Origin of the sequence: Streptomyces avidinii (genome assembly GCF_045161815.1) — a bacterium.
Taxonomy (GTDB): domain Bacteria; phylum Actinomycetota; class Actinomycetes; order Streptomycetales; family Streptomycetaceae; genus Streptomyces; species Streptomyces avidinii.
The window spans coordinates 1,148,674-1,206,344 of record NZ_CP108863.1 but is presented as its reverse complement, the minus strand read 5'-3'; the positions used below and the strand labels follow the sequence as shown (position 1 = coordinate 1,206,344).

The window sequence follows — 57,671 nt, the reverse complement described above, 5'->3', positions numbered from 1 at the left end:
TCGGGGGAGACCGTGAGGTATCCGGCACCGGTGGTGTTGGTGACCGTGGTGTTCAGGACCATGGCGGTGGTCGTGGGGTCTTCCTCCCCGTAGGTCGAGTAGAGGTAGCGGCCTGCCTTCAGCGCCCCGGAGGGCCACTGCGAGGCGTCGCGGGTGTCGAGGTCCCGGACGGGGCGGACCGGGATGTAGGCGCTCTGACTGTCCGGGCTGTAGTACCCGACGACATCGACGACGACGTCGGCCGGATCCCAGCTGCCGTTGCGGACGGCGATCTTGCCGTCCGCGCCGACCGGCACGATCACCGAATTGGCGATGGTCTGGCCGCCGCTGAAGTTCACGTTGGACGTGTTCGGCGCGCTCTGGCCGCTGGGGAAGACGGTCAGGAAGCCGGCCGTCCGCGGGTTGGTGACGGTCACATTCAGCGCCACCGCCCTGGCACCGGCCGGGATGCCGCGGCTACCGGCGACCTGGACGCCGAACTGGCCGCGTCCGGGGACCATGCCCCTGGACGTGCCGAGGCCCTCGCGGGTGTCGACGAAACGCGTCGGGTCCGTCGGCGTGTAGCCGTTGGCCGAGGACCGGGTGAAGTAGCCGGTCACGTCGGCGATCAGGTCCACGCCCCGGTCGCTGTGGTTGTACAGGTTCACGTAGCCGTTCTTGCCGACCGGCACGATGACCAGGTTCGGCACCGAGTCGCCGGCCGCGTAGTTCACGTTCGACGTGGTCGGACGCTCGGTGCCGTCGGCGTAGGCGCTGACGAAACCGGCGGCGCTGGTGTTGGTGGCCGTGACGTTGAGGACCACGGCGGCGACATCGGCCGGGATACCGCCGTTCCCGCCGACCTTCACGCGGGCCTCACCCCACGCCGGCACCTGGGCGGCCTGCGCCGCGCCCGTGCCGTCCCGGCTGTCGAGCAGACGGGTAGGGCTGTGCGGGGTGAACTCGGACCCCGGGGTGACGAACGGCATCTCGTTGGTCGCCGACGGGCCGTTCGCGCCGTCGACGCCGTACACGGTGACCTTGACCGTGTAGCTGCCCACCTCGGCATACACGTGGTGGGAAGTCTTGGTCTCGGAACCACCGGCGTGCTCGGTACTGGCCGTACCGTCGCCCCAGTCGATCACGACCGTGAGCGGCGTGCCCATGCTGCTGCTGATCTCGGACTTCAGCTCGATCACCCGGGCACTGGTACCCATACCGGTGAGACCGACCTTGAGGTCGGCGCTCGCCGTGGCGCCCGATGCCTGCGGCGCGGCCGCGGCCTTCTTACCGGGAGCCGGCAGGTTCTGCTGCACCGACCGGTCGGCCGGGCTGCTGAACGTGAACGCGTTCGCGGCGGTCTTGAGCAGATCCTTGGACTCGGTGACGCCACGGGCGCCATCGGTGGACGGTCCCGCGGCCTGGGCCATGCCCCCCGGCATGATCCCGACGCCTGCCGCGATCACGGCAGCGGAAAAACGAAGTCGGCGACTGCGCACCGGCCCCCCAATTGTGTTGTCGAACATTCGAGTTGATCTCGAACAAGCACTCACATTACAGAGCTGCACCGCCCGTCAAGGAGGGGTTTTTGGGGCGGCGCGACCGTGTAAACGACCCTTTGTGTCACCGGTGCGCCGCCGTTTGTGTTGTCGATCACGCGACCTGGTGCCTGAGGTCCGTCCGTCCCTCGCGGTCGCCCCCGGCGTCCTGGTGGTCACCGGCATCTTCGAGTGACCACGGCGAAATCCGCGGCGCGGCAACCCCGTCCCGTCGCGTACCTGCGCCTGCTGCCGGACGCCGCCGGCGCGCACGACGGGGCCCCGCTGCGCGGCCCGGTCGTGACGACGTACTCCCGCCACGACCGGGCGACCGGCTTCTGGCACCTGCGCGCGGAACGCGAACGGGGCATCGGGCACAGCGGGATGGCCCCTATCCCGCTGGAACCGTCCCGGATCCGCCTGCTCCCTACCGCTGAACGCTACCCGTTCGACGTCCTCAACCACCGTTTCGTCAGCGTGGATGCCTCCGCCTTCTACGTACGGGGCCGACGCCTGAACCCGGCTGGCGCGGACTCGGACCACCTGCGCCCCGAGTCCGCGCACCTGCTGCTGTCGCTGGCGGACTGCTCTCGCTAGTGCCGGGTGAGGCCCTGCGCAGGGCGGCGAGCCCGTGAGTGACCCCCGACAGGCGGCTGTACAGGGAATGCCCGGGAGACGGGGCCGGGGGCGGGGACGGCCTGCGGAGTGGGGTCAGTCGTCATTGTCCACGCGGTGGAGGGCGTGGCCGTCGATGGTGATGGCGTCGGTGGTCTTGATGGTGCCGGTGAGGTCGGTGAGGTTGCCTTCGAGGCGGATGGTGTTGCAGTCGGTGCGGTAGGTGCCCTTGTTGATGCCGATCTTGAAGACGGGGCAGTCCTTCTGGTTGCAGACGTAGTTGTTGATCTGTTCGAAGCGCCCGTCAGCGGTGAAGGTCAGTTTCTCGATGTAGTGGGTGATTCCGGGGCGGTTCTTGTCGACGGGCTCAGACCAGTGACCGACAAGGCGAACATCGTGGGCGGACGCCGAGGCCTTCCCGCCCCTCGCCTCGGACACGGGCGCGGGGGAGGCGGTGGCTGGTCCGACTGAAGTCAGTACGGTCAGGAGCAGCAGCGCGGTGGTCAGCCCTGCACGGGTTTTCGTTGTCGTCGTCATGGCGGGAGGGTCTCCTGTCCGTGCTGTCGGACCGGCGCGGGTGCCGGCTGACGCAGTCGGGGTCTGTGGGTTCGGCCGGGACCGGCGGGCGCGGATGCCGTGCGCGCCGGGGGAGCGGGGTTACGGGGCGGCCCGCCGCAGGCTGGGTGAAAGCCCAGGGCAGCCGAGGGTGTTGTCGGCCCGGGCACACCAGGCGCCACGCGGTTGCAGGTGCCCGCGGCACGGAGGGGTCCGACGGGGTGGTTCCGTTGGAAGTGTGGCGGTCGGGGTGCGGGCTCGTCGCACACGAGAGGTCAAGGGGGAGAGGCGGTTGTCGCCGGACGGACCGAACGTAGCCCTGAAGCACCCCGGGCTGTGCTCCGGAGGTTGCCGCCACGGCTCGTTCCGGGTGCCGTCCGGATGCCGAAAACCGGCTCCGCCGAGGTGCGGCAGGCGGTCCTACCTGCCCACTCCTGCCTTTCGGCGGGGAGGGCGGCGCCTGTCGGTGATCGGCTGGAGATGCACCACTCGTGTCGGCGCACGGACCCCATATCGACGTCCGGCAGCGACGACCGCCCGACGCTCAGGAAGCGCTCGAACAGCAAGTCGTGGTACAGCGGGTTGGCCGTCACCACGAACAACGCGGGGTTGACCATCGAGCCGGCGTCGCCCGCCCCACGGGCCGCACCCCGGACGCCCATCGTGCGCACGTCCGCGACGACCTGGGCGACCGCTGCCTCGGCAACCGCATCGCGCCGCCCGGGCCGGGCTCGGCGCCGACGATCTCGGGCTCGGGGAAGTGCGTCCGGCCCCGGTCAGGCGGCGGGCAGCGGTCGGTTCCCGTGCGGGTGCAGGCGGTCGGTGAGGAAGGCGAGGATCTCGTCGCGGGCCTGGGCCGTGGGGTGGCCGGCCTCGTCGACGAAATGGGCGGTGACGACGCTGTGCGGCGTGCCGACCAGGTCAGCGAAGAAGGGCGGCGGGGCCGGGTTGGCGGCGCTGTCCGGGAGGACGCGCCCGTCGAAGGCGTCGCCGAGCAGCGCGCGGTAAGCGGCGAAGCGCTGTCCCGTGCTGCTGCGCCGATTCGCCGAAGAGACCGGACGCAGCCCGCTGGCCCATCTGCAGTCCTCCCGGGTCCGCCGCGCCCGCCACCTGCTGGAGACCACCGACCGCACCGTCGCCGCCGTTTCGGCGGCCGTCGGCTACCGGGACCCCGGCACCTTCGCGGCCCTCTTCGCCCGCCACACCGGCTACCGCCCGAGCGCCTACCGGGCCGCCTTCCGCCGCACAGGGCGGGAGTCCGCCGCAGATGGGGGTGCATAGGCGGTGGTGGCCGGGGCGCGGTCTCATCACCGACATCCCTGCGCGGTGCCTGAACGTCCACGACGTCGCCGACCGGCTGCGCTCGCTGTGCTCGCAGCTCCTGATCGGGGTGCGGCCCGTCGCAGACCGCAGGTTCCCCGGATGCTCGTCCACGTCGGGACGCGCAGCGCCGACGAGCGATGCCGGGCCCGGCTGAGCGGGGATGACGGCGAGGGTATGGGCCGTGCCTCGGACGGCGCCGGCGGACCGGAGCGGGCCGGTGCATGACCTCCGGCCGCGAACGGTCACCTGCTCCCCATTGAGAGCACAGCACGGTTGGCGATCAAGGGGACGGCTGCCAGTCGGGCTGCGTGTTGTGCACCCCCTCGGTGGGCCCGCTGGTGATCCTCTGCTCTGATGTTCCGTCCAAGCTCTTGGTGTAAATGTCGGCGTTTCCGAGTCTGTTCCATGAGCTGTAGACGATCCAGGCACCGTCCGGCGAGAAGGCCGGCTGCCACTCGTCCGACACGTCGGTTGTGACTTGTCCGGCCAGGCCTTCGGGTCAGGAACCGGTTCAGTTCTGGTGCCACTCCGTGTAGGTGAACTCGTCCGCCGGGCTCGCGGGGGACGAATAGCCGTTCGAGAGGACGGTGACGTTGATGGTCGCGGGCTTGCCGACGCCGATGGTTACCGTGGGCGCCTTGACGAGCAGCTGCTGGGGGGCGTACTCGACGAGCTCGGCGAGGTGGTCCCCGAAGTAGACCTGGGCATCCGGGCCGAAGTAGAGGCCGCTGACCTGGACTTGGTCGCCGGCCCGGCCGCTGTCCGGGCTGATGCCGGTGACAACCACGGAGGCGGGGCCTCCGTAGGCGAACTGGCCGCGCGGGACGGCCGGCGAGGTGCCCAGATTGTTGGTGACCCGGATGTCGACCACGCCGACGCCGTCGGGCGCCCACGCGATCATCACATCGTCGCGGATGATGTCCTGCTTGGAGGCCGGCATGGTGCCGAAGTCGACCATGCCACCCTGGCCGAACCCGCTGCCGACGACCTCGACCGGGGCGCCGACCGTGCCGACGGGCTCCACGACGGTCACCACTGGACCCGACGGCACGTCAGGCGCGCCGAGGAGGGACAGATAGGTGGAGTTGGCGTGCTGGAAGGCCACCTGGCCCATGAAGTCCTGGAACGACTGCTTCACCACGTTCGGGTCGAAGGGGTCGTAGTCGGTGTTCAGCGCATCTTCCTTGCCCGGCTGGGCGTAAACGTTGGGGCCGGGGAGGGCGGCGAGCGTCGACATGACGGCCTTGACGTCATCGTCCTGCGCCGGGCCCGGGCTGGGGTACCACTGCTTGGTCTCCTCGAAGTTGTTCCAGGCCTGCGGCACCATGTCGTAGATGTTGTAGTGGCGCTCGTTCGCCTGCCAGACCAGGGAGTCGACGTAGGCGGCGAAGTCCGCTCCGCCGGCGGTGGGGGCAGCGAACGTGTGCAGCTCGAAGTTCGGCTTCCCGCCGGGCCAGGTGAGCGTCTGGAGGTAAGGGGCGACCATGGTCGCGATGCAGCCGCCCAGGCTGTGGCCGGTCACGTAGACCGTCGGGTTCGGCTGCGCCCGGCCCAGGGCGGTGGTGAGCGCCTGCGCCAGGGTGACACCCGCCGTGTTCATGGTGACGACCTCGGTGAACGCCTTCATCGCCCCCTTGGAGACCGAGACCGGGGACGGCATACCGGCGAGGCTGAACGGGACCACCGTGCCGACGTCGAGGTCCTCCATCAGATCGGTCACGCTGCCGACGGTGCCGCGGATCACCACGGCGAACGAGTTGGAGCTGTCGGTGTTCCTGGCGAGGTAGGCCATGTTGGCGTTGCCCGGACTCACCCCGAGCCAGGAGAGGACCCAGGTCCCCTGGGTGGCGAGTGAGGTGTCGGCCAGTTGCTGGTTGATGCCGAGGATGATCCGGGTGCTCTGTTCCGCGAGGGTCTCGCCCGAGGGGCGCGGGGTGGCGGCGGTCGCCGCGATCGCGGAGAGCGTCATGGTCACCTGTGGGACGGTCGGCTGGTTCGATCCGGTCGCCATGCTCGCTCCTCTGGGGTCGCCCGGTTTGGCCTGAGCAGGTTGGCGTCCAACCTACTTTTCGCCGGGGGATCCGTACGGGAGGCGGGTCCCGGGTTCACGCGATCAGGCCAGCGGCCGCTGCGGTCGTTCTCGTTCTGGCGGACAGGTGGTCCGTTTGCGGTGTCTGTTGGGTTCGGGACGGTGGTGTGATGCCGTCTATTGCGCCGGGCGGCGTGGTGCCCCTCCCTCAGCGGGCGGGAGGGCGGCCAGCAGCGACAAATGGCGGCTGTCCGACGGACCAGGCGCCTCGACACAGCGCCGGCGACGCCGGTGGTCGCGCCGGGCAGTTCGGCAGAGTGCCCGACGCGCCGTACGAGGCAGGAGCGCGCCGGTTCGGGTACGGGCTGCGGCTGGTCGGTGGATCGTGGCGCGGTGTGACGGTGTGTTCCGGGGGCCGGACCGGAGGGGTGTGGCTTGATCGTCGGGCGGTCCCGCGCAGGGGCCGGAGTATCAGCCGACGTCCGTGGCGCGTCCTGAATGCCGCGGCCCTTGCCGAGGAGCACCGATCGTGACACTGACCCTGCAACATGAAGTATTCCAAAGCGGTGCCGGGGGTGGGCGGCCGCGGCGCCCGGTCCGGCGTGCTGCTCTCCTGCTCGCCACGGCGGTTCTGCCGGCAGCGCTGCTGGTGGTGCCCGCGGCCACGCCCGCCGCGGCGGCGCCCGTGACCGTCACCTTCAACGCAGGCGCCAACCAGCCCTTCACCGTCCCGGCCGGCGTCACTCAGCTGACCGTCACCGCCACCGGCGCCGCAGGCCAGAACGCGCCCAACGGTGGCACAGGCGGGAGCGGTGCAACCGTCACCGGCGCCCTGACCGCCACCCCGGGCACCACCCTGTTCGTGAACGTCAACACCGGCGGCGGAGCAGTCACCGGAAACTTCGTGGGCGGCGTCGGCGGCGGTTCCAGCGACGTCCGCACCTGCAGCTCGGCCGCCTCCGGCTGCACCCTGACCGGCAGCCCCGGCATTGACCCCCGCCTCATCGTCGCCGGCGGCGGAGGCGGCGGCGGCTACGGTTCCGCCATCGGCGACTTCCAGGTCCCCGAGGCCACCGGCGGGGACGCCGGCAACACCGGAGGCGACGGCGGCGACAGACCGCAGGGCGGCGGCGGCGGTGGCGGAGGTACCCAGACCACCGGCGGCACCGGCGGAGCCGCATGCTCGCAGAACCCAACCACCGCCGGCACCGCCGGTACGGCCGGCACCGGCGGCACCGGCGGCACCGGCTTCGGGGGAGGCGGCGGCGGAGGCGGCTGGTTCGGAGGCGGCGGAGGCGGCGGCTGCGGCCAAATCAACAGCGATGCCACGGCAGGTCCTGGTGGTGGCGGTGGCGGGTCGAACCTCGTCCCGGTCGGTGGTACCCCCGGACCCGCCACCGGGCCGGCCCAGGTCACCATCACCTACGAACCGGCCCCGGCGACCTGCGCGACCGCCACGGCCACCATCACCGGCACCAACCGCAACGACGTCCTGACCGGTACCCCCGGCGACGACGTGATCTTCGCGCTCGCCGGGAACGACGTGGTCGACGGACGCGGCGGCAACGACCTGATCTGCGGCGCCGACGGCAACGACACCCTCACCGGCGGCAACGGCAACGACAACCTCATCGGCGGCAACGGCAACGACTCCCTGTCCGGCGGCGCCGGCAACGACGCCAACGACGGCGGCCCCGGCAACGACGCCCTCAACGGCGGTTCCGGGACCAACACCAACGACGGCGGACCCGGCCACAACAGCTGCACCAACCCCACCACCGGACCCGGCTGCAACGCCTGACCAACGATCACCAGAAACGGGCCCCGGCACGTCCCCCGCCGCAACGGCGACCGACGCACGGGGCCCGCTTCAACGCTCCGCGACACGGCTCCCGAACGCCCAGGGGCAGCCCTGCCACCTGCGGAAAAGAGGTTCAGACGCAGCTTCTCAGGCCTCAACCGGCCGCGGACGACGCCGAACTCACGGTGCTCCCCGGCGACGGTCCGACTGCGCGGGCCGAACTGCACACGGCGGCCGCGCGGGGTGCCGGCGCGCGGCTGTCGCCATCGGCGTGCGCGTCCCCGTTGCTTCCGACCTGGGTCGGAGGGCCGGCTTTCCAGCGGGACAGGAACATTCCGGTTCGCGGCTCGTGGATGCGCTGTTCCCGGCCGATCAACTGGCGGTTACGGAAGGTCGAGTGACCTGCATTCGCGCGACAACTCGTCGTGTCTGCAAGGCGATTACCGAACTACATGCCGGTTGTGGCGTAGGTCACCCGGGGAGAGAGTGAGCGCCCTCACCAGGGAAGAGGGCCACATGAGAGAAGACACTGTCGGCGGATCGTCACCGGCCGCCGCCGCCCCGCCTGTCCAGCGACTGAAGGCGAACTCCGTCGGACTCGTCGGCGTCGTGTTCATGGCGGTGGCGACGGCCGCCCCGATCACCGCAATGACCGGAAACCTGCCGATCGCCGTCGGTTTCGGAAACGGTACCGGAGCACCGGCCGGCTACCTCTTTGCGACGCTCGTCCTCACCGTGTTCGCGGTCGGCTACGTGGCCATGGCCAAGCGGATCACCGCTGCCGGAGCCTTCTACGGCTACATCTCCCACGGCCTGGGCCGGATCGCAGGCATGGCGTCGGGGATGCTCGCCGTCCTCGCCTACATCGTCTTCGAGGCCTCAATCGTCGGCGTCTTCTCCTACTTCGCCAAGACAACCGTCCACGACCAGCTCGGCATCGACCTCCCGTGGATCCTCTACGCGGCCGCGATGCTCGCTGTCACCGCCATCCTCGCGCACTTCGACATCAACCTCACCGCCAAGGCGCTGGGCGTCATGCTGGTCGGCGAGATCGCCGTCCTGTTCGCCGTCGCCACCGCCGTGCTGCTCGCGGGCGGCGGCCCTGACGGCATACCTCTGGAACCGGTCAACCCGAAGAACGCCTTCACCGGCACCTCCGCCGGCCTCGGCCTCTTCTTCGCCTTCTGGTCCTGGGTCGGCTTCGAATCCACCGCCATGTACGGCGAAGAGTCACGCGACCCCAAGCGCGTCATCCCCAAGGCCACTCTCGTCTCCGTGGTCGGCGTCGGCCTCTTCTACATCTACGTCTCCTGGATGACCATCTCCGGAAACGGCCTCACGCAGTCCGTCGAGCTGTCCGCCTCCGCCAACCCCCTCGACCTCTTCTTCTCCCCCACACAGACCTTCATCGGGCCCTGGGCCGTCGACACCTTCCAGTGGCTGCTGCTCACCGGTTCCTTCGCCTGCGGCATGGCCTTCCACCAATGCGCCGCCCGCTACCTCTACGCCATCGGCCGAGAAGGCTTCCTCTCCCCGAAGCTCGGCCACACCCACCCCCGCCACGGCTCCCCCTACCTCGCTTCCGTCGTACAGACCGCCGTCGCCACCGTCCTCGTCGCCGGATTCTGGCTCACTGGCCAGGACCCCTACCTGCACCTGTACACCCTCCTCGCGATCCTCGGCACGATGGCCATCCTCATCGTCCAGACCCTGTGCTCCTTCGCCGTCATCGGCTACTTCCGCAAGAACCACCCCGAAGACCGGCACTGGTTCAAAACGTTCACCGCGCCGCTCCTCGGCGGGATCGGCATGACCGCGGTCGTGGTCCTGCTGGTCCTGAACATGGAGACCGCCGCCGGCACCGCGGCTGGCTCCGTCGTCTTCACCCTGATCCCCTGGATCGTCAGCGTGGTCTTCCTCGGCGGCCTCGGCCTCGGCTTCTACCTCAAGATCAGGGCTCCCGAACGCTACGAGATCATCGGCCGGATCGTCCTGGAGGACGCCACCGAACGCACCGACCCCGCCGGCGCCCCGCCCCGCTCCACGTCCCCGTCATCGCCCGCCGCGAACGTCTAGGAGCCCCGCCATGGCCCGCACACCACTGATGCACACGCTGCGCCGCCTCGCCGCCGACCACGCTGCCGCCGACCGCCTGCAGATGCCGGCCGCGGAAATCCGAGGCTCCAGCCGCCGCGAACTCCTCACCCGGGCCGTCGCCCTCGGCCTCGGAACCGCCCTCGCCTCCGCGGCCGCGCCCGCCCACGCCGCCGAGACCCTCCCCGACAAGAAGCCCGCGACACCCGCCCGCGTCGCCGTGATCGGAGCCGGTATCTCCGGCCTCACCGCCGCCCTCACCCTGACGGACGCCGGCATCCCGTTCACCCTCTACGAAGCCAACCCCGCACGGGTCGGCGGACGGATGTGGACCCAGCGCACCCACTGGGCCCACGGGCAGACCTCCGAGATCGGCGGCGAGCTCATCGACACCAGCCACAAGAAGATCCTCGAGCTGTGCCGCCGCTTCGACCTGCCCACCGAGGACTTCCTGGGCGGTGGCCCCAACGGCGCCGAGGAGACCCTCTGGTTCAACGGCGAGTACTACTCCCGCACCCAGGCCGACGAGGACTTCAAGGCCGTCTACCAAGCTCTACGCCGCGACCTCCAGGCAGCCGGCGAAGTCAGCTGGAACTCCTCGACCCCCGCCGGTACCGCCCTGGACGACATGACCCTCTACGAATGGATCGAGACCCGCGTCCCCGGCGGCCACACGTCACAGCTCGGCCGCTTCATCGACGTCGCCTACAACGTCGAGTACGGCGCCGACACCACCGCCCAGTCCGCCCTCGCGCTGGTCCTTCTGATGGGCTACCAGCCCAATCCCGGTCATTTCAACGTCTGGGGCCTGTCCAACGAGCGCTACCACATCACCGGCGGCAACGACCGTCTCCCCAACGCCATCGCCTCCGCCCTGCCCGTCGGATCGATCGTCATGGGCCGCGAACTCCTCGCCGTGAGAGCCAACCCCGACGGCACTCAGACCCTCACCTTCAACGACTCCGGCGCCACCCGCACAGCCACCACCGACCACACCATCCTCTGTGTCCCCCTGCCGGTCCTCCAGCGCATCGACACCGCCGCCGCCGGCTTCGACCCCCTCATGCGCAACCTCCTCCGCGACTCCCGCATGGGCCACTGCACCAAACTCAACATGCAGTTCACCAACCGCCCCTGGCGTGGCGCCGGCCCCTGGCCCGGTATCTCCGCCGGAGACTGCTTCACCGACTCACCCGTCCAGCAGACCTGGGACACCACCAAGGTGCAGCCCGGCAATGGCGGCATCCTCCTCCAGTACGGCGGCGGCAGCCTCGCACAAGCCCTCACCCCGGCGACCCCCTTCGCCACCGAAAGCGACCCCTACGTACGCGACCTCGCCACCCGCATGCTCACCGGCATCGACGCCTTCTACCCCGGCACCAAGGCCGCGTGGACCGGGCGGGCCCAGCTCTCCGCCTGGCACCGCAACCCGCACTCGCTCGGCGCCTACTCCTACTGGCCCACCGGCTACCTCCACCGTTACGCCCGCTACGAAGGCACCGCTCAGGGCAACATCCACATCAGCGGAGAACACTGCAGCTACGACTTCCAGGGCTTCATGGAAGGCGGCGCCACCGAAGGAGCGCGGGCGGCACAAGAAGTGATCACAGCCCTTACCTGAACGGCCTCTTACCCCACACCCACCCCGCAGGGTTTCAGCCACGGACACTCCTCCCGGCGCCCACCTCGTTCCTGTCCGATGCGCCGGTACATCCGGGTTCAGGGGCCGGGGTGGCCCTGGTCCGGGTCGTCCTGCGGGGTCTGCCAGGATCCGCTGCGCGGCTGCGGGGGCGGGCCGACCGGGGAGCGGCGGCGGGCGGCGCGGCGGCTGCCCCACCAGAAGGCGGCGACCAGCAGGGCCGCGATCGCCGCGCCGACGAGGATCAGCAGCATGGACGGGGTTGCTTCGGCGGACAGCACGGTTGAGAGGTTCATGGTCGGCGCCTACCCCCGATCGTCCGCGCCGTGCATCGGGAGAGGGCCGCGAATTCCCGGGCATGGGAGAGGGGCGACGGGGCGGACGGCGTGTCGGCGAAGGAGCCCTGACCGAAGCCGCGCCCCGTTCCCGCTCCGCAGGGATCAGCGGCGGTGCACGGTGTGCAGCGCTTCGAGCAGGACCTTGGGGTCGTGGCCGCCCTTGTGGACCGGCGGTGGCTGCCGGTCCAGGTGGAGCAGGCGTGCCACGGCGGCCAGGCGGTCCGCACCGAGTACTCGACGGTGAACACCACGTCGTCGGGGACTTCGGCGTACTGGCCGATGAAGGCGAGGTTGGTGGATCCCGCCGGAACGACCTCGGGCCGGTCGCCGGCCTTGCGGACCAGGAACTGGCTGGTGATGTACGGCATCAGAGCCGGCCGCACGGTCGCGGACCCGATGAGGGCCGAGGGGGCCGGCTTGACCTTGACACAGTGACAAGGTCTTCACTGCGGTTCAGGAGGTGGTGGCGATGACCACGGCAGGACAGGACAGTCATACGGTGCGAGCGCTCCAGGAGCTGGAGGACACCCGCGCGTCGGTCCGGCTTCGGGCCGCGATGGCGATCGGCTCGATCCCGGACCCCCGGTCCGTCGAGAGGATCGTCGAACAGTGCGCGATCGAGCCCGAGTTCTCCGTACGCGAGATGCTGACGTGGGCGCTCACCCGTCACTCGGCGTCCGTCACGGTCCCGCGGCTGATCGACGAGCTCCGGTCCGAGCACCCGCAGGGACGCAGCCAGGCTCTGCACACGCTGTCCAAGATCGGGGATCGGCAGGCGTGGCCGGCGATCACCCGGGAGCTCCTGTCCGACGCCGACGACGAGGTGGCGCGCAGTGCCTGGCGGGCGGCGGTCGTGCTCGTGCCCGAGGGCGAGGAGTCCGAACTGGCCGGAGCATTGGCGACACAGCTCGGGCGGGGTGGGCGCGAGACGCAGCTGAGCCTCAGCCGGGCACTGATCGTGCTCGGCGAGGCCGCATCCGCGGCGCTGCGGGACGCGATGACGGATCTCGACCCCCGCGTGCGTCATCATGCGGTCGCGACGCAGCGACTGCTGCGCGACCCGGACGCCGGCTTCGAGTTCGCGATCGAGGAGGCGAAGCGCGTCGCGGCCCTGCAGGATCGGCCAGGAGGAGGAACGTAGTCCGTGTTGATCGGTGATGTGGCCAGGCGGTCCGGGGTCAGCGCCCGCATGCTCAGGCACTACGACTCGCTGGGCCTGGTGCGGCCGACGGGACGCACCGTCTCCGGCTATCGGGAGTACTCCGGCGAGGACATCCGGCGGATCTTCCACGTCGAGAGCCTGAGATCGCTGGGGCTGTCGCTGCGCGAGGTGGCGCGCGCCCTGGACGACCCCGGCTTCAGACCGGCGGAACTCGTCGAGGACCTCGTCCGCCAGACCCGGGAACGCATCGCCGTCGAGACGGCACTGCTCACGCGGCTGCGCCGGATCGGGGCCGCGGAACCGGCCGAGTGGGAGGACGTGCTCCAGACCGTCGCACTCCTGCACGCTCTGGGCTCGGAGAACGCCGCGAACCGGCAGCGCGCGGCGTTGTCCTCCGGCGAGGAGGCGGCCGTACCCGTGGACGCGCTGGTCGAGGCGGCGTTGGGTGAGGAGGATCCGGTCGTTGCCGGTGCCCTCCGGTGGGCCGTGGCGCAGTCGGGCGAGGCCGCCCTGGACCTGCTGGCGGAAGGCCTGGCCTCACCGGTGGCCGCGGTGCGGGAGCGGGCCGTCCGGTCCATCGCCGAGATTCCGCACGAGCGGGCGGCCGCCCTGCTGCAGGGCGCCCTCCGGAGCTCCGACAGTGCGGTCCGCGGGCATGCGGCCCTCGCGCTCGGAGCACAGGGAGCGCAAGGAGAACCGCAAGGGGAACAGGGAGCGGTCAACGTGGTCCCCACCCTGGTCGACATGATCGTCGAGGGGACGAACGACGTCGACGCTGCCGACGCGTTGAGCGCCCTGGCGAGCCGCCCCGCGTCGGCGGACCGGATCGCCACCGCCATCGTGGGCCGCCTCGCCGCCGGCCCCGACGAACTGCCCGCCCGGCGACGGCTGACCCAGGCGCTCGCGGACATCCCCGGAGCCGTGGCCGACCGCGCCCTCGCCGAGCTGTCGCACGACGAGGACCGTGCCGTCGCGCTGACCGCTACGTACCTCCTCACGCTTCGCGAGGCGCGACAGCCCGACTGAACGTCCCTTCGTTCCACGGCGGTTCCGCGGCGCTCCGCGGCGGTTGCGGGACGGTGGAATGGTTGATTCCGAAAGGGCTGCGGGCCCGTCACCGCATCGATCCGGTCACCCTGGTGGGCCGTTCGGTGAATCGGACGCGGCCGCCACCAGGGCAGTAGGTGAGGGAGAGGCCGCCGGGCCGGTCGACTCGCCGTTCTGTCGCACGGTGTGAGCGCCCGGACACCCGACGTGAACTGCACGAACACCCGTCCGATCGCCGATATGCGAACCAACTGTCCGTAAAACGACCGCCAATGTGCGGTAAACCTTCATGCCTGGCAGGCTCGGCCTCACTTCGGCGCTGCATGAAAGAGGCGGTGCCCCCAACAACCTTTGAATCGAAAGTGAGCCCTCTCATGCGTCACCGCTTAGCCACCGTCTCCGCCGCCACTCTCCTCTGCCTCACCGGCGCCACGGGCCTTGCGGAGGCGAGCCCCACGAGCCTGTACGCCCCCTCCGCCATGGTCTTCACCGTCACCCAGGGGGACGACGTCGCCACGGGCACCGTCCTGCGGGCGGCCGTCCTCAGCTGCGCCTACACCGCAGAGGGCACGCACCCCGCCCCCAGGGCCGCGTGCGACGCCCTGGGCGCCACCGACGGCGACTTCAACCGCCTGCTCGCCGCCCCGGACCCGAACCGCCCCTGCCCGCGGAACTACAACCCCGTCACCATCACCGCGGACGGCGTGTGGCGCGGCAGCCACGTCGCGTGGAAGCACACCTTCCCCAACGCGTGCGTGATGTCCGCGACCCTGGGCGGCAACGCCCTCTACGCGTTCTGACGCCGCCGGGTCTCAGCGGGTGCCGCTGCGGTCCGCGATCAGGCGGATCGCCGAGATCGTGAGGTCCGGGTCGTGCAGCTGGACGTAGTGGTCGCTGCCGGTCGCCAGGAGGTGCGGGGTCTGCGGACGCAGCCCCACCAGCGCCTGTTGGGCCTTCGGCCAGGCCTTCTCCAGCTCGGCGAGCAGCTCCCTGGACATGGTGGGAGGCGCCGCGAAGGGCGCGGTCTTGCTGAGCACCGCGACCGGGACCGCCGGGAGAGGTCCGCCGCCGTCGATGGCGGTCACCCCGCCGTCGATGTCGACCTGTTCGAAGTCGGGGTCGGCGTCGAAGGGCGTCCCCGGGTGCCTGAGCGCGTCGACGTACGCCGCCCAGTGCGCCCCCATCGCGGGCTTCAGCCCGGGGCCGAGCGCATCAACCAGGACCAGCCCGCGGACCTGCTCCGGGTGCGCCTGCGCGTACCGCAGGGCGAGCATCCCGCCGAAGGAGTGCCCCACCAGCAGGTAGGGCCCCGGTACGCGCCCGGCGGACAGCAGCCGGTCCAGGTCCTGGACCATGGCGGCCAGGGGCCGGGTTCCGCTCACAGGGGTGCTGCGCGTGGTGAGCGTCGGTGGCTGCGTGTAGCGGATGGTGCCGGGCCGGTCGTAGGTGCACACGCGGGTGAAGGCGGCCACACCGGGCAGCACCGCCGGGGCCTTCGGCACCGGCGGGCTGGTGTCGGTCAGCGACCACGGGTCGGAGGCCTCGTGCAGCCCGGACACCAGGATGACGGTGGGGCTGCCGGATCCCGCGCACTGCAGGTACAGGCTCCGCCCGCCGCCGATCTCCACCTGCCGCCCCGAGTCCCCGGAGCCGCCGGGCTCGCCGGAATCCGGCCCGGCGGCGGCCGTCATCAGCAGGAGGGCGGCCACCGCGGCTGCCGTCCGGCCGGCCACGCGCCAACGCATACCCCCAGCCTCCCGCGCCGCCCGGCGGCCCGCCAACCGGACCCGTCGCCCCGAGGGCTCCTTCGGGGCGACGTCCCACGAGGGCCTCACCCCGCGCGCCGGTCGCTCGCGGGGTGCCAGGGGATCTCCGCCCACACCTGCTTGCCGCCGCTGAGCGGCACCGAGCCCCAGGCCGCCGCCGTCGCCTCGACGATGAGCAGTCCGCGACCGCCCGTCGACTCCCAGCTCACCCATATCGGCTTGACGGGGCTGCGCGGCGAGGCGTCGTTCACGGCGATCCGCAGCCGGTCCGCCGACAGGGTCAGGTCCATCCCCACCTCGCCCTGCGTGTGCGCGATCGCATTGGTGACCAGCTCGGACACGACCAGCAGGGCCTCGTCGAGCGTGTCCACCACGCCCCAGGACCGCAGGATGCGCGCGGTGAAACGGCGCGCGTGCAGGACCGCGTTGGGCACCCGCCACACCGTCCAGTGGCTCCGCTTCGGCCGGTCGCCCGTGCCGTCGTAGCGCAGCATCAGCAGCGCCACGTCGTCGTCGCGCCGCCGGCCCCCGCCGACGAGCAACTCGTCGGCCACCTCTCCGGCATCGACCGGGTCGGCCGCGGCGAGCACCTCGCACACCCGCCGCATGCCCTCCTCCAGAGGCAGCCTGGCCGACTCGACCAGGCCGTCCGTCAGCAGGACGAGCAGGGTGCCGGGGAGCAGCCCCACCTCGGTCATGGGGAATTCGGCTTCCGCGAGCACCCCGAGGGGAGGCCCGCCCTCGACCACCATCTCCTCGGCGACGCCGTCCGGATGACGCAGGATCGGCGGGAGATGGCCCGCCCGTACGACCCTGGCGATGCCCTCCTCCATGTCCAGGTCCACATATCCGCAGGTGGCGAACAGATCGGTCTCCATTCCGGCGAGCAGACGGTTGGCCCGCGCGACCACCACGTCGGGCGGGTGCCCCTCCACCGCGTAGGCCCGCACCGCCGTCCGCATCTGGCCCATGATGGTGGCGGCCCCCGCGCTGTGCCCCTGTACGTCCCCGATCACGAACGCCACATGGCCGTCGCGCAGCGGAATGACGTCGTACCAGTCGCCGCCGACCTCCAGACCGGCCGTGGCGGGCAGGTAGCGGGCGACGGCGATCCCGCCCGGCAGCTCCGGGAGCTTACGGGGCAGCAGACTGCGCTGGAGCATGGTGGCGAGTTCGTGGCCCGCGTCCAGTGCGTGGGCGCGTACCAGCGCCTGCCCCACCAGCCCCGCCGTCGCGGTCAGCAGCGACCGCTCCTCCGGTCCGAACCGGTGCTCCCCGTCCCACCCCACCAGACACACCCCGACCATCCGGCCGTCGGCGGGCAACGGCACCACCGCGAGGCCGCCGGGCCCGACGCCCAGAAGACCGGGTTCCAGAGCCTCGCCCGGCGGCCACAGGCTCAAGTGCCCGCCGCGCAGGGCGCTCTGCAGGGTGGGGAGGTCGCTGAGCGACACCTCGGGCCACTCGGACCGCCACTCCGAGCGCCAGACCTCGGGCCAGGCATCGGACTCCGGAGGGCCGAGGGCGGTGACGATGAGCCGCTCGCTCTCCAGTTCGCCGACCGCGACCCGGGACGCGCCGAGCGGTTCGCGCAGGGCGGCGACCGCCAGCCGGCTGACCTCGCGGATCGTCGCCGCGCCCGCCAGTGTTGCGGACAACCGCTGGACGAGGGAGACCTCGTCGGCGCTGGGGCGCAGATAGGTGGCATCGGCCACCACACCCAGGACGCGGCGCGGCGTTCCGCCGGGGTCCACCTCCACACGGCACCGCAGCCCCAGCCAGCGCAGCTCGCCGTTCGGGCGGCGGATACGGAACGCCAGCTGCTGCCCGGTGGCGGCCAGCCGGTCCGGCTCCACGATCGCCATCAGCGCGGGCATGTCGTCGGGGACGGCGCAGGCGAGCAGGGTCTCCACCTGCCCGTCGAACTGCTCGGGAGGCAGTCCGAGCAGTTCCAGTACGTGCGCGTGGGCCTCCATCCGGCCGGTGCCCAGTTCCAGGATGAACGCGCCGCCCTGGTCGGGTACCAGGGACTGACCCAGATGTGCCTGCGGGGCCGGGGGCCTGCGTCCGGCGAAGCGCGCGGCGACCGATTCGAGTCCGGCGGCCACCTGGTCGGCGTAGAGCTCCAGAAGGCTGCGGTCGTCGGCGCTGAAGCCGTCCCTCGCCTGCCCGGCGACGATCAGGCAGCCGAGCTCCTGCGCGCCGTGTCCCAGGGGCAGTGCGCCCAGCGAGATCCGGGCCGGCGAGTCGGGGGCACCGTCCCGGACCCGGGTCGGGAAGTGGTGCGGGTCGTCCTCGATGAACGAGGCCAGCTCCTTCGGAGTCAGCCACAGCGGGCGGCCGGAGCGGAAGGCGTTGGCGGCGGGCGAATGTCCGGCCAGGGCGAGGATCGCGGGCAGCCCGTAGAGGATGCCGCGGTTGCCGGTCAGCTCGGCGAGATGCAGTTCCCTGCCCTGGTCGGCGACCACGTAGACAGCGGCGAGCTCGGCCCCGCAGAACGCAAAGCGATGACTTGTCACTTTCCGTATCACATCCTCCGGAGGGCATCCCGCCGATCGCCCTCCCTCCATGCTGTCGCCCCCGGGGCCGTTCGGGCGACTCGGAATACGGACGCTACGCCGGGCTCGCCGCACCGTGGTCCTCCTCCTCGTCCTCGCAGCGGTCGACGAGGACGACCGCGACGTCGTCCGCCAGGCGGCTGCGGGTGTGCCGGAGCAACGCCTGGTGCAGGCCCTCCAGGAACGACGCCCGGGAGTGGTCGCGCATGGCCGCCATGGCCTCGGCCAGGTCGAAGAAGGTGCCGTTCCCGTCACGGGCCTCGATGACGCCGTCGGTGTACAGCAGCAGCCGGTCACCCGGCACGAACGGATAGCGGTCCGGCCGCTCGGGAGGACCGCTGATGAACTCCTCGAGACCGAGCGGCGGCAGCGGGGCGGTGGGCATCAGGGGCCGGACCGTGCCGTCGTGCAGCAGCAGCGGTGGCGGATGACCCCGGTTGATCACCTCGACGTGCGGGCCGTCCGGGATCTGGGCCACGAGAGCGGTGACGAAACCCTCCAGGAGGAGGGCGTCGTCGCCGCCGGTCACGCCCGCGGCGACGGCGTCCCGCCGCAGGGCCGCTACGCACCGGTCGATGACCTCCACCAGGTCCTCCTCGTAGTGCACGGCCTCCCGGAACGCCCGCAGGACGATCGCGGCCGCCCGTACGGCGGGCAGTCCCTTGCCCCGGACGTCCCCGACGATCATGCGGACCCCGTACCGGGTCTGGACCACGTCGTAGAGATCGCCACCGATCTGCGCCCCGGTCTCGGCCGCCAGGTACGTGCTGGCCGCCCGCACGGGGCCCAGCCGGTCCGGTACCGGCCGCAGCAGCACCTCCTGGGCGGCCGTGGCGATCCGGCGGACCTGGTTGAGTTCGTTCTCCCGGCGCGTGCGCGCGGTGCGGCTCGTCAGGAAGCTCGCCACCGAGACCAGGAACAGGGCGAGGAAGTTCGTGTAGACCTGCTGGCTGCCCCAGGCCTGGTTGTAGGTGGCGGTGGTCACGCTGACCCCGACGGCCGTCCCCGCTGCCGCGAGCGTGCCCGTGGGCCCCATCGTCACCGCCGCCAGTGCCGGTGTCGCCACCAGCAGGGGGCCGGTGTACAGCACGTGCAGGGGAGTGAACTCGATGAGCAGCACCAGCAGGGCGATCGCGAAGGGCACGCACGCCGCGAAGACGAAGAGGACCTGGTGGTGACCTTCGGCTCGCGGTCCAGGGGGCGAGCGCAAGGGCGCTCTCATGAGTCCAGCCTGCCCCTCCCGGACCGGTGGCCGCCACTCCGGCCCCGAGCCGTCCCCTCCGGATCCTGCCGGGCCCGCGACGCCCGGGCATGCCCGGTGCGGGCCTGCGCGTGGTACGGCCCCGACGGGGCAGAATCGGTCCATGAGCAGGACAGGTCCATGAGCAGGACAGACCGCGGCAGCCGGGTGATCGCGGCTCCGCCGGCGGCCGTCTACGCCGCCCTCCTGGACCGGGAATCCGTGGAGACATGGCTGCCGCCGGACGGGATGCGCGGGAGGGTCGAGCGGTGGGACCCTCGGCCCGGCGGGGGATTCCGTATGGTCTTGACCTACCTCGATCCCGCCGACGGGCTCGGCAAGACGTCGGATGCGACGGACGTCGTCGAGGTCGTCTTCGCGGACCTGGTGCCTGCGCGGCGCGTGGTGCAGCGGGCGGTCTTCGAGGCCGACGACCCCCGGTACGCGGGGACCATGACCATGACCTGGCACCTCGCCGCCGTCGGTGGGGGGACCGAGGTGAGCGTCACGGCCGAGGACGTGCCGCCCGGCATCGACCGGGCCGCGCACGAGGCCGGGATCGCCTCCTCGCTGGCCAACCTGAGCTCGTACGTCGAAGCCGCCCGGCCCGGGACGCCGCAGCCCGGGCGGTGAGTCCCCGGGTCAGTCGGCCGTGGCGAGTTCGCCGCTGAGCTTCCGGTGCAGGTGGGCGCTGGGACCGTTCAGGCCGGTGATCTCGACGGTCTTGCCGCGCTGGGCGTAGCGGTGCTCGATCGCGTCGAGTGCCGCGACCGACGAGGCGTCCCAGACGTGTGCCGCCGACAGGTCGATGACGATCCTGTCGGGGTCGCCGGCGTAGTCGAAGCGGCCGACGATCTCGTTGGAGGAGGCGAAGAACAGCTGGCCGCTGACGGCGTAGACCACCTGGCTGCCGTCGGGGTCGGTGACCGCCGTGACATCGGCGAGCCGGGCGACGCGCCTGGCGAAGATGACCATCGCGGTGACGGATCCGGCGACGACGCCGACGGCGAGGTTGTGGGTGGCGACGACGCAGGCCACGGTGACGACCATGACGGTGATCTCGCCCGCGGGCATCCGCCGCAGCGTCCCGGGAGCGACGGAGTGCCAGTCGAAGGTCGCGAAGCAGACCATGATCATGACGGCGACCAGGGCGGCCATCGGGATCTCGGAGACGACCGGGCCGAAGACGATGCACAGCACCATCAGGAACACGCCCGCGAGGAAGGTGGACAGGCGGGTCCGGGCGCCGGATACCTTCACGTTGATCATGGTCTGGCCGATCATCGCGCAGCCGCCCATGCCGCCGAAGAACCCGGTGACGATGTTCGCGACGCCCTGCCCGATCGACTCCCGGGTCTTCGACGAGGCGGTGTCGGTGATCTCGTCGACCAGCTTCGCCGTCATCAGGGACTCCATCAGCCCGACGAGCGCCATGGCGAAGGCGTACGGGGCGACGGTGGTCAGCGTGGCGAGGGTGAACGGTACGTCGGGCAGTCCGGGAACGGGCAGCGCGGACGGCAGCGCGCCCTTGTCCCCGACCGTCGGCACGGCGATTCCGGCAGCGACGGTGATCACGGTGAGGATCGCGATCGACACCAGCGGGGCCGGGACCGCCTTGGTGATCCTCGGGAACAGGACCAGCAGCGCCAGGCCGGCGGCGAGGAGCGGGTAGACGGCCCACGGCACGTTCCGCAGCTCCGGCACCTGGGCCATGAAGACGAGGACGGCCAGGGAGTTCACGAAGCCGACCATCACCGAGCGAGGGATGAACCGCATCAGCTTCCCCACGCCCAGCGCGCCGAGGACGATCTGGAAGACCCCGGCCAGGATGACAGCGGCCACCAGGTACCCGAAGCCGTGCTGGCGGTTCAGCGGAGCGATGACGAGGGCCACGGCTCCGGTGGCGGCGGAGATCATCGCGGGCCGTCCGCCGACGACGGCGATGGTCACGGCCATGGTGAAGGAGGCGAACAGGCCGATCGCCGGATCCACCCCGGCGATGATCGAGAAGGAGATCGCCTCCGGGATCAAGGCCAGCGCGACCACCAGCCCGGCGAGCACCTCGGTACGCAGCACCTTCGGCGACGGCCAGGACGGGCGGAGGCCGCGCAGACGCACGGGTATGGACACGGCGGAGTCGGGCAAGGGGAGCAGACCTGTCAGGCGGGCACACCGCCGACGGGCGGGCGTACGAAGGACGGACGGAACGACGGACGGACGGAACGACGGACGGACGGAACGACGGAACGACCCTCAAAGGTACCGCGCAGGCCGGGACACCCGGCCGGGCGCCCGGTGTGCGGGCGGACCGGCGGGGTAGCCGACGGGCATGACCCGACTCACCACGACCCTCGCCCCCTGGACCGACAGCACCCTCACCACCACGACCCCGAGCTGTGGGACTCCCCCTACCGCTTCGACCCGCAGCGGTTCGCCGGACGCGAACCCGGCGCCGACGAGCTCGTCCCGCAGGGCGGCGGTGACCCGGCGCACGGCCACCGCTGCCCCGGCGAGGACATCACCGCCGCCGTCCTGGCCACGCTCGCGGCGGAACTCGCCGCCCTCGACTTCGACGTCCCCGAGCAGGACCTGTCGATGCCGCTGTCCCGGGTCCCCACCCGCCCGCGCAGCGGATTCGTCCTCACCACGACCCGGCGCGAGGCGCCTTAGCCGAACGGCCGGCGGGGCGCGCCCGGAGTGCGTTCGACCGTGGAGACGACCCGTACCAGTGCCGGAACGGCGGGCGCCGACGCGAATCCGAACCGCACCGGCGGAACCACCGGAGCGAGCGGTCCGAGGTCGGCCCCCGCGAAGGACGCGACGGCCGAGGTGATCACGTGGAGGTCTCGGGCGGCGTACCACTGCCGCCACCCGGGCCGCGAGCTCCCCCGGGTCCGTACGCCGACCAGCAGCCGCGCGGGCCCGTTGACCAGCGAGGCCCAACCCGGCCGACGGGCGAGCGGCCCGGGTACGGCGCGCAGCGCGAGGCCGAGCACTCCGCGCCGGCCGACGGTGAAGCGCAGCCGCAGGCTTCCGGCGGCGACGTCCCACACCGGCCCGCGGCTGTGCACGGCCACCGGTCCCGTCCGGACCTCGTCGAAGTGGTAGACGCCCGCGATGTACTCCGCCGTTCGGGCGGTCGGGGCCAGCAGGACGCGACGCCCGTCGGCCCGCTCCAGCATCACGTCGCTGAACGGCCCGAAGGGGGAACGGGGCCAGTGGCCCACCACCACACGGGTGCCGGACTCCGTTCCGACGGCGGCGATCCAGCCGTCGAAGGTCAGGCGTTCACGCCCCTTCACGAGGTGCGCCGCGGCCTCCTCGGCGCTCACGGCCCCTCCGCCGGAGCCACGAGCTGCTCGGTCCAGATGGTCTTTCCGGCGGCGGTGTAGCGCGTCCCCCACCGGTAGACCATCTGGGCGATGAGGAAGAGGCCGCGGCCGCCCTCCTCGTCGGTGGCGGCGTGGCGCAGGTGCGGCGAGGTGTGGCCGGTGTCGGAGACCTCGCACACGAGGTTCTCGTCGTGGATCAGCCGGACGTGGACCGGGCCGTCCGTGTAGCGGATGGCGTTGGTGACCAGCTCGCTGACGATCAGTTCGGTGACGAACGAGAGCTCGTCGAGCCCCCAGGCCTCCAGTTGCCCGGTGACGGCGGCGCGGGCGACGCCGACCATCGCCGGGTCGGAGGCCAGCTCCCACTGCGCCACATGGCGCTCGTCGAGCATCCGGGTACGGACCAGGAGCACGGCCACGTCGTCGTCCACGGGCCCGGGCAGCAGTCTCGCCAGTGCGAGGTCGCACAGGTGCTCCAGGGGGCGCCGGTGCTGGGAGAGGGTTTCGGCGAGGCGGCCGAGGGCCTCGTCGGGGTCGTGGCCGACGGCATGCGTCAGACCGTCGGTGAACAGGGCGATGAGGCTGCCGGGCGGCAGCTGGAGTTCGACGTTCTGGAAGGTCTGGCCCCCCAGGCCCAGCGGCGGGCCCGACGGCAGGTCCGGGAAGGAGACGGCGCCGGTGTCCGCCCGGACCACAGCGGGCGGCCAGCCGCCCGCCCGCGCCATGGTGCACCGCCCCGACACCGGGTCGTAGACGACGTACAGGCAGGTCACCGCGGCGACGTCCGGACCGGCGTCGGACCGCGCACCGTCCCCGCGTGGCCCGCCGTTCCCGCGTGGTCCGGCGTTCCCGCCGCGCTCGCCGCCGTCCCTGCCGAGCTCGCGGGCCCACTCCGAGGAGGTCTGCCGGGCCACGTCGTCCAGGTGGGAGAGCACCTCGTCCGGAGGCAGGTCCATGCGGGCGAGGACACGCACGCTCGCACGCAGGAGCCCCATGGCGGCAGCGGCGTGCAGTCCGTGCTCCCGCACATTGCCGACCACCAGGGCCACGCGCGTACTCGACAGCGGAACGAGGTCGAACCAGTCGCCGCCGACTCCGGACCGGCTGTCCGCCGGCACGTAGCGGCTCGCCGCCTCGACGGCCGTCTGCGGCGCCAGTTTGCGCGGCAGCAGGCTCCGTTGCAGCTTCAGGGCCGCGGTGTGCTCCCGGGTGACGACCAGCATGAGGACGACCCCGATCAGCAGGGCCCCCAGCCCCACCACGGCCACCCCGCCCGTCGGCCCGAGCAGCGGAAGGTCGATGGAGGTCGCACCGTAGTGGGGGTCGGCGTAGACGTGGAAGCCCGCGTAGCAGAACACCGAGAGCATCATCAGGCCGCCCAGGCCCGGCAGCAGGCCCTTGGACACGAAGTCCTTCGTACTGCGCGTGAGCACCCGGCGGTAGTACCAGACGCACGCGAAGCCGGTCAGGCCGTAGTAGAAGGCGATCGCGAGGCCGACCGACTCGATCGAGTCGGCCAGCACGTCATGGCTGATCAGCGTCAGCAGGACGTAGAAGGCGATCGAGACCAGCCCCATCCCGACCGTCGACCAGGTCGGGGTCAGGTATTTCCGGTGGACCCGGGCGAAACGGGCGGGAACGGCCTTGTGCGCGGCCATCGAGAAGACGGTCCGGGCCAGCGGCAGGATCGTGGTCTGGGTGGAGGCCGCCGCGGAGGTGACCACCATGAGGATCAGCAGCCCGGTGAGGAACACGCCGACGCCCTGATCGCCGAAGACCGCGCTGCCGAGGTCGGAGAGCACATCGTCGGCGTTTTTCTGATTGGCCAGGCCGATGCCCTCGGTCCCGACACCGGCGAAGGCCTGCGCCGAGGTGGCGACCGCGACGTAGATGACCAGCAGCAGGACGGTCGAGATGACCGCGGCGCGCCCGGGGATGTGCGTGCTGTCGGCGGTCTCCTCGTTGACCGTGACGGCGGTGTCCCAGCCCCAGTAGATGAAGACGGCCGCCAGGAGACCCGCGGTCAACGCTTCTGCGCTGGGCACGTTCAAGGGGTTGAACCAGGAGGCGGAGACGGGGATCGCCGTCGCCGGCGGATCCGTGTAGACCTTGGTCATGGCGGTGACGGCGAAGACGATCAGTACGACCACCTCGACCGTCAGGAGGGCGCGCTGCAGGGCGGCGGAGATCTCGATGCCCACGTACGAGACGGCGGTCATCACGGCGATCCAGAGGACCCCCGCGATCGTGGTCCACAGCCTGCTCTCCGCCAGCGACTCGTATCCGAACAACCGGTAGGTGTAGACACCGGCGATCTCCGCGAGGTTCGCCATGACGATGACGTCGGCGACGATGATCCCCCAGCCGCCCATCCACCCGACGCGCGGGCCGAAGGCCCGGGTCGCCCAGGTGAAGGTGGTCCCGCAGTCCGCATCTCCGGCGTTGAGCTCCCGGTAGGCGTAGGCGATCAGCAGCATGGGGATGAAGGCCAGCACCGTGATGACCGGGGCCTGGGGGCCGACCCGCGTCACGATGAGGCCGAGCGTGGCCGCGAGGCTGTAGGCGGGAGCGGTGGACGCCACGCCGATGACCACGGACGAGGCCAGTCCCAAGGCGCCCGCCTTGAGGCCCTTCTCCCCGGCTCCGGGACCCGCGGCGATCGGAGCCACTTCCTCCACGTAACCACTGGGCGGCGTCACAACCGATTCACCGACTTCCTGCGCGGTCCACGGGCCCCGACACGGCATCTTCCCTCAGCGGGAGAGGCTGCCGGATCCGACATGCCGCGCGGTGCGTCTTCGCCGCCGGTCGGGTGGACCCGACGCCCGATCACGCCGCAGGCGCGGTGGACCCGCCACAGTGGGTGGTTCCTGTACCCCGTACGCACCGGGCGCAGCGGTCGCCCTCACCCTCGGCGCCGGACTGTGCCCCGCCCGGCCCGGGTCGTTTCCGGGCCCAGGGGCCGGCCCGGGCCGGGGTGCTGGCCCGGGCCGGTGGGCGGGCCGCCCAGCGGCGTGGGTGAGAGGTCCGCCGCTTCCTCGCCCGCTTCGAGGAGGGTGTCGGCGGAGCCGACGATCAGCGGATCGGGCCGGCCGACGGCCGCCTCGTCCTTGCTGGCGTAGTCCACCCGGCACAACAGGCTGCGCATCGCCTCCAGCCGTCCGCGCCGCTTGTCATTCGTCTTCACCACCGTCCACGGTGCGTGGTCGGTATCGGTGGCACGGAACATCTCGACCTTGGCGGTGGTGTAGGCGTCCCACAGGTCCAGGGACGAGACATCGGTGGGGGAGAGCTTCCATTGGCGTACCGGGTCGACCTGGCGGATCGCGAAGCGGGTGCGCTGTTCGGCGCGGGAGACCGAGAACCAGAACTTGACCAGCAGGATGCCGTCCTCGACCAGCATCGCCTCGAAGTCCGGGCACTGGTGGAGGAACCGCCGGTACTCCACATCGGTGCAGAAGCCCATGACCTTCTCGACACCGGCGCGGTTGTACCAGGAGCGGTCGAAGAAGACGATCTCCCCGCGGTCGGGCAGGTGCGCGATATAGCGCTGGAAGTACCACTGGCCGGCCTCCCGCTCGCCGGGTCTGTCCAGGGCCACGATACGAGCGCCGCGTGGGTTGAGCCGTTCGGTGAAACGCTGGATCGTGCCGCCTTTGCCCGCCGCGTCCCGGCCTTCGCAGATCACCACCACCCGGGCCCCGGTGTCCTTCACCCAGCGCTGCAGCTTCAGCAGCTCGATCTGCAGGATCCGCTTCGTCCGCTCGTACTCCGCCCGCCGGATCTTCCGGGCGTAGGGGTAGTTCTGCCGCCAGGTCCGGATCGGCGCTCCGGAGCCGTCCAGCAGCACCGGCTGCTCCGGCCGGGTCGCGTCCACGCTCAGACCCTCGAGCAGTGCCTCCTCGGCCGGCGCCCCGCGCTGTTCCTCGTTCATGCCCTGCGTGTACCCCGCACGCGGCCTTGATGCGCACGAGGGCTACGGGTGCCACTCGGCCAGCAGGATCGTCGCGTCGTCGGTGAGATGGCCGTGCCGGTGGCCCAGGATGTCGCGGATCAGACGGCGCAGGGCTTCGGGCGCCGCCTCGCCGGCGGCGGTGGCCCGTACGACGGTGTCGATCAGGCGTTCCTCGCCGAACAGCTCGCCGGTGGGGGAGCGGGCATCGGTGACGCCGTCCGTGTGGATGAGGATGCGGTCACCGCGCTCCAGCTGGGCCCGGTGGATGACGCTCGGCGTGTGCGGCGTGCGGTGGCGGCCGAGGCCCAGGGGGAGCGCCACGGGGCGCTGCATGGCATCGGGTACGACGTGCTGGTGGCGGATGATCAGGGGAGTCGGGTGGCCGCAGTTGACCCAGGTGAGGACGCCCGACACGAGGTCGAGGTCGGCGAAGACGGCGGTGAGCAGTCGGGCGGGCAGCCAGATGCCGAGCGCTTCGTCGACGGCCGCGGTGATGTCGGCGAGGTTCCCGCCGTCGCGGCGGGTGGAGCGGCAACCGGCCATTGCCACGGCGGCACAGAGCCCGGAGGCCAGGTCGTGTCCCATGGCGTCGATGACCGTCAGATGGAGGGTGTCGGCGGTGAGGGTGTGGTCGAAGGCGTCGCCGCCGATCCGGTAGGCGGGCTCCAGGACCGCACTGGACGTGGCCTCGCGGGAGCCGATCGTGCGCGGCGGCATGAACGCCCACGCGAGCTCGCCCTGCAGGCTCATCGGCCGGATGCGGGTGCCGCGCAGGATCGTGTCGCTGAAGCCCGACACGGACGCGAGGAACTGACCGGTCAGTGACGCGAGCGCCTCGCACTGCTCCAGGGTGGCGGCGTCCAGCGCCCGCGCGGTCAGCCGTAGTACTCCCAGGCGCTCGACCCCGTGGAGCAGCGGCAGCCAGACCATCAGCTCGGTGCCGGTGGTCAGCCGCAGCGACCCCGTCCGGTACGCCCAGCCGGCGAGCGTCCCCTCCACCGGCAGACCGGGCTCCGGACCGTCGGACGAGTGGGTCGTCGCACCCGGGGACAGGGGGATCAGCCGCGTCTGCTGCACGTCGGCCAGGAAGATCTCGGCGCCGAGCAGACCCATGGAACGTGCCGCCGCGTCGATCAGTGCCGGCAGGCCGTCCGGGCCGACCCGGTGCGAGTCCCGGAGCACCGTGCGCATCAGACGGCCGAAGTCCGCGTCGTCCATGTCGGTCACCGCCCGTCCACGCAGTTGACCGGAGGGAGACCACACGGGTCACGCCTACCTGCTGCCCGCCTGTTCCCTCAAGCGTGACACCGTTCCCGTCCGGATGCGGGGCTGGGGCACGGCCGAAGGTGTCTCAGGCGCCGTCCGGTGGGGTGTCCGCGGACTCCACGGCTTCCCTGCCCCGCTTCTCCATCTCCTCCGGGGATACGTCCTCCACGTGTGTGGCGACGTTCCAGCGGTGGCCGAAGGGGTCCTCGAACTGCCCGGTGCGGTCGCCGTAGAACTGGTCCTTGACCGCGGACAGTTCCGTGGCGCCGAACGAGAGGGCTGTGGCGAAGACGGAGTCGACGTCCTCGACGTACACGTGCAGGGTGACGGGCGTGCCGCCCACCGCCTTCGGCGACCGGAACCCGATCTCCGGGTGCTCGTCGGCGATCATGACGATCGAGTTGCCCAGCTCCAGCTCCGCGTGGCCGATCCTGCCGTCGGGTGCGGGCATCCTCATCCGCTCGGCCGCGCCGAGCACGGCCACGTAGAAGTCGATCGCGGCTGCGGCCCCGTCCACGCAGAGGTAGGGCGTGACGCGCTGGTATCCCTCGGGAATCGGTTTGACGGTCACCGTCTTCGGGCCCTTCCGCACAGTGGCGATCGCCACTGATCGCCGTACGGGTCCACTGATATCCCCACCGCGTGCGAAAACCTCCCGACGCCGCGCGGAACCCGGCGACGGATGCCCCGAAGGGCCGCCTACCGGGTCTCCCCGGGCCGGAAGCGTGCCTTGCGGGCGGCCCGGCACAAGGCGGTCAGGACGGCCGGGCCGGCCAGGGTGATGCAGATGAAGTCGGTGACGGCTCGGCCGGTGTCCCAGCCGAGCGACGTGGCCAGGTAGCGCTGGAACTTCCCGGTGGCCAGGCGGCAACCGTGCCGGTCTCGCGATCGGGCAACACGTCCACCGGCCTGCAGGACTCGACGTCGACGAGGACAGTGCCTTATGTCCGGGCCTTACGGAAGACGAACCCGTCGATGCCAAGTGACCGTGGGGCCCGTACAGGCACAGGCGGAGCGGTCAACTCTCCCAGGATGGATGTCCCTCGGGCCGTACAGCCGTAGCCGTCTGCAGAGGTGCGGCTACGGCCTTCAGCGCATGCTGCCGATCAGGGAGCCTGGTAGAAGGGGATGGGGATGTCGTGAGCCTTCAGAGCGGCCGTGTAGCGAGCCAGCAGCTCGTCGAGGTCGGAGAGGAGGACGGCCGCCGCCTCGCGAGCCTCACCGACGTCGCCCTGGTCGCAGGCTTCCACGATTTCGGCGACGTCAGCGCGGATGATCGACAGGGAATCGCCCTGGATCAGCACGCCCGGGAAATTGCGCGGGGGCAGACGGACGACGGCGTCGTTCCCCGGGTCCGTGAACAGCTCGACCTCGATACGTTCCATCCGGGCATTCAACCCCGGAGATGCCCTCATCTCCAGGCGTAGCCATCACGGAAGCGCGGCGGATGCGGCCCTCGGACAGGGTCAGCGGCGGGACGTTCCGAGGGTCTGATCGGCCGTCGCGAAGCGGTGCTCCGTCGGCTTCAGTACGTCGTAGAGATGGCCGAAGTAGTCCGTCTCCGCCGTTCCTGTGAGCACCGCCAGCAAGAAGGCCGAGCACCCCATGTCGTGGTGCTCCCACAGCGGGCCGCGCCCCTCGTTGTAGAGCACGGTCCACTCGTCGGGCTGCTGACCGGGCCGCGCCAGCCAGTACATGAAGGCCCCCGTGCCCTCCTCGAATGCCCACGGCAGGACCCGGGCTCCCGCCTCCAGCAGGCCGGCGGGCTTCGCCTCGAACTCCCACAGGTCGGCCAGGATCTCGTCCCGTTCCGTCGTCTGCGCGTGCAGGTCGCAGTCGCCGTGGGCGGAGTCGGGGACGAGCAGCCAGATCGTCTCGTCGAAGATGCCGTCGCCGTACGTCTCGACGAGCTGCTTGTAGTCAGTGGGCAGAGCCGCACCCAGAGCGCGCTCGGCCTGCATCCAGTCCACCGCAGGCGGCGGTTCGGCGGGCGGCGGGCAGAGGCGGACGAGGGCGTCGAGCGCTTCGAGAGCGTCGCGGGCGATCATGGAACGGACGCTACTGGACCCCCAGCCGGCGCCCGTGGGCGGGTCGCCGGGGCGGCAAGAATCCGCATCGGCTCCGGCCCATGACCCGCTCACCGGGTGAAGGTCTCGGGACTTTTCTGAGCACGCACTTGGCCCCAGATCGCCAACTGGTGCGGCCTGATTGCGAGACTTCCGGCATGACCAGCAACAACGTGCCGATGTTCACGCAGTTCGTCAGCCCTGAAGGGATCACCGAAGACCTCCTTCAGGCCCTCGTCCAGTGCTGGACCGAGGTGTCCAACGCGGGCGGAGCGGCTGGGTTCCCGTTTCCGCCGGTCGATGCCGTCGAGGTCGGGGCCGCTGTCCATCGCATCGTCTCGGGCCTCAGTCCGAAAGGCAGCCGTCTCATCGTCGGCACGGTCGACGGCGGCCTGGTGGGCTGGCTCAACCTCCGCTGCGATGCCCATCCGCTGGTGGCGCACTGGGGCACGCTGCATCATGTCCAGACTCGGCTCGGTGTGCGCGGGCAGGGCATCGGTGCAGGTCTGGTGCGCCGGGCCCGTGATGTTGCCCGTGACGAGATGGGCCTGGAGCAGCTGCATCTCGCCGCACGCGGAGGTGCAGGCCTCGAGGAGTTCTACGGTCGGCTCGGCTGGAGGGAGATCGGCCGTTGGCCGGACGCTCTGCGACTGGCCGCCGGCGACGACCGCGACGAGGTCCTCATGCTGTTGTCGCCCCTCTGACGCTCCGTCCGGTCCGGGTGTTCAACCCTCGCACGCCGGCGCGGTGGGTGCCTCGCAGACTGCCACTGGAGCTCGAAAGCACCTCGTTCCACGACTGAGCGGGGGTTGGGCGGGGGCCGCCAGTCGGCCCCTCAGGTCCGTTGTCACAGCCGGCGGTTACCTTGCAGGTCAGCACACAGAGCTCAGCACACAATCAGAACGAGGCGCAGGAGCAGGGAGCGGCAATGGTCGTCGAGGTGGGGTACGCGCAGGCGTGGGACTTGGAGGCCCGTGCGCCTTGGCGGCCGATATCCGCCGGGGAGGCCCGGGAGCGGGATGTCACCGGGCTTCCGTACGTGGTGGTGTACCGGGAGCCGGGCCGGGAGGCTCCGTTGGAGGTCCGGCTCGTCTCGTGGCGGGACCACTACGTCGGGCTGTGGGTGTACGACGCCCAGGGTCGCCGCACCTACGACCTGGACATGCGGCTGCTGGACGATCCGTCGCGGCTGCTGCGCCGGTACACCGTCGGCTGGCACTACACCGGCCCGGAGATGCCGGAGTTCGACGAGAAGTGCCCGCGCATCACCGTGGACCTCTTCCCGGACGGGAGGGGGCTACGGACGGAGGAGCCCCGGGGGAAGGGCGGGGGTTCGCACGCCACGTCCCCCGGACTCCGCGACGACGAGCGCTGGATGGACCGCCCCGCCTTCGGGCAGTGGCCGCTGCTCTCGGCCCAGGTGCACGGGCTCATGGAGCCCCGGGACCTCGTGGTGGCCGAGTCGGGCGAGGCGGCCGAGTCGGGTGACGGAGATGCCCCCGCCACCTGCTGGCGTCCGCCGCGCGCCGCGCAGCCCGGGCCGATCAACGAGCTGTTCCGGCCCGGGGTTCGCGTGACCGACGGGTACCACCCCGAGCAGACCGTCGTGGAGCCCTGCCGGGTCGGCACCCTGCGCGTGCCCAGCGGGCTGCTGGCCGTCTCCGGCCCGGACATCGACAAAGGCGACGGGCCGCACATCTCGGTCCCCGTCCCGCCCGGGGAGTACGTACTCGACGAGGCGCGGGTCCACTACAGCTACCACTGCGAGTGGCGGAACACCGAGGTCACGACCACGGACCCCACGGCCGTCCGCCTCCTCGTCAGCGAGACCCCCGCCGCGACCTGGGAGATGGCCCTGGGGCCGGACGACGATCCCCGGCTGTTCATCGAGGATCAGATCGCCGGCTTCGACACCGACGGCGCCACCGGCTGCTTCGCCGACGCCGGGGCCTGGGAGCCGCTGGTCGCGCTCTTCGAGCGGGGGCTGATCCAGGGAGAGCCGGACCTGGACGGGTACGAGGACATCGACGACGGATCCATGTTCCTGCAGCGCACCCGGGACGAGGCTTCCGGCGGCGAACTCATGGCCTTCGCCACGACCGGGGACGGTACCTACCCCGTGTGGGTCGGCCGTTCCGACGCCGGTGAGGTGGTCGCTGTCGTGGTGCTGGTGGAGGGGATGCCCGAACTGCTCCCGGAGCGGGACGGAACCACCGCCGATGCCTGAGACGACGTACGTGACCTTTGAGGAGTCCTGGGACGAGGCGTCCCGTACCGGTGGTCGCGCGCTGTCCCGCGAGGAGGCGCGCGCCCGGGATGCCGCCGGCCTTCCGTACGCGGTGATCTACCGCGTGCCGGGCCGCGAAGTCCCGTTCGGGGCGCGGATGGTGGCGTGGCAGGCCGGCGTCCTCGACGCCTGGGCGTACGACGAGCACGGCCGCCGGACCGCCGAGGCCGAGCTGCGACTGCGAACCGACGAGGGGCGGCTGTTGATCCGGCGGCTGCTCGTGCGGCGGTACCCGGACGGGCAGACGGCGGAGTTCGATGTGGACTGCCCCCGGACAGCGGTGGAGCTCTCGGCCGACGGTCCCGCGCGTATCTCGCATCAGCCCGAGGGCATGCGGGGCGCCTCCCTGGAGGCCGAGGTGGCGGTGGCCGAGGAGGACCTCTGGACGGCCCGCCCCGGATTCGACGACTGGCCGGCGCTCCCGGTCGCGGACACGCTCCCGGACTGGGTCGCCGCAAAGCTGGTCCCCGGGGCGTCCGACTGGCGCCGGGAGCCCTCCCGGCTGCTCGGGTCCACCGACTTCGACCGGGTCTTCCGGCCCGGAACGCACATGGCCGGACTGACGGTGCTCGATGCAGTCCCGTGCGGCAGCCTGCGCGTGCCGAGCGGGGTGCTGGCGGTGGCCTGCCCGCAGAGCTGGGGCGAGGTGCCGGAGATCACGGTGGCTGTGCCGCCGGGCACGTACCCGGTGAAGGCGGCCATGGTCGAGGTCGCAGATCAGGGCTACGGGTCCTACGAGGAGGTCGCGGCCGTCCGGCTGCAGATCGGCGACGCCCCCGTGGCGGCCTGGGAGATGGCGCTCGGGCCGGGCCACGACACGCTCCGGCTCCGTGCCGGAGAGGCCTTCGGCTTCGGCACGGACGGGGCAACGGGCGCCTTCGGCGACGCCGGAGTCTGGCAGGACCTGCGGGACCTGCTGGAGCGGGCGAACTGGAAGGGTTCCCCGGAAGCCGACAAGCTCACGAATTCCGCAGCCGGCATGCACCTCGACGGCGGAGGCCTGGGCGCGGACCTGGCGGTCTTCTGCACGGGTGGCGACGGCGTCTACCCGGTCTGGGTGGGCCGGTCCGCCTCTGGAGAGGTGGTCTGCGTCGACGTCCAGACGGCCTTCGACCTGGACCTCGACGCCTGAGCTCGACCCGCGCGTCCGCTTCGGTGTCCGCGCGAACGGGCCCGCCCCACGGCGGGCCACGATTGACGAAGCGTGGCCCGCCGGGAACCGACACCCCACCGGGGTGGAGGTGCCGCCCGCTGCCTGGTCTCGACCGCATCGGGTTCTCCGAGCCGCACATCGTCAAGCGATGGACCCAACCGCAATAGCCTCCGCCGCGGCACGGCTCTTCGTGTCCATCGTGTCGTTGCACACCAAGTACACCCGAGGCATCCGGCCGGCACAGAGGGCCCATGACGGTCTGCCGCGGCCGATGTCAGGGGCCCCGGCTACGGTTGCCGGGTGAACGGATCGAATGCACCTGCCGGCCCCGGCGTACCCGCGTTGCTGCCTTTCCTCGGCGCCGACGAGGAGGTCGTCGCGTTCTTTGCCGGGGTCGCGGACCTCGACGCGACGGACCCGGCCGGTCACGAGCTGGAGGACGGGGTCCGGCTCGCCTCCGGGGCCCGGCTGGAGCAGTTCGCGCGGGCGGCCTCGGGGGATGCGTTCTGCTTCGTCGGGGAGGGCGGTGAGGAACGCCCCGTGGTGTATGTGAGCCTCGACGGTGAGGCCGGCCCGCTCGCGGTCGGGCTGCCGGAGTTGGTGCGGCTGTTTCTCGCGGTGCCGTGGTGGCGGGACGCTCCTGGTCGGACGGCCGAAGAACTCCGGGCGGTAGCCGACGAGTACCGGGAGGACATGCCCGACCTCGACCGGCGACGCGACCGTGCGGCCCGGGCGCTCGGTCTCGATCCGGCCTGGCTGCCGTCCGAGGCGGTGGCCCTGGCCCGGCTTGTGGAACTCGCGCGGGGACCGATCGCGGCGGCCTGCCTTGTCGTCGGGTACGAGGGCGATCCGCTCGACCCCCTGTTCGGCGCCGCCCCCGACCGCCCCTGACCGACCGACCGAGCGACTGACCGGCCGGGCCCGGACCGCAGCCGTCCGTCGGCGCTGCTGCTCCTCGTTCAGCCGGTTCCGGTCTCGTCGTTGGGTGGCGAGCCGGCGGCCGGCGTCATCGCCGTGCCGGGTCACGCCGGGGAGGATCGCGGCCGGGGCCGCGGCCCGCCGCTGCGCCCGGTCGGTGAGCGGGGTCAGAGGAAGTACAGGAACTGGACCCTGCTGGAGAGATCCTCGGGCCAGCGAGTTTCCACGCGGACCATCACGTGTCCCCCGTCTGCCCGTAAGGACCGACGGCGTACGGCCGTGCAACGCGCACTGCTCCGGGAACGACTTGCTCGCTATCCGGTCGACGATCTACGGCCACTGCGCCGTCGTCCTTTCCGCGGCAGCAGCCCTGACAGTGCCCCGGCCCGATGTACCACTGCTGTTCACGGCCATTGCTGTGCCGGTGTTCACGGCCATTGCTGTGCCGGGTTTCCTGATTCCTGTGTGGTACCGCGCGGCGGTATCGGCAACCGACGAGTGGTCCGCTGCCGTACGGGCGCTCGTGAATACAGGGCGCAAACCGCTCGCCGAATCCCTCGGCCTTCACCTCCCGGGCCATGTGGCCGCCGAATGCGAGATGTGGGCCCTGGTCTCCAAGGTGTCCCGCCTGGACCCCTTCCGGGCAAAACCGCCGGAGAGCTCACCGAGCTGACCGGGACAGCGGAGCCCGCGCCTCAGCGAGCCGTGGGGGCGTGCTCATCCCTTCGAGTGGATTGCCTTCGATTCGGCGCGGCCCGTACGGACCGTAAATGGCGTGGCGGACCGCTGATCCGGTCGGCAGGGTGGGTGCATGAGCCATCCATCCGACCGGATCACCACCCCCCTCACCCCGGACCTCCTGCGCGGCGCCCAGGAACTGGAGCACACCGAGCACGGGGTGCTGCCGCACCGGCTGCCCGCCCGCGCCCGGGCCCAGTGCGCCGACGGGCAGCTTGCCATGGCAGAGGCCCAGCCCTCCGGCGTGCGGCTGGCGTTCCGCACCCGGGCCACCGTCATCGAGCTGGACGCACTGCGCACGAAGATGGCCTACGACGGCGCCCCGCCCCGCCCCGACGGCCTGTACGACCTGCTGATCGACGGCCTGCCGGCCGGGCAGGAAGCCGTCGGCGGCGGCAACGTCATCCAGGTGGACATGACCACCGGCAGCACGACGAACCGGCCCGGTCCGCCCGGCACCGTACGCTTCACCGGCCTGCCCGACCGTGCCAAGGACGTCGAGATCTGGCTGCCGCACAACGAGGTGACCCAGTTGGTCGCCCTGCGCACCGACGCCCCCGTCGAACCGCTGCCGGGCACGGGCCGCCGCAGGTGGCTGCACCACGGCAGCTCGATCAGCCAGGGCTCCGACGCCGCGAGCCCCAGCACCACCTGGCCCGCCCTGGCGGCCCGCCTCGGCGGTGTGGAGCTGACCAACCTGGGCCTCAGCGGCAGCGCGCTGCTCGACCCGTTCACGGCCCGCGCGCTGCGCGACACCCCCGCCGACCTGATCAGCCTCAAGATCGGCATCAACCTGGTCAACCTCGACCTGATGCGCCTGCGGGCCTTCGGCCCCGCGGTGCACGGCTTCCTCGACACCGTGCGCGAGGGCCACCCCACCGCCCCGCTGCTCGTCGTCTCGCCCGTCCTGTGCCCCATTCACGAGGACACCCCAGGCCCCAGCGCGCCGGATTTCAGCACGCTGGGCGAGGGGCGGCTGCGGTTCCGCGCCGCGGGCGACCCCGCCGAACGGGCCTACGGCAAGCTCACCCTGGGCGTCATCCGGGAGGAGCTGGCCCGGATCGTGCGCCGGCGCGCGGCCGACGACCCGAACCTGCACCTCCTCGACGGCCGCGCCCTCTACGGCGAGCGGGACGCGGCGGAGCTGCCGCTGCCCGACGCCCTCCACCCGGACGCGGCCACCCATCGCCGCATGGGCGAACGCTTCGCGGCCCATGCCTTCGCCGCGGACGGCCCGTTCGCCGTGAGCCCGACCTGATCCGGCAGACAGGCACCCGTCCGGTACGGTCAGGTCCAGGCGCTCGTTCCGCTGAACGGATGCAGTCGTCGAGCAGCAGGGCATCCGCAGGGATCACAGCGGCCCCATCCCGCGTTGAACTGTTGAACGGTGCGCTCCGCGCGAGGGCACCGCACGGCACCGCACCGCTGGCCCATGGGACGAGGAGGATCCGATGCACGCCGCCGAGGAGAACCGGCAGGAGCTGGACCCGGTCAGCGTCCTGAACGCGAAGAGGACGCTGCTCCAGCTGCTCGGCCGGGCGGGGGTCTCCGCCGACGATGCGCAGGGCCTGATCGCCCTGGTCGAGGCGGGTGCCTTGGCCGGCGCGTGCGAGGAGGTCGGCGAGCTCGGGGGGTCCGTACCGGGGGACAAGGGCGAGCCGTACGAGTCGGGCTGGCTGGACGGTGCCCGTGCCGTCACCGACGAGCTCGGCGCGATCGCCGAACGGGCACTGCGGCAAACCGTCGACCCCGACGGACCGAGCGCCGCCTCGGCCGCCCGGCCGCCGGTCGGGCGGATCGAGGTGGAGCAGGCGAAGGCGGCCGTCACCCCCCTCTACCTCACCTTCACCGCCGTCTCCGACCTCGACCCCGAGGTCACCGAGGAGGTACTCCGTGCCGTCCTCGGCACGATGACCCCCCGGCAGAGGGCCCGGTACGCAGGCCGGCTGGCGGATTTCGCCGCGGCGCACCGGGCCCGTCTGGAGCGGTTGTACGTGGAGTACGGGCCCGGCAGTGCCACCGCCATCCACAGCCGCTACTCCCTGCTGCACTCCGCCACCAGCCTTGCCGTGCTGGAGCGGCTCGCCACGCCTGCGGCCGCCCTGCGGGAGGAGTGGGACGCCGCCGAGCTGCCACCCGCCTGGCTGGACGGTCCGATGTCGGCCTGGGACGCGGTGGGCTGACCCCCGGGGAGCGGCTCGAATCGGTCGGTGCCGGCGAGCAGCCGGGGATTCGTGCCGCGCCGGTTGTCCCGGATGGAAGATGGGGGTGTGATCTCCAAGGAACGAGCGGTCGAGCTGGTCGAGTCCCTGCTGGCGCGGGAGCGGCCCACCTGGGCATGGGCGCGGTTGATCCCGGACCTGGCCGTCTACCACGTCGAGGAGCGGGCGGTCGGGTGGCTCGTCCACTGGAGCTCGGCGGAGTACGCCCGAAACCCTGATCGGCACACGAATCTCCTCGGCGGCCCGTACCTGGTCGACCGGGAGGACGGGAGCATCCACTTCGTCCCCGGCACCGCCTGGACCGAGGACTGGGAGGAGCTCTACCTCTGGCAGGTCAAGGGCATCCGAGCACCCGATGCGCTCGCCGCGGCCGTCCGCCGCCTCGCGGACTCCGTCGGGACCGCTCCCGCCATGCAGCACCTGCGCAAACAGGCCCCGCGGATGAGCCTGCAGGAGGCGAGGGCATACGTGACGATCGTCAGGGACGGGAGTGAACCCCCGGAGGAGCTGGCGAGCCTGACCCGGGAGCCCGGTCCCTGGGATCCGGGCACGATCGAGACGCTGGCCGGTCCGGTTCGGTAGCCGTCCGACCGAACGGCCGGACGGCTACCGAACCGGCCGGAGGCCGTACACGTGCCTCACCTCGCCGGCGGCGGACCGGGACCCTCAGTCCCGGCCGTACGCGTGGAACCCGCGGCCGGTCTTGCGGCCGAGCATCCCCGCCTGGACCATCCGCTGGAGGAGCGGGGGCGGGGCGTAGAGGGGTTCCTTGAACTCGTCGTAGAGCGATTCCGCGATGGCCGCGACCGTGTCGAGGCCGATGAGGTCGGCGAGCCTCAGCGGGCCCATGGGGTGGGCACAGCCGAGCACCATGCCCTCGTCGATGTCGGTGGCCGTGGCGAACCCGGATTCGGCCATCCGGACGGCCGCCAGCAGGTACGGGACCAGCAGGGCGTTGACGACGAAGCCGGCCCGGTCCTGCGAGCGGATGGCGGTCTTGCCGAGCGTGTCCCGTACGAACTCTTCCGTCACGGCCGCGACCCGGTCGGAGGTGTGGAGGGAGGTGACGATCTCCACCAGGGGCAGCACCGGAACCGGATTGAAGAAGTGCAGGCCCACCACCCGGTCGGCGCGGCCGGTGGCCATACCCAGGCGCATGACCGGGATGGCGGACGTGTTGGTGGCCAGGATGGCCTTGTGGTCCTCGACGATCTTGTCGAGGGCGGTGAAGACCTCGATCTTCGCCTCGGCGTTCTCGACGACGGCCTCGATCACGAGCTGGCGGTCGGCGAGATCGTCGAGGTCGCCGGTGAACAGGAGACGGGCCTGCGCGTCCTCGGCGGAGATGCGGTCCATCTTGCCGCGCTGGACGGCGCGTTCGAGCGAGACGGCGACGCGTTCCCGGGCCGCGCGGGCGCTGGTGGCGTCCGTTTCGCAGACGACGGTGTCGAGTCCGGCGCGGGCGCACACCTCGGCGATGCCTGCGCCCATCTGGCCGCCCCCGACGACGCCGATGCGGCGGATGGACGTGCTCATGAGCGGGCCTCCGTCCGGTGGACGAGGTGGCGGGTGTAGGCGTCGGGGGTGAAGAAGGCGGGCAGGCGCGGGGTGAGCGCGGTGTCCACGAAGAGGGCCCGCGCTTCGGTGGCCAGGGCCTGTGGATCCTCCTCCGCCAGTGCCTCGCATTCGGCGTCGAGGAGGCTGAGCACGGTGGAGCGCTCGACGCGGTCGTGGCGCAGCCACTGCCAGATCTGGACGCGGGCGATCTCGGCGGTCGCGGCGTCCTCCATCAGCCCGTTCAGGGCGACGGCCCCGCGGCCACGGAGCCAGGCGTCGAAGTAGCGCACGGCCACGGCCACGTTGGAACGGACGCCCTCGGAGGTCGGCGGGGCGGCGATCCGGCGGACCGACAGCAGGTCGGCGGCGGCGACCTCGACGTCCTCGCGCGTGCGCTCCAGCTGGTTCGGCCGTTCTCCCAGGACCCCGTCGAAGACCTCGCGGCAGACGGGGACGAGGCCCGGATGGGCGACCCACGAGCCGTCGAAGCCGTCCTCGGCCTCCCGTTCCTTGTCGAGGCGCACCTTCGCCAGGGCGGCGGTGTTGGCTTCCGCTTCCTTGCCGGGGACGTGGGCGGCCATGCCGCCGATGGCGTGCGCACCGCGCCGGTGGCAGGTGCGGACGAGGAGTTCGGTGTAGGCCCGCATGAAGGGCGCGGTCATGGTCACCGCGGCCCGGTCGGGCAGCTGGAAGTCGGTGCGGTGGCCGAAGGTCTTGATGAGACTGAAGAGGTAGTCCCAGCGGCCGGCGTTGAGACCGGCGCTGTGCTCGCGCAGCTCGTAGAGGATCTCCTCCATCTCGAACGCGGCGGTGATCGTCTCGATCAGGACGGTCGCCCGGACGGTGCCGCGCGGAATGCCGAGGAGGTCCTGGGCATAGAGGAAGATGTCGTTCCACAGGCGCGCCTCGTACCGGTTCTCCAGCTTGGGGAGGTAGAAGTACGGGCCGTGGCCGGCGTCGATCTGACGCCGGGCGCAGTGGAAGAAGTACAGGCCGAAGTCGACGAGGGACGCCGGCACCGGGCGGCCGTCGATCTCCAGGTGCTCTTCGAGGAGGTGCCAGCCGCGCGGGCGGACCATGATGGTCGCGAGGTCCGCCCCGAGCCGGTACTCCTTGCCCTCCGCGCCGGTGAAGTCGATCCGCCGCTCGATCACGTCGAGCAGGGTCAGCTGGCCGCCGATGACGTTGTCCCAGGTGGGCGCGGTGGCGTCTTCGAAGTCGGCCATCCACACGCGGGCACCCGAGTTGAGGGCGTTCACCGCCATCCGGCGGTCCGGCGGGCCGGTGATCTCCACCCGCCGGTCGGTGAGGCCCGGCGCCGGAGGTGCGACCCGCCACCGGGTGTCCTGCCGGACCGCGCGGGTGGCGAGGGGAAAGTCGAGAGGGGTGCCGCCGGCCAGGTGGCCCGAGCGGCGGCCGCGCTCCTTGAGGGCTTCCAGACGCCGGGCGGCGAACGCGTCGTCGAGCCGGGCGATGAAGTCCAGTGCCTCGGGGGTGAGTATCTCTTCGTGGCGGTCGCCCGGTGTCCCGAGGACCTCGATGCGGCGGGTCGGTGCGTGGATGGACATGCGGGTCTCCTCCAGGAGAGGGGAGGGCCGGACGGAGGTGGCTTCTCCGGCCCTCGGGGAACACGAGGTGGCGGGGTGGCCGGTGGGGTGCGGGCGGGGGCGGGGTGCCGGCGGTGCCGGCGGGGTGCCCGGGTACGGCGTGTGCGCGGGCACCCCGGGCCCTGCGGCGAGGTGGTGCGTCGGGCGTTCCGGGCGGCTGGCGGCCCGGACGAGCGGTGTCTAGTGGAACTGCTCTTCCTCGGTGGAGCCGGAGAGCGCGGTGGTGGAGGAGGCCGGATTGACCGCGGTGGAAACGAGGTCGAAGTAGCCCGTGCCGACCTCGCGCTGGTGCTTGACGGCGGTGAACCCCTGGGCCTGGGCGGCGAACTCGCGCTCCTGGAGGTCGACATAGGCGGTCATGCCGTGCTCGGCGTAGCCCCGGGCGAGGTCGAACATGCCGTGGTTGAGGGAGTGGAAGCCGGCCAGCGTGATGAACTGGAAGCGGTAGCCCATCGCGCCCAGCTCCCGCTGGAACTTGGCGATCTGGTCGTCGTCCAACGCGGCCTTCCAGTTGAAGGACGGCGAGCAGTTGTAGGCCAGCATCCGGTCGGGGTACTGCGCGTGGATCGCCTCGGCGAACTCGCGGGCCTGCTCCAGGTCCGGGGTACCGGTCTCCACCCAGATCAGGTCGGCGTACGGGGCGTAGGCGAGGCCGCGGGCTATGACCGGCGCCATGCCGTTCCGGACCCGGTAGAAGCCCTCGGCGGTGCGCTCGCCGGTGACGAACTGCGCGTCGCGCTCGTCGACGTCGCTGGTGATCAGGTTCGCGGCGAGAGCATCGGTACGGGCGATGATCAGGGTGGGAGTGCCGGCGATGTCCGCCGCCAGCCGGGCCGCGTTCAGGGTGCGGATGTGCTGCGAGGTCGGCACGAGGACCTTGCCGCCGAGGTGGCCGCACTTCTTCTCGGAGGCCAGCTGGTCCTCGTAGTGGATGCCGGCCGCGCCCGCCGCGATCATCGCCTTGGTCAGCTCGAAGGCGTTGAGCGGGCCGCCGAAGCCGGCCTCGGCGTCCGCGACGATCGGGGCCAGCCAGTCCGTCGTGTCCGAGCCGCCCTCGGCGGTGGCGATCTGGTCGGCGCGCAGCAGTGCGTTGTTGATCCTGCGCACCACCTGCGGCACCGAGTTGACCGGGTACAGGCTCTGGTCCGGGTAGGTGTGACCGGCCTGGTTCGCGTCGGCGGCCACCTGCCAGCCGGAGAGGTAGATCGCCTGGAGGCCGGCCCGCACCTGCTGGACCGCCTGGCCGCCGGTGAGCGCGCCGAGGGCGTGGATGTAGTCCTGCTCGTGGAGCTGGCGCCACAGCCGCTCGGCGCCGCGCCGGGCCAGGGTGTGCTCCTCGCGGACGCTGCCCGAGAGCCGGACGACGTCCTCGGCGGTGTAGGTGCGCTCGATGCCCGCCCACCGGGGATCCGTCGACCAGCGCTCGGCGAGGGCCGCTGCCGTCGTCTTCGTCGTGTCTGCCATGACCGTCACCGTCTCCATGAGTGCGAATCGATGGCACGAGGTGCCATCAAGTTGGATCGCGGCCCGCCGTACCGGTGTGGAACGAGCTGAGCAATGTTGCCGGACCACTCGCCGTAACCTGCCGAATCGCCGACATCAGGGCGTGAATCGGGACCGGTTGGTACGGGCGCTGCTGCCTGTTCCGGCGGGCCGCAGGACGACTCTCCCAGCGACACCCAGTGCCATCAATCATGGACGGCTGCCAAGTTCTGCGAATCTTTTCGGGCCCGTTTGCCAAGTTTGCAAAGGTCTCGGGGCCCGCATCTGTGCGTAGGGTGGGGCTCTGGGGAAGCCGGGCCGAGGGAGGGCGATGAGCAAGACGTACGCGGGCGCGCGGCTGCGGCGGCTGCGCGAGGAACGCCGGATGAGCCAGGCCGACCTGGCCCGAGTCCTGGCGATCTCGCCGAGCTACCTGAACCAGATGGAGCACGACTCCCGCCCGCTGACCGTGCCCGTACTGCTGCGGCTCACCGAGGCCTTCGGCGTCGACCCGGGCTTCTTCTCGGAACGCGACACCGGTCGCCTGGTCGCGGACCTGCGCGAGGCGCTGGCCGGCGAGGTGGCCGAGGCCCGGGTCTCGGCCACGGACCTGGCGGAGCTGGCATCCCGTATGCCCGCCGTCGCCCGGGTGCTCCTCGACCTCGGGCGGCGCAGCCAACTCCTCGCCGAGCGGCTGGCGGGAGCCGACGACGACCGGGAAGGGGCACCGGGGACCGGTGGGCCGCGCTCTGCGCACGAGGAGATCCGGGAGTTCTTCTACCGTCGCCAGAACTACCTCCACGACATCGATCTCGCCGCCGAGGACCTGGCCCGCGCCATCCGGATCCGGCCCGGGGAGGTCGTCCGTGCCCTGTCGGTGCGCCTTGCCGACCACCACGGCGTCCGGGTGGCCGCCGACTCCGAGCGGCTGCACCACTACGACGACTCCGCCCGCGTACTGCACCTGTCCGCAGGGCTGCGACCCGGTCAGCAGGCCTTCCGGATGGCCACCCAGCTCGCGCTCCTGGAGCACGCCGACGAGCTGGACCGGCTCGCGTCGGAGGACTTCGCGGCCGGATCCACCGCGCACGGGCTGGCCAGGATCGGCATCGCCAACTACTTCGCCGCCGCGTTGATCCTCCCGTACAAGGCGTTCCACACCGCCGCGGAGGAATTCCGTTACGACATCGAGCGGCTCACCGACCGGTTCGGCCTGGGCTACGAGACGGTGTGCCACCGCCTCAGCACCCTGCAACGCCCCAGGCTGCGCGGGGTCCCCTTCTCGTTCGTCCGGGTGGACCGGGCGGGCAACATGTCCAAGCGGCAGTCCGCGACCGGATTCCACTTTTCCCGCGCCGGCGGCACCTGCCCGCTCTGGAACGTCTACGAGGCGTTCGCCGCCCCCGGACGCATCCACGTCCAGGTCGCCGCCATGCCCGACGGGCAGCGCCACCTCTGGACCGCCCGCGCCGTCACCCGCCACCGCGGCGGCTGGGGCGCACCCGGCAAGACCTTCGCCATCGGCCTGGGCTGCGAGATCCGGCACGCCTCCCGGCTCGTGTACTCGGACGGGCTCGACCTGGACAACACCGGGGCCGCCACTCCCATCGGCATGGGCTGCCGCCTCTGCGAACGGCTCGACTGCCCCCAGCGGGCCGTCCCGCCGCTCGGACGGCCGCTGGCCGTGGACGAGAACACCAGCACCTTCGTCCCGTACCAGGTCGCCGACCGCGCACAGTGACGCGATCGACGACGCGCCCGACGACGTGCCCGATGACACGGTTCACCGCGGGCTCCTCTCCTCATCCGAGGCGAAGGGCTTCCGCCGTCGTCACCGCCTCGCCGGCCCGGACCCCGTGCAGGACGTGGGCCAGGACCTCCGCGCCGCGCACGACGCGGGGGCCCGGCCGGTTGAAGTAGGCGGGTCCGTCCAGCACCCACACCTCACCGGACCGCACCGCCGGCAGGTCCTCCCACCCGGGCAGGGACGTCAGCAGTTCCCGCTCGCGCAGGGTGCGTTCCGGGGCGAACCCGCACGGCATGACCAGGAGCACGTCCGGGCGGGCGGCCCGGACCGCCTCCCAGTCCATCGGCCGGGTGTGCTCGCCCGGGGCGGCGATCAGCGCCTCTCCGCCCGCGCACGTGATCTGCTCCGGCACCCAGTGCCCGGCCGGCCAGAGCGGATCCAGCCATTCGATCGCCACCACACGGGGCCGCGGCCGCCCCGCGGTGAGGGTCCGTACGGTATCCAGCCGTGCGGCGAGCGCCTCCCGGCGGGCAAGCGCGTGATCCCGTACGCCGAGCAGCTCGCCCACCGTGACCAGGCAGTCCAGTACGTCGCCCAGGGTGCGCGGCTCCAGGCTGAGCACGCGGGGCCCGCCGTCCAGGACGCGCACCGCCCGGCTGACTCCCTCGTAGGAGACGGCGCAGACGTCGCACAGGTCCTGGGTCAGGACCACTTCGGGGGCCAGGGCGCCGAGGGCGTCGGTGTCGAGGGTGTAGAGCGAGGAGCCGCTGTGCGCGGCGCCGCCGACCGCGTCGGAGATCTCCCGGCTGCTCAGGGTGTCCGTTGAGAACTCGGCGGAGGTCACCACGGGCACGCCGGCCACGTGCTCCGGGGGCCAGTCGCACTCGTGCGTACGGCCCACCAGGTCGGCGGCCAGGCCGAGCTCGGCCACGATGTCGGTGGCCGCGGGCAGCAGCGAAACGATGCGCATTCCTTGACTGTAGGCCCTGGTCCGGGGGCTTTTCACACGTCCGCGCCGCGGCCGGGGGTGGACTTACTAGGACGTCCAACTATATCTTCGTGGCAAGCCCGCGGTGCAGGGAAGCCGGTGTGAATCCGGCGCGGTCCCGCCACTGTGACCGGGAAGTGTGCTCTTCAGCAGTACAGGCCACTGACGGAATCCATCCGTCGGGAAGGCCGGAGAGCGCGCGATGATCCGGGAGTCAGGATACCGGCCGTGGGATGTTCCGTGTTGTCCACGAGGATGGAGCAGACACGCATGGCACCGGTACGTGACCACGGCCCAGGTGATCCGGCGGAGTACCCGAACGGCGAGGCCCTGTCCCCGCGTTCGTGACTCGACGAGGGCGCCCCGGCCCTCCCCTGTCCCGCGGCCCCAGCCCGCGGTGCGCACCCCGATCGGTGCCGCACCGCCCCTGCGCCGCGCCTTCCTCGGATCTCACCTGACGAGAGCAGGCTTCGATGGTCCGCGAACTCACCCACTTCATCGGCGGAAAGCACACCACCGGCACGTCCGGGCTCTTCACCGACGTGTACGACCCCAACACCGGTACGGTCCAGGCCCGGGTCCCCCTGGCGGGCCGTGCCGACACCGAGGCGGCGATCGCCGACGCCGAGGAGGCCCAGCAGGAATGGGGCCGGTGGAACCCGCAGCGGCGCGCCCGCGTCATGCTGCGCTTCCTCCGGCTCGTCGAGGGCGAACGCGACGCGCTGGCCCGGCTGTTGTCCTCCGAGCACGGCAAGACCATCGCCGACGCGCACGGCGATCTGCAACGCGGCCTGGAGGTAGTGGAGTTCGCCGCCGGTGTCCCGCACCTGCTGAAGGGCGAGTTCACCGACAACGCGGGCACCGGGATCGACGTGCACTCGCTGCGCTCACCGCTGGGCGTGGTCGCCGGGATCACCCCTTTCAACTTCCCCGCGATGATCCCCCTTTGGCAGGCCGCACCCGCACTGGCCTGCGGCAACTCCTTCGTCCTGAAGCCCTCCGAGCGCGACCCGTCCGTACCGCTGCGCCTCGCCGAACTGTTCCTGGAGGCGGGCCTGCCGCCGGGTGTGCTCAACGTGGTCAACGGCGGCAAGGAGGCCGTCGACACCCTCCTCGAGGACCCGCGCGTGCCGGCCATCGGCTTCGTCGGATCCACCCCGGTCGCCGCGCACATCTACGCCACCGCAGCCGCCCACGGCAAGCGCGCCCAGTGCTTCGGCGGCGCCAAGAACCACATGATCGTGATGCCCGACGCCGACCTCGACCAGGCCGTGGAGGCGCTCATCGGCGCCGGCTACGGCTCGGCGGGCGAGCGCTGCATGGCCATTGCCGTCGCCGTCCCCGTCGGTGAGGAGACCGCGAACGCCCTGGTGGCCAAATTGACCGAGCGGATCGCCACCCTTCGCGTGGGGCGCTCCGACGACCCCGAGGCCGACTTCGGGCCGCTGGTCAGCCGGGACGCGCTCGACCGCGTGAACCGCTATGTCGGCATCGGAGCCACCGAGGGCGCCGAACTCGTCGTCGACGGACGCGGGTTCACCCTGCCCGGGCACGAGAACGGCTACTTCGCCGGAGCCACCCTCTTCGACCGGGTGACCCCGCAGATGCGGATCTACCGGGAGGAGATCTTCGGCCCGGTGCTGTCCGTCGTCAGGGCCGCCGACTACGAGGAGGCCCTGCGGCTGCCCACCGAGCACCCGTACGGCAACGGTGCGGCCGTCTTCACCCGTGACGGGGACACCGCGCGCGACTTCACCCGCCGGGTGGGTGCCGGCATGGTCGGCGTCAACGTGCCGATCCCCGTGCCCGTCGCCTACCACACCTTCGGCGGCTGGAAGCGGTCCGGCTTCGGGGACCTGAACCAGCACGGCCCCGACTCCATCCGCTTCTGCACCCGCACCAAGACCGTCACCTCGCGCTGGCCCTCCGGGGCCAAGGAGGGCGCGAGCTTCACCATCCCGACGATGGGATGAGCGCCGTGACCACCCTCACCGAGGACCAGCTCGCCCTCGCCGAGGTCACCCTCGACTTCGCCCAGGAACACCTCGCACCGCACGCGGTCGCCTGGGACCGGGACAAGCACTTCCCGGTCGACGTGATCCGGCGGGCCGCCGCCCTCGGCCTCGGCGGGGTCTACGTGCGCGAGGAGCACGGAGGTTCCGGACTCGGCCGGGCCGACGGCGTCCTCGTCTTCGAGACCCTCGCCACCGGATGCCCGTCCATCGCCGGATACCTGTCCATCCACAACATGGTCGCCTGGATGGTCGACCGGTACGGGGACCGGGCCCAGCGCCGCCGCTGGCTGCCGGGCCTCTGCACGGCCGGCACGCTCGGCAGCTACTGCCTCACCGAGCCCGGAGCGGGCTCCGACGCGGGCGCCCTGCGCACGCGCGCCGAGCGGGACGGCGACCACTACGTCCTGACCGGCGTCAAGCAGTTCATCTCCGGCGCCGGAGCCGCAGGCGTGTACGTCGTCATGGCCCGGACCGGAGAGATGGGGCCCCGGGGGATCTCGGCGTTCGTCGTCGAGCGGGACGACCCCGGGGTCTCCTTCGGCGCCGACGAGCAGAAAATGGGCTGGAACGCCCAGCCCACCCGCCAGGTCGTCCTCGACGGGGTGCGCCTGCCCGCCGACCGGCGGCTCGGCGCCGAGGGCGACGGGTTCCGCATCGCCATGAACGGACTCAACGGCGGCCGGCTCGGTATCGCCGCCTGCTCGCTGGGCGGTGCGCAGAGCGCCCTGGACCGCAGCCTCGCGTACCTCGCCGACCGGGAGGCCTTCGGGGCCCGGCTGCTGGACGCCCAGGCCCTGCAGTTCCGGCTCGCGGACATGGCCACCGGGCTGGCCGCCGCCCGCGCCCTGGTCCGTACGGCCGCCGAGGCCCTCGACGCGGGCGGGTCCAAGGCCGCGGAGCTCTGCGCGATGGCCAAGCGGTTCGCCACCGACACCGGTTTCGACGTGGCCAATGAGGCGCTCCAACTCCACGGTGGCTACGGCTATTTGAGCGAATACGGCATCGAGAAGATCGTCCGCGATCTCCGCGTGCACCAGATCCTGGAAGGGACCAACGAGATCATGCGCGTCATCGTCGCCCGCGGCTGACGGAGGCTTTGCGATGAGCGGAGAAGAACACGTCCTCGTCCGCGTCGAGGGCCGGGTCGGCCGGCTCGTCCTCAACCGCCCCAAGGCCCTCAACGCACTCAGCCACTCCATGGTGCTCCGCATCGAGGAAGCCCTGACCTCCTGGCGCGACGACCCGGCGGTGCAGACGGTGGTGATCTCCGGAGCGGGGGAGCGCGGGCTCTGCGCGGGCGGCGACGTCCGCGCCATCTACGAGGACGCCCGCACGGGAGGCACGGCCTCGGCGGACTTCTGGCGCGACGAGTACCGGCTCAACGCGCTGATCGCCCGCTATCCGAAGCCGTACGTCGCCCTCATGGACGGCATCGTCATGGGCGGAGGCGTCGGCATCTCGGCCCACGGCTCGGTCCGGATCGTCACCGAACGCTCCCGGGTCGCCATGCCCGAGACCGGCATCGGGTTCGTTCCCGACGTCGGCGGTACCTACCTCCTCGCCCTGGCACCCGGTGAACTCGGCACCCACCTGGCCCTGACGGGTGCGCCCGTCGGCGCCGCCGACGCGCTGCTCTGCGGCCTTGCCGACCACTTCGTACCCTCCGGTCGGCTCGCAGCGCTGGTCGCGGACCTCGCCCAGGGGCCCGTGCACGATGCCGTCGCCGCGCACGTGAGCCCGGCCCCCGCCGGCGAACTGGCCCTCCACCGCGAGTGGATCGACCACTGCTATGCGGCCGACACCGTGGAGGAGGTCATCGCCCGGCTCCTGGCCGCCGGGGTCCCGGCGGCCGAGGAGGCCGCAGCCACCCTGGCCGCCAAGTCGCCCACCGCCCTGAAGGTCACCCTGGCAGCGCTGCGCGGGGCCCGCAGGCTCGGGCCGCTGGAACGGGTGCTGGAGCAGGAGTACCGCGTGTCCTGCGCGGCCCTGTCCTCGCGCGACCTCGTCGAGGGCATCCGTGCCCAGGTCATCGACAAGGACCGCAACCCCCGCTGGCAACCCGACCGGCTCCGCGAGGTGACGCAGGCCGATACGGCCCGCTACTTCGCCCCGCTCGGCGATGACCGCGAACTGACCCTCACCGCCACCGATTCCTTCCAGGAGGTGCCCTGGTGACCACCGTCATCGCGTTCGTCGGCCTCGGCAACATGGGCGGCCCGATGGCCTCCAACCTCGTCGCGGCCGGGCACCGCGTCCTCGGCTTCGACCTCGTCCCCGCCGCCCGGGCCGCTGCCTCGGCCGCCGGGGTGGAGATCGCGGAGTCCGCGCCGACGGCCGCCGCCGGGGCGGACGTGGTGATCACGATGCTGCCGGCCGGCCGGCACGTCCTGGCCCTCTACCGTGACGAGGGGCTGCTGGCGGCAGCCGGGCCCGGCACCCTGTTCGTCGACTGCTCGACCATCGACGTCGCCGACGCCCGCGCAGCCCATGAGCTGGCCGTCGCCGCCGGACACCGGGCACTCGACGCACCCGTCTCGGGCGGAGTGGTCGGAGCCGAGGCGGCGACCCTCACCTTCATGGCGGGCGGCGGCGAGGCGGAGTTCGCCCGGGCCGAACCGCTGCTGGCGGCGATGGGCAGAAAGACGGTGCACTGCGGGGGCGCGGGAGCGGGCCAGGCCGCGAAGATGTGCAACAACATGATCCTCGGCATCTCGATGATCGCCGTCAGCGAGGCCTTCGTCCTCGGCGAAAGCCTGGGTCTCTCCCACCAGGCGCTCTACGACGTCGCCTCCACCGCCTCCGGCCAGTGCTGGGCGCTCACCACCAACTGCCCCGTCCCCGGGCCGGTCCCGGCCAGTCCCGCCAATCGCGACTACCGGCCGGGATTCGCGGCCCCGCTCATGGCCAAGGACCTCGGCCTCGCCGCCGACGCCCTGCGGGCCGGAGGCATCGAAGCCGGCCTGGGCCTGCGCGCGGCCGACATGTACGCCGCGTTCGCCGAAGCGAGCGGCGCGGCACAGGACTTCTCCGGCATCGTCCAGGTCCTGCGGGACGCGGCCGCCGGAGCACCGAAGGGAATCACCCCGTGACCGAGACCACCGAGACCACCGACCACGACACGATCCTCGTCGAGCGCACGGGCCGTACCGCCCTCCTCACCCTCAACCGCCCGAAGGCGCTCAACGCGCTCAACCTCCAGGTGATGAACGAGGTCGTGGCCGCGACCGAGGCCCTCGACCGCGACCCGGACATCGGATGCATCGTCCTCACCGGCTCCGCGAAGGCCTTCGCGGCGGGCGCGGACATCAAGGAGATGCAGCCGCAGGGGTACATGGACATGTACCTCACCGACTGGTTCACCGCCTGGGACCGCCTCGGCGACCTCCGCACCCCCACCGTCGCCGCCGTATCCGGCTACGCACTGGGCGGCGGCTGCGAACTGGCCATGCTCTGCGACATTCTCCTCGCCGCCGACACCGCCGTCTTCGGCCAGCCCGAGATCAAGCTCGGCGTGATTCCCGGCATCGGCGGCTCGCAGCGCCTCACCCGGGCCGTCGGCAAGGCCAAGGCCATGGAACTCTGCCTCACCGGCCGGACCATGGACGCCGTCGAGGCCGAGCGGGCCGGACTCGTCTCCCGTGTCGTCCCCGCCGACGATCTGATGGCCGAAGCCCTGGCCGTCGCCGAAACGGTCGCGGGCATGTCCGCGCCCGTCGCGATGATGGCCAAGGAGGCGGTGAACCGGGCCTTCGAGACCACTCTTGCCGAAGGCGTCCGCTTCGAACGGCGCCTCTTCCACGCCGTCTTCGCCACCGCCGACCAGAAGGAGGGCATGAGCGCCTTCGCGGACAAGAGGTCCCCGGACTTCACCCACCGCTGAGGTCTTCCCCCGAGCGGCTCCTCACCCCCCCCGGAGCGAGGAGCCGCTCAGGGCCCGCACGCGTGAGCGGGCCCGGGCGGGCTCAGACCCGGCGGGCGGCGACCGCCGTCAGGGTGTCCTTGACCTCTTGCACCACGCGGGCCGCGTCCTCGGGGTTGTGCACGACATCCGTGTGGTTCATGTCGATGACGAGGACCTCGCTGGCCGAGTAGTGCTTGTGCACCCAGTCGTCGTAGCCGGACCACAGCGTCCGGTAGTACTCGACGAGGCTCTCGTCCTGTTCGAAATCGCGGCCCCGCAGCCCGATGCGGTGCAGCACCGTCTCGAAGTCCGCCTTCAGATAGACCATGAGGTCGGGTGCCTTGCGGTACGGCAGGCCGTCGATCTCCCGCATCATCTCGGCCAGCAGTCCCTCGTACACCCGCATTTCGAGCGAGCTGATCCGCCCCAGGTCGTGATTGACCTTGGCGAAGTACCAGTCCTCGTAGATGGACCGGTCGAGGACGTTGTCGCCCTGCTTGTACGCCTCCTTGATCGCGGCGAACCGCGTCTGCAGGAAGTAGAGCTGCAGCAGGAAGGGGTAACGCTTGGCCTGGATCTCCTCGGGGCTCGACGTGTAGAAGAGCGGAAGGATCGGGTTGTCCTCCACGCTCTCGTAGAAGACCTCGCTGCCCAGTTCCTTGGCGATCAGTTCGGCGACACTCGTCTTGCCGATTCCGATCATGCCTCCGACGCAGATCACTGGCATACCTCACTTCTCCCTGGGGGTCTTCTGATCGCGGGCGGTGGGCCGAGCGCCCCCGCACCACTGAGACGCACGCCGGTGGTCAGGCGATTCCCCGGGATCTTCATGATCAGCGTCACGTGTCGGCCGTCCGGACCACGGCCCTGTCCCGCGCCGCTCTCCTCGACCGGCCCAACCGTTCCGCAGCCCTGCGGCCGCCTTGAATCTTAAATGACGATCCACCCCCTGCAGGCCAGAGCATCGGCGCCCGTACGCCGTGCACCCTGGCGGCCAGGCGCCTGGTGGGCGGCGACGGCCGACAGGGCGGCCGTGGCGGCATCCCGCCCGGGGCCGGGACGGACAACCCCCTGGGCGTCCGTCCCGGCCCGGCCACGGGGTTCAGGAACCGTCGGCCGTGAGGTCCGCGCGGACCTCGTGGGCGGCCGCGACGAGGTTCTCCAGACTGGCGCGGGTCTCGGTCCAGCCACGGGTCTTCAGGCCGCAGTCGGGATTGACCCAGAGCCGCTCGGCGGGAATGGCCCGGAGCCCCTTGCGCAGCAGTGCGGCCGCCTCCTCGGCGCTGGGGACGCGCGGGGAGTGGATGTCCCAGACGCCGGGACCCGCCTCACGAGGGTAGCCGTGCTCGGCGAGCTCGTCCGCGACCTGCATGTGGGAGCGGGCGGCCTCCAGGCTGATGACGTCGGCATCGAGGTCGTCGATGGCCTGGACGATGTCGCCGAACTCCGCGTAGCACATGTGGGTGTGGATCTGGGTGTCCGGCCGGACACCGCTGGTGGTGAGCCGGAAGGACTCGGTGGCCCAGGCGAGGTACTCCGCGTGGTCGGCGGCCCGCAGCGGGAGGGTCTCGCGCAGGGCCGGCTCGTCGACCTGGATGACCGAGGTGCCGGCCGCCTCCAGGTCGCCCACCTCGTCGCGCAGGGCGAGTGCCACCTGGCGGGCGGTGTCGCCGAGGGGCTGGTCGTCGCGTACGAAGGACCAGGCGAGCATGGTGACCGGGCCGGTCAGCATGCCCTTGACCGGCTTGGTCGTCTGCGCCTGGGCGTACGAGGTCCAGCGCACGGTCATCGGCTCGGGGCGGGAGATGTCCCCGGCCAGCACCGGCGGGCGGACGTAGCGGGTGCCGTAGGACTGCACCCAGCCGTGCTGGGTGGCGAGGTACCCCGTCAGCTGCTCGGCGAAGTACTGCACCATGTCGTTGCGTTCGGGTTCGCCGTGCACCAGGACGTCGATCCCGGTCTTCTCCTGGAAGGAGAGGACCTCGCGGATCTCGTCCTTGATCCGCTCCTCGTACCCGGCGGCGTCGATGCGCCCGGCACGCAGACCGGCGCGCGCGGTGCGCAGCTCGTTCGTCTGCGGGAACGACCCGATGGTGGTCGTGGGCAGCAGGGGCAGGCCCAGGTGGGCGCGCTGCGCGACGGTCCGCCGCGCGTACGGCTGTGAGCGGCGTCCGTCCGCGTCGGTGACGGCGCCGGTACGGGCGCGGACGGCCGGGTCGTGGGTGATGGCGGAGCCGGCGCGGGAGGCGAGGTCGGCGCGGTTGGCGGCGAGTTCGGCGGTGATGGCGTCCGTGCCCTGGGCGAGGCCGCGGGCGAGGGTGGTGATCTCGGTGGTCTTCTGGCGGGCGAAGGCGAGCCAGCGGCGGATCTGCGGATCGATGTCGCGTTCGGCGTTGGCGTCCAGCGGGACGTGCAGGAGGGAGCAGGACGCGGCGACGTCCACCCGGTCGGCGAGGCCCAGGAGGGTGCCGAGGGTGGTCAGGGACCTCTGGTAGTCGTTGATCCAGATGTTGCGGCCGTTGACCACACCTGCGACGAGCCGCTTGCCGGGCAGGCCGCCGACGGCGGCGAGGTCGGCGAGGTTCGCGGCGGCGCCCTCGGTGAAGTCCAGCGCGAGGCCCTCGACGGGCGCGGCGGCGAGCACCTGGAGGGCGTCGCCGAGCCGGTCGAAGTAGGAGGCGACGAGCAGCTTGGGCCGGTCGGTCGGTGCGCCGAGCTCCCGGTAGGCGCGGGCGGCGGCGTTCAGGTCGGCCGGGGTACGGTCCTGGACCAGGGCGGGCTCGTCCAGCTGCACCCACTCGGCGCCGGCGGCGTGCAGGTCCGCCAGGACCTGGGCGTAGACGGGCAGCAGCCGGTCGAGCAGGGTCAGGGGCTGGAAGTCGGCGGCCACGCCCGGGGCGGGCTTGGCCAGCAGCAGGTAGGTGACGGGGCCGACCAGGACCGGGCGGGCCGTGTGGCCCAGCGCGAGCGCTTGTGTCAGCTCGGCGACCTGCTTGGTGGAGTCGGCGGTGAAGACGGTGTCCGGGCCGAGTTCGGGGACGAGGTAGTGGTAGTTGGTGTCGAACCACTTCGTCATCTCCAGCGGGGCGACGTCCTGGGTGCCCCGGGCCATCGCGAAGAAGCCGTCGAGCGCGTCCGCCTCGACGGCCGCGCGGTGCCGCTCGGGAACGGCGCCGACCATGACACTGGTGTCCAGGACGTGGTCGTAGTACGAGAAGTCACCGGTCGGCACCTCGGTGATGCCGGCGTCGGCCAGCTGCTGCCAGTTCGAACGGCGGAGGTCGGCGGCGGTCTGCCGGAGGGCGTCGGCGGTGACGCGGCCCTTCCAGTAGCCCTCGATGGCCTTCTTCAGTTCGCGGTTCTGTCCCTGGCGGGCGTAGCCGTAAACGGTGGCTCGTGCTGCCGCGGTCGCGGGCTTCGCTGTCACGGAACTCTCCTTCGCGAGATGTGTCCTGAACATCCCGCGGACGGGACGCGGACGCGAAGGGAACGACAGAACGGGCGGCCCACGTCGCGGAAGATGCCGCACGTGCCGCTCGTTGTGTACGCCGACCCGCCCACGAGGTCACCGGAATGGCCGCATGCGAACGGTCGCGTGCGGGCAACGGGCAGGTCTTCGGACTCGCGGGCACGCCTGCCGGTCTCCCGGCGGGCACCTACTGGCCGTCGCTTCCCAGGACCGTTGTCCGGTCCCAGTGCGTATGACGGCGGTCGTTCCCGCTCACCGCTGCGGGGCAGTCCCGGATTCCCACCGGGTTCCCTCTTACGACGCATCCCGCCTGGCGGACGGGGCGAACCAGCTGCGGAAACCACCCTAGGCGGACTCGCCGGAGCGTGACTAAAGCCGTCCACATGCCGGACCGCGAAAATGAGACAGCCCAGCCGTACCGCTCGGCCGGCAAAGCGGCCGGGCGGTACGGCAGTTCGCCGCGGAGTCGTTGCCGCGGGCGAGCACGAGCCGGTCCGACAGCGCCTCCAGCCGGTCGGCGTCCGGGGCGTAGGACATGAAGGCGGCACGATCCGCCCGACGGAGCAAGGGAGGTCGGCCATCGTCCGCCCGGCGCGTGCCGCGGCCTGCGGCGGAAGCTCGACCGGTGCCTGCGGCCCGGCGGCGTCGCCGGTCGCCCGTGCGGCCGGACGTGACGCGCGTCCGGCCGCACGGTCTCGTGCCGGGCGGGTCAGACGATGTCCTCGGCGATCTCCGCCTGTTCGCGGGCGTTGCCGTAGGCCGACGGGGTGCCGTACGAGCGGCGGGCGACGTACCACCAGACGCTGGCCAGGACCAGGACCACCGCCAGGGCGATCACGGCGTAGTTCATGGAGTCGATGGTGACCGGGGACTTCTGGGGCAGGCAGAAGAGGACGGTGACGAGCGCCACCCAGACGACGGCGATCCAGCCGATCGGCTTGCTCCAGCGGCCCAGGCTCCAGGGGCCGGGCTCGAAGCGGTTGCCGGCGCGCAGGCGAAGGTAGATCGGGATGGCGTAGGCCGGGGTGATGCCGATGACGTTGATGGCGGTCACGGCCCCGTAGGCGGTGGCGGAGTACAGCGACGGCAGGGCCAGTACGCCCGCTACGGCGACCGCGAGCCAGACGGCCGGTACCGGCGTCTGGGTCCGGCTGCTGACCTTGCGCCACAGCGCGGAGCCGGGCAGTGCGTTGTCACGGCTGAACGCGAAGACCATCCGGCTCGCGGCGGCGACCTCGGCGTTGCCGCAGAAGAGCTGCGCGACGATGACGACGAGGAGCAGGGCGGTGGCGCCGCCCGAGCCCAGCGCGTCGATGAAGATCTGGGCGGGCGGGACGCCGGTGGCGCTGCCCTGGACGGCCGCGTAGTCCTGGATGGCGAAGGTGAGGCCGGCGAGCAGGGCGAAACCGGCTATCCAGGAGACCCAGATGGCCCGGACGATGCCCTTGGCGGCGGAGACGGACGCGTTGGAGGTCTCCTCCGAGAGGTGCGCGGAGGCGTCGTAGCCGGAGAAGGTGTACTGGGCGAGCAGCAGGCCGACCGCCGCCACGTAGAACGGGTTGGCCCAGCCGGTGTCGTTGACGAACTCGGTGAAGACGAACGAGGCCGACTGGTGGTTGTCGGGTACGAAGGCCAGGGCGCCGACGATCACGGCGACACCGCCCAGGTGCCACCAGACGCTGATGGAGTTGAGCACGCTGACGAGGCGGACGCCGAAGAGGTTGAGCGCGGCGTGCAGCAGCAGGATGCACAGGAAGATCAGGAAGGTCGAGCCGGGGGTGGGCACGAACCCGAAGCGCAGGTTGAGGAAGGCGCCGGTGAACAGGGCCGCGCCGTAGTCGATCCCGGCGATGGCGCCGAGCAGGCCGAGCAGGTTGAGCCAGCCCGTGTACCAGCCCCAGCGGCGTCCGCCGAGCCGGTCGGCCATGTAGTAGAGCGCCCCGGAGGTGGGGTAGGCGCTGGTCACCTCCGCCAGGGCGAGGCCCACGCAGAGCACGAAGAGGCCGACGCCGACCCAGCCCCACAGCATCACGGCCGGGCCGCCGGAGCCCATGCCGAAGCCGTAGAGGGTCATGCAGCCGGAGAGGACGGATATGACCGAGAAGCTGATGGCGAAGTTGCCGAAGCCGCCCATCCGGCGGGCGAGCACGGGCTGGTAGCCGAGTTCCCTGAGCCGTTGTTCCTCGTCCTGCTGGGGTGGGGCCTTGCGATCCGGGCGGGCTGCCCATTCGGTTCTGGACACGGCGGTACCTCCGGGGGTCTGTGGAGCACGGGGGACGGTGGAGCCTGGGGGTGTGGGTGGAGCGAGCGGGGCCGTGCCGTGGGGAAGGAGGCGGGGGTCAGTTCCGGCCGGCCAGGCTGCGAGACCTGGCCTGCAGGAACACCTCCTCGGCGAGGGCGCGGTCGGCCGGGTCACGGGTCCGCTGGGCCCATGGCACGGTGGTCCAGTAAGGCCCGATGGTGTCGAAGACCCGGGCCGCCTCCTCGAACTGGAGGGCTCCCCACAGGGCATGGGCGAGCTGGTTCAGATCGAGCGGGGAGGCGCGCGGCAGGTCGGCGTGGTGGAACCAGGTGTCCATCGCGTGCAGGGCGTCGCGGACGGCGTCCTCCGCGACCCAGTGCAGGTCGAGTGCCCGCTCCTGGCCCCGTTCGCGCCGGTAGCGCTCGACCCTTACGTACAGCGGCAGGACGTGCAGGGGAGATCCCGGGGGTGCGGAACCGGCCGCCCAGTGCACGAAGTTGGCCGCCTCGGAGAGCGGTCCGGGCGTGCCCGCGTACACGAACTGGAGCATGCGGTGGTACGCCTCGCGGTTGTGCGGGTCGCGCTTGTCGGCCTCCGCGAGGATGCCCCAGGGGCCCGGGGGCAGCATCGGGCCGGGTGGCGCGATCCGGTGCTCGGCCATCTGCCGGTGGTCGTCGAGGAGGGCGAGGGCGAGCAGGCAGACCCAGGGCACGGGGTCGGCGGGGCTGATGCCGGCGGCCTCCCGGCAGGTTTCCCAGGCCTCCTGCCACAGCTCACCGGTGCGGGGGTGTCCGGCCCGGTGGGCGCGGACGGCCCGCTCGACGGTGACGCGCGTGTGCATCACGAGTGCGGCGACGCTGTTCGGTTCCTCGGCCCGCCAGGCCTTGACCACGTCGGATCCGGCGGAGACGGCGGCGAGGACCTGGGTGCGCTGGGTCCACAGCCCCCAGCCGTCGGTGCGTTCGAGTAAGCGCGCCATCGACACCCAACGCCCGCTGCGCACGTCCTGGGCGGCGGAACGCAGCTCGTTGTCGTGGCCGGC

The 57,671-nt window shown here is 71.6% G+C and carries 47 protein-coding genes, 5 pseudogenes and 2 riboswitches (2 of these 54 only partly in view); of the genes and pseudogenes, 24 read left to right on the top strand and 28 right to left on the bottom strand.

The genetic code is table 11. From position 1 onward, the window contains the following. Positions 1–1,409: the 5' portion of a hypothetical protein gene (locus tag OG373_RS05520; RefSeq protein WP_405436302.1), read on the bottom strand. It extends 208 nt beyond the left edge of the window; only the first 1,409 of its 1,617 coding nucleotides appear in the window; its start codon is at positions 1,407–1,409; its stop codon lies off the left edge, out of view. 300 nt (positions 1,410–1,709) lie between these two features. On the opposite strand from OG373_RS05520, the gene OG373_RS05515 reads away from it, so the two are divergent. After that, the gene (locus tag OG373_RS05515) at positions 1,710–2,114 is read left to right on the top strand and encodes a hypothetical protein (protein WP_405436301.1); all 405 of its coding nucleotides are present in this window, start codon (positions 1,710–1,712) and stop codon (positions 2,112–2,114) included. Between the two features lie 114 nt (positions 2,115–2,228). On the opposite strand, the gene OG373_RS05510 is transcribed toward OG373_RS05515, so the two are convergent. The 3 genes and pseudogenes from OG373_RS05510 to OG373_RS05500 all read right to left on the bottom strand — a co-directional run bounded on the left by OG373_RS05510 (position 2,229) and on the right by OG373_RS05500 (position 3,811). Continuing rightward, positions 2,229–2,669, bottom strand: a complete 441-nt coding sequence (locus OG373_RS05510) for a hypothetical protein (RefSeq protein WP_405436300.1) — start codon at positions 2,667–2,669, stop codon at positions 2,229–2,231. Between the two features lie 506 nt (positions 2,670–3,175). Beyond that, positions 3,176–3,459 (bottom strand): annotated as a pseudogene (locus OG373_RS05505) (hypothetical protein); the annotation flags it as partial. A gap of 4 nt (positions 3,460–3,463) precedes the next feature. Further along, complete coding sequence (locus tag OG373_RS05500; RefSeq protein WP_405444382.1) at positions 3,464–3,811, bottom strand: hypothetical protein; 348 nt, start codon at positions 3,809–3,811, stop codon at positions 3,464–3,466. Between OG373_RS05500 and OG373_RS05495 the strand changes: the two genes are divergently transcribed. Beyond that, the gene (locus tag OG373_RS05495) at positions 3,714–3,968 is read left to right on the top strand and encodes a helix-turn-helix domain-containing protein (RefSeq protein ID WP_405436298.1); all 255 of its coding nucleotides are present in this window, start codon (positions 3,714–3,716) and stop codon (positions 3,966–3,968) included. The two genes, OG373_RS05500 and OG373_RS05495, sit on opposite strands and share 98 nt — an antisense overlap. Before the next feature lie 322 nt (positions 3,969–4,290). Here OG373_RS05495 and OG373_RS05490 read toward each other — a convergent pair whose 3' ends face one another. Further along, complete coding sequence (locus OG373_RS05490) at positions 4,291–4,476, bottom strand: TolB family protein (protein WP_405436296.1); 186 nt, start codon at positions 4,474–4,476, stop codon at positions 4,291–4,293. 45 nt (positions 4,477–4,521) lie between these two features. After that, positions 4,522–6,021 (bottom strand): lipase family protein, encoded by a 1,500-nt coding sequence (locus OG373_RS05485; RefSeq protein WP_405436294.1) that lies wholly within the window; start codon positions 6,019–6,021, stop codon positions 4,522–4,524. A gap of 547 nt (positions 6,022–6,568) precedes the next feature. On the opposite strand from OG373_RS05485, the gene OG373_RS05480 reads away from it, so the two are divergent. From OG373_RS05480 to OG373_RS05470, 3 genes are all read left to right on the top strand, one after another. After that, the gene (locus tag OG373_RS05480; protein WP_405436292.1) at positions 6,569–7,840 is read left to right on the top strand and encodes a calcium-binding protein; all 1,272 of its coding nucleotides are present in this window, start codon (positions 6,569–6,571) and stop codon (positions 7,838–7,840) included. Between the two features lie 516 nt (positions 7,841–8,356). Continuing rightward, positions 8,357–9,916, top strand: coding sequence for an APC family permease (locus OG373_RS05475; RefSeq protein WP_405436290.1), 1,560 nt, complete (start codon positions 8,357–8,359; stop codon positions 9,914–9,916). A gap of 10 nt (positions 9,917–9,926) precedes the next feature. After that, positions 9,927–11,555 carry a flavin monoamine oxidase family protein gene (locus OG373_RS05470; protein ID WP_405436288.1) on the top strand — a complete coding sequence of 543 codons (1,629 nt, stop codon included), beginning with the start codon at positions 9,927–9,929 and terminating at the stop codon, positions 11,553–11,555. Between the two features lie 98 nt (positions 11,556–11,653). Here the strand turns inward: OG373_RS05470 and OG373_RS05465 are convergent, their stop codons facing one another. Next, positions 11,654–11,869, bottom strand: a complete 216-nt coding sequence (locus tag OG373_RS05465) for a DUF6479 family protein (protein WP_405436286.1) — start codon at positions 11,867–11,869, stop codon at positions 11,654–11,656. A gap of 144 nt (positions 11,870–12,013) precedes the next feature. Next, a pseudogene (locus tag OG373_RS05460) lies at positions 12,014–12,297 on the bottom strand (oleate hydratase); the annotation flags it as partial. Positions 12,298–12,380: 83 nt separating this feature from the next. Between OG373_RS05460 and OG373_RS05455 the strand changes: the two are divergent. The 3 genes from OG373_RS05455 (at position 12,381) to OG373_RS05445 (ending at position 14,920) form a co-directional block, all read left to right on the top strand. Continuing rightward, positions 12,381–13,052, top strand: coding sequence for a HEAT repeat domain-containing protein (locus OG373_RS05455; protein ID WP_405436284.1), 672 nt, complete (start codon positions 12,381–12,383; stop codon positions 13,050–13,052). 3 nt (positions 13,053–13,055) lie between these two features. Next, on the top strand, positions 13,056–14,099 hold the full coding sequence (locus OG373_RS05450) for a MerR family transcriptional regulator (RefSeq protein ID WP_405436282.1): 1,044 nt from the start codon (positions 13,056–13,058) through the stop codon (positions 14,097–14,099). 395 nt (positions 14,100–14,494) lie between these two features. Continuing rightward, entirely contained in the window at positions 14,495–14,920 is a 426-nt protein-coding gene (locus tag OG373_RS05445; RefSeq protein ID WP_397727944.1) for a subtilase-type protease inhibitor, read from the top strand. A 12-nt stretch (positions 14,921–14,932) separates the two neighbouring features. Here OG373_RS05445 and OG373_RS05440 read toward each other — a convergent pair whose 3' ends face one another. The 3 genes from OG373_RS05440 to OG373_RS05430 form a co-directional block, all read right to left on the bottom strand. Next, positions 14,933–15,865, bottom strand: coding sequence for an alpha/beta fold hydrolase (locus tag OG373_RS05440; protein WP_405436279.1), 933 nt, complete (start codon positions 15,863–15,865; stop codon positions 14,933–14,935). A gap of 86 nt (positions 15,866–15,951) precedes the next feature. After that, positions 15,952–18,405 carry a SpoIIE family protein phosphatase gene (locus tag OG373_RS05435; protein ID WP_405436278.1) on the bottom strand — a complete coding sequence of 818 codons (2,454 nt, stop codon included), beginning with the start codon at positions 18,403–18,405 and terminating at the stop codon, positions 15,952–15,954. Positions 18,406–18,499: 94 nt separating this feature from the next. Continuing rightward, positions 18,500–19,666 carry a PP2C family protein-serine/threonine phosphatase gene (locus OG373_RS05430; protein ID WP_405436276.1) on the bottom strand — a complete coding sequence of 389 codons (1,167 nt, stop codon included), beginning with the start codon at positions 19,664–19,666 and terminating at the stop codon, positions 18,500–18,502. 159 nt (positions 19,667–19,825) lie between these two features. Between OG373_RS05430 and OG373_RS05425 the strand changes: the two genes are divergently transcribed. Further along, positions 19,826–20,317 carry an SRPBCC family protein gene (locus OG373_RS05425; protein ID WP_405436275.1) on the top strand — a complete coding sequence of 164 codons (492 nt, stop codon included), beginning with the start codon at positions 19,826–19,828 and terminating at the stop codon, positions 20,315–20,317. A 9-nt stretch (positions 20,318–20,326) separates the two neighbouring features. Here OG373_RS05425 and OG373_RS05420 read toward each other — a convergent pair whose 3' ends face one another. Continuing rightward, entirely contained in the window at positions 20,327–21,814 is a 1,488-nt protein-coding gene (locus tag OG373_RS05420; RefSeq protein ID WP_405443946.1) for a SulP family inorganic anion transporter, read from the bottom strand. Between the two features lie 249 nt (positions 21,815–22,063). On the opposite strand from OG373_RS05420, the pseudogene OG373_RS05415 reads away from it, so the two are divergent. After that, positions 22,064–22,354, top strand: a pseudogene (locus tag OG373_RS05415) (cytochrome P450); the annotation flags it as partial. On the opposite strand, the gene OG373_RS05410 reads toward OG373_RS05415, so the two are convergent. The 8 genes and pseudogenes from OG373_RS05410 to OG373_RS05375 form a co-directional block, all read right to left on the bottom strand. Next, positions 22,351–23,016 carry a hypothetical protein gene (locus OG373_RS05410; RefSeq protein ID WP_405436272.1) on the bottom strand — a complete coding sequence of 222 codons (666 nt, stop codon included), beginning with the start codon at positions 23,014–23,016 and terminating at the stop codon, positions 22,351–22,353. The pseudogene OG373_RS05415 and the gene OG373_RS05410 overlap by 4 nt on opposite strands. Beyond that, a complete protein-coding gene (locus tag OG373_RS05405) occupies positions 23,013–25,694 on the bottom strand; it encodes an amino acid permease (RefSeq protein ID WP_405436270.1) in 2,682 nt (893 codons plus the stop codon). The genes OG373_RS05410 and OG373_RS05405 overlap by 4 nt, the downstream gene beginning before the upstream one ends. Positions 25,695–25,921: 227 nt before the next feature. After that, on the bottom strand, positions 25,922–26,950 hold the full coding sequence (gene ppk2 / locus OG373_RS05400; RefSeq protein WP_405436268.1) for a polyphosphate kinase 2: 1,029 nt from the start codon (positions 26,948–26,950) through the stop codon (positions 25,922–25,924). Between the two features lie 42 nt (positions 26,951–26,992). After that, positions 26,993–28,189, bottom strand: coding sequence for a PP2C family protein-serine/threonine phosphatase (locus OG373_RS05395; protein WP_405443945.1), 1,197 nt, complete (start codon positions 28,187–28,189; stop codon positions 26,993–26,995). A gap of 133 nt (positions 28,190–28,322) precedes the next feature. Continuing rightward, positions 28,323–28,808 carry a VOC family protein gene (locus tag OG373_RS05390; RefSeq protein ID WP_405436266.1) on the bottom strand — a complete coding sequence of 162 codons (486 nt, stop codon included), beginning with the start codon at positions 28,806–28,808 and terminating at the stop codon, positions 28,323–28,325. A 128-nt stretch (positions 28,809–28,936) separates the two neighbouring features. Then, positions 28,937–29,095 (bottom strand): annotated as a pseudogene (locus OG373_RS05385) (ECF transporter S component); the annotation flags it as partial. A gap of 248 nt (positions 29,096–29,343) precedes the next feature. After that, complete coding sequence (locus OG373_RS05380; protein ID WP_405436264.1) at positions 29,344–29,622, bottom strand: DUF6959 family protein; 279 nt, start codon at positions 29,620–29,622, stop codon at positions 29,344–29,346. An 81-nt stretch (positions 29,623–29,703) separates the two neighbouring features. Then, a complete protein-coding gene (locus OG373_RS05375; RefSeq protein WP_405436261.1) occupies positions 29,704–30,285 on the bottom strand; it encodes a hypothetical protein in 582 nt (193 codons plus the stop codon). 176 nt (positions 30,286–30,461) lie between these two features. Between OG373_RS05375 and OG373_RS05370 the strand changes: the two genes are divergently transcribed. The 8 genes from OG373_RS05370 to OG373_RS05335 all read left to right on the top strand — a co-directional run bounded on the left by OG373_RS05370 (position 30,462) and on the right by OG373_RS05335 (position 38,203). Further along, a complete protein-coding gene (locus OG373_RS05370; RefSeq protein ID WP_405436259.1) occupies positions 30,462–31,007 on the top strand; it encodes a GNAT family N-acetyltransferase in 546 nt (181 codons plus the stop codon). Positions 31,008–31,231: 224 nt separating this feature from the next. Next, complete coding sequence (locus OG373_RS05365) at positions 31,232–32,530, top strand: DUF4241 domain-containing protein (RefSeq protein WP_405436258.1); 1,299 nt, start codon at positions 31,232–31,234, stop codon at positions 32,528–32,530. After that, positions 32,523–33,722 carry a DUF4241 domain-containing protein gene (locus tag OG373_RS05360; RefSeq protein WP_405436257.1) on the top strand — a complete coding sequence of 400 codons (1,200 nt, stop codon included), beginning with the start codon at positions 32,523–32,525 and terminating at the stop codon, positions 33,720–33,722. Before OG373_RS05365 ends, OG373_RS05360 begins: the two co-directional genes overlap by 8 nt. Before the next feature lie 321 nt (positions 33,723–34,043). Beyond that, complete coding sequence (locus OG373_RS05355) at positions 34,044–34,634, top strand: hypothetical protein (protein WP_405436255.1); 591 nt, start codon at positions 34,044–34,046, stop codon at positions 34,632–34,634. Between the two features lie 334 nt (positions 34,635–34,968). Next, on the top strand, positions 34,969–35,334 hold the full coding sequence (locus OG373_RS05350) for a hypothetical protein (RefSeq protein ID WP_405436253.1): 366 nt from the start codon (positions 34,969–34,971) through the stop codon (positions 35,332–35,334). Between the two features lie 138 nt (positions 35,335–35,472). Continuing rightward, positions 35,473–36,657: a GDSL-type esterase/lipase family protein gene (locus tag OG373_RS05345; RefSeq protein ID WP_405436251.1), complete on the top strand. Its 1,185-nt coding sequence runs from the start codon at positions 35,473–35,475 to the stop codon at positions 36,655–36,657. 193 nt (positions 36,658–36,850) lie between these two features. Further along, positions 36,851–37,582: a hypothetical protein gene (locus tag OG373_RS05340; RefSeq protein ID WP_405436249.1), complete on the top strand. Its 732-nt coding sequence runs from the start codon at positions 36,851–36,853 to the stop codon at positions 37,580–37,582. 87 nt (positions 37,583–37,669) lie between these two features. Then, positions 37,670–38,203, top strand: a complete 534-nt coding sequence (locus OG373_RS05335) for a YrhB domain-containing protein (RefSeq protein WP_405436248.1) — start codon at positions 37,670–37,672, stop codon at positions 38,201–38,203. Between the two features lie 84 nt (positions 38,204–38,287). Here OG373_RS05335 and OG373_RS05330 read toward each other — a convergent pair whose 3' ends face one another. The 3 genes from OG373_RS05330 to aceA all read right to left on the bottom strand — a co-directional run bounded on the left by OG373_RS05330 (position 38,288) and on the right by aceA (position 42,249). Then, positions 38,288–39,157 carry a 3-hydroxybutyryl-CoA dehydrogenase gene (locus OG373_RS05330; RefSeq protein WP_405436246.1) on the bottom strand — a complete coding sequence of 290 codons (870 nt, stop codon included), beginning with the start codon at positions 39,155–39,157 and terminating at the stop codon, positions 38,288–38,290. Next, positions 39,154–40,746 (bottom strand): malate synthase A, encoded by a 1,593-nt coding sequence (gene aceB, locus OG373_RS05325; protein ID WP_405436245.1) that lies wholly within the window; start codon positions 40,744–40,746, stop codon positions 39,154–39,156. Before aceB ends, OG373_RS05330 begins: the two co-directional genes overlap by 4 nt. 219 nt (positions 40,747–40,965) lie before the next feature. Next, positions 40,966–42,249 (bottom strand): isocitrate lyase, encoded by a 1,284-nt coding sequence (gene aceA / locus OG373_RS05320; RefSeq protein WP_405436243.1) that lies wholly within the window; start codon positions 42,247–42,249, stop codon positions 40,966–40,968. Positions 42,250–42,598: 349 nt separating this feature from the next. On the opposite strand from aceA, the gene OG373_RS05315 reads away from it, so the two are divergent. Further along, positions 42,599–44,008 carry a short-chain fatty acyl-CoA regulator family protein gene (locus OG373_RS05315; RefSeq protein ID WP_405436240.1) on the top strand — a complete coding sequence of 470 codons (1,410 nt, stop codon included), beginning with the start codon at positions 42,599–42,601 and terminating at the stop codon, positions 44,006–44,008. A gap of 61 nt (positions 44,009–44,069) precedes the next feature. Here the strand turns inward: OG373_RS05315 and OG373_RS05310 are convergent, their stop codons facing one another. Then, entirely contained in the window at positions 44,070–44,984 is a 915-nt protein-coding gene (locus OG373_RS05310; protein ID WP_405436238.1) for a cobalamin-binding protein, read from the bottom strand. A 73-nt stretch (positions 44,985–45,057) separates the two neighbouring features. Then, a riboswitch (cobalamin riboswitch) is annotated at positions 45,058–45,248 on the top strand. Between the two features lie 227 nt (positions 45,249–45,475). Here OG373_RS05310 and OG373_RS05305 point away from each other — a divergent pair. The 5 genes and pseudogenes from OG373_RS05305 (at position 45,476) to OG373_RS05285 (ending at position 50,897) form a co-directional block, all read left to right on the top strand. Further along, positions 45,476–46,975, top strand: coding sequence for a CoA-acylating methylmalonate-semialdehyde dehydrogenase (locus OG373_RS05305; RefSeq protein ID WP_405436237.1), 1,500 nt, complete (start codon positions 45,476–45,478; stop codon positions 46,973–46,975). Further along, positions 46,972–48,122: pseudogene (locus OG373_RS05300) on the top strand (acyl-CoA dehydrogenase family protein). The gene OG373_RS05305 and the pseudogene OG373_RS05300 overlap by 4 nt, the downstream one beginning before the upstream one ends. Next, positions 48,119–49,192, top strand: coding sequence for an enoyl-CoA hydratase/isomerase family protein (locus OG373_RS05295; protein WP_405436235.1), 1,074 nt, complete (start codon positions 48,119–48,121; stop codon positions 49,190–49,192). Before OG373_RS05300 ends, OG373_RS05295 begins: the two are co-directional and overlap by 4 nt. After that, on the top strand, positions 49,189–50,106 hold the full coding sequence (mmsB, locus tag OG373_RS05290) for a 3-hydroxyisobutyrate dehydrogenase (protein WP_405436233.1): 918 nt from the start codon (positions 49,189–49,191) through the stop codon (positions 50,104–50,106). The genes OG373_RS05295 and mmsB overlap by 4 nt, the downstream gene beginning before the upstream one ends. After that, on the top strand, positions 50,103–50,897 hold the full coding sequence (locus OG373_RS05285) for an enoyl-CoA hydratase (protein WP_405436231.1): 795 nt from the start codon (positions 50,103–50,105) through the stop codon (positions 50,895–50,897). Before mmsB ends, OG373_RS05285 begins: the two co-directional genes overlap by 4 nt. Positions 50,898–50,979: 82 nt before the next feature. On the opposite strand, the gene OG373_RS05280 is transcribed toward OG373_RS05285, so the two are convergent. From OG373_RS05280 to OG373_RS05265, 4 genes are all read right to left on the bottom strand, one after another. Further along, the gene (locus OG373_RS05280; RefSeq protein ID WP_405436229.1) at positions 50,980–51,645 is read right to left on the bottom strand and encodes a deoxynucleoside kinase; all 666 of its coding nucleotides are present in this window, start codon (positions 51,643–51,645) and stop codon (positions 50,980–50,982) included. A 375-nt stretch (positions 51,646–52,020) separates the two neighbouring features. Next, complete coding sequence (gene metE / locus OG373_RS05275; protein ID WP_405436227.1) at positions 52,021–54,345, bottom strand: 5-methyltetrahydropteroyltriglutamate--homocysteine S-methyltransferase; 2,325 nt, start codon at positions 54,343–54,345, stop codon at positions 52,021–52,023. Between the two features lie 162 nt (positions 54,346–54,507). After that, positions 54,508–54,734: riboswitch (cobalamin riboswitch) on the bottom strand. Between the two features lie 362 nt (positions 54,735–55,096). Next, positions 55,097–56,521, bottom strand: coding sequence for an amino acid permease (locus OG373_RS05270; protein WP_397728307.1), 1,425 nt, complete (start codon positions 56,519–56,521; stop codon positions 55,097–55,099). A gap of 205 nt (positions 56,522–56,726) precedes the next feature. Then, positions 56,727–57,671: the 3' portion of a hypothetical protein gene (locus OG373_RS05265; protein WP_405436226.1), read on the bottom strand. 36 nt of this gene lie beyond the right edge of the window; 945 of the gene's 981 nt are visible here — the last part of the coding sequence; its start codon lies off the right edge, out of view; its stop codon occupies positions 56,727–56,729.

What these genes read in the sequence shown, in the direction of transcription:
- OG373_RS05510 (WP_405436300.1), bottom strand. Translation starts at nt 2,669, where the DNA reads ATGACGACGACAACGAAAACCCGTGCAGGGCTGACCACCGCGCTGCTG.
- OG373_RS05485 (WP_405436294.1), bottom strand. Translation starts at nt 6,021, where the DNA reads ATGGCGACCGGATCGAACCAGCCGACCGTCCCACAGGTGACCATGACG.
- OG373_RS05475 (WP_405436290.1), top strand. Translation starts at nt 8,357, where the DNA reads ATGAGAGAAGACACTGTCGGCGGATCGTCACCGGCCGCCGCCGCCCCG.
- OG373_RS05470 (WP_405436288.1), top strand. Translation starts at nt 9,927, where the DNA reads ATGGCCCGCACACCACTGATGCACACGCTGCGCCGCCTCGCCGCCGAC.
- OG373_RS05465 (WP_405436286.1), bottom strand. Translation starts at nt 11,869, where the DNA reads ATGAACCTCTCAACCGTGCTGTCCGCCGAAGCAACCCCGTCCATGCTG.
- OG373_RS05455 (WP_405436284.1), top strand. Translation starts at nt 12,381, where the DNA reads ATGACCACGGCAGGACAGGACAGTCATACGGTGCGAGCGCTCCAGGAG.
- OG373_RS05445 (WP_397727944.1), top strand. Translation starts at nt 14,495, where the DNA reads ATGCGTCACCGCTTAGCCACCGTCTCCGCCGCCACTCTCCTCTGCCTC.
- OG373_RS05440 (WP_405436279.1), bottom strand. Translation starts at nt 15,865, where the DNA reads ATGCGTTGGCGCGTGGCCGGCCGGACGGCAGCCGCGGTGGCCGCCCTC.
- OG373_RS05430 (WP_405436276.1), bottom strand. Translation starts at nt 19,666, where the DNA reads ATGAGAGCGCCCTTGCGCTCGCCCCCTGGACCGCGAGCCGAAGGTCAC.
- OG373_RS05425 (WP_405436275.1), top strand. Translation starts at nt 19,826, where the DNA reads ATGAGCAGGACAGACCGCGGCAGCCGGGTGATCGCGGCTCCGCCGGCG.
- ppk2 (WP_405436268.1), bottom strand. Translation starts at nt 26,950, where the DNA reads ATGAACGAGGAACAGCGCGGGGCGCCGGCCGAGGAGGCACTGCTCGAG.
- OG373_RS05395 (WP_405443945.1), bottom strand. Translation starts at nt 28,189, where the DNA reads ATGGACGACGCGGACTTCGGCCGTCTGATGCGCACGGTGCTCCGGGAC.
- OG373_RS05380 (WP_405436264.1), bottom strand. Translation starts at nt 29,622, where the DNA reads ATGGAACGTATCGAGGTCGAGCTGTTCACGGACCCGGGGAACGACGCC.
- OG373_RS05375 (WP_405436261.1), bottom strand. Translation starts at nt 30,285, where the DNA reads ATGATCGCCCGCGACGCTCTCGAAGCGCTCGACGCCCTCGTCCGCCTC.
- OG373_RS05370 (WP_405436259.1), top strand. Translation starts at nt 30,462, where the DNA reads ATGACCAGCAACAACGTGCCGATGTTCACGCAGTTCGTCAGCCCTGAA.
- OG373_RS05365 (WP_405436258.1), top strand. Translation starts at nt 31,232, where the DNA reads ATGGTCGTCGAGGTGGGGTACGCGCAGGCGTGGGACTTGGAGGCCCGT.
- OG373_RS05360 (WP_405436257.1), top strand. Translation starts at nt 32,523, where the DNA reads ATGCCTGAGACGACGTACGTGACCTTTGAGGAGTCCTGGGACGAGGCG.
- OG373_RS05345 (WP_405436251.1), top strand. Translation starts at nt 35,473, where the DNA reads ATGAGCCATCCATCCGACCGGATCACCACCCCCCTCACCCCGGACCTC.
- OG373_RS05340 (WP_405436249.1), top strand. Translation starts at nt 36,851, where the DNA reads ATGCACGCCGCCGAGGAGAACCGGCAGGAGCTGGACCCGGTCAGCGTC.
- OG373_RS05330 (WP_405436246.1), bottom strand. Translation starts at nt 39,157, where the DNA reads ATGAGCACGTCCATCCGCCGCATCGGCGTCGTCGGGGGCGGCCAGATG.
- aceB (WP_405436245.1), bottom strand. Translation starts at nt 40,746, where the DNA reads ATGTCCATCCACGCACCGACCCGCCGCATCGAGGTCCTCGGGACACCG.
- aceA (WP_405436243.1), bottom strand. Translation starts at nt 42,249, where the DNA reads ATGGCAGACACGACGAAGACGACGGCAGCGGCCCTCGCCGAGCGCTGG.
- OG373_RS05315 (WP_405436240.1), top strand. Translation starts at nt 42,599, where the DNA reads ATGAGCAAGACGTACGCGGGCGCGCGGCTGCGGCGGCTGCGCGAGGAA.
- OG373_RS05310 (WP_405436238.1), bottom strand. Translation starts at nt 44,984, where the DNA reads ATGCGCATCGTTTCGCTGCTGCCCGCGGCCACCGACATCGTGGCCGAG.
- OG373_RS05305 (WP_405436237.1), top strand. Translation starts at nt 45,476, where the DNA reads ATGGTCCGCGAACTCACCCACTTCATCGGCGGAAAGCACACCACCGGC.
- OG373_RS05295 (WP_405436235.1), top strand. Translation starts at nt 48,119, where the DNA reads ATGAGCGGAGAAGAACACGTCCTCGTCCGCGTCGAGGGCCGGGTCGGC.
- OG373_RS05280 (WP_405436229.1), bottom strand. Translation starts at nt 51,645, where the DNA reads ATGCCAGTGATCTGCGTCGGAGGCATGATCGGAATCGGCAAGACGAGT.
- OG373_RS05270 (WP_397728307.1), bottom strand. Translation starts at nt 56,521, where the DNA reads ATGGGCGGCTTCGGCAACTTCGCCATCAGCTTCTCGGTCATATCCGTC.